This window comes from Limobrevibacterium gyesilva, from assembly GCF_025989185.1.
Taxonomy (GTDB): Bacteria; Pseudomonadota; Alphaproteobacteria; order Acetobacterales; family Acetobacteraceae; genus Limobrevibacterium; species Limobrevibacterium gyesilva.
The window spans coordinates 1-54,234 of record NZ_JAPDNT010000016.1 but is presented as its reverse complement, the minus strand read 5'-3'; the positions used below and the strand labels follow the sequence as shown (position 1 = coordinate 54,234).

The 54,234-nt window shown below is 68.9% G+C and carries 60 protein-coding genes and 1 pseudogene (1 of these 61 only partly in view); 19 read left to right on the top strand and 42 right to left on the bottom strand.

Features of this window, described 5'->3' with window-relative positions; all coding sequences use genetic code 11:
* The 6 genes from OL599_RS16585 to OL599_RS16560 form a co-directional block, all read right to left on the bottom strand.
* Positions 1-1,128 carry the 5' portion of an SAM-dependent methyltransferase gene (locus tag OL599_RS16585; RefSeq protein ID WP_264714954.1) on the bottom strand. 87 nt of this gene lie to the left of the window's left edge, so the window shows 1,128 of its 1,215 coding nt (coding positions 1-1,128); the start codon lies at positions 1,126-1,128; its stop codon lies off the left edge, out of view.
* Positions 1,129-1,366: 238 nt separating this feature from the next.
* Positions 1,367-2,545, bottom strand: coding sequence for a vWA domain-containing protein (locus tag OL599_RS16580; RefSeq protein ID WP_264714953.1), 1,179 nt, complete (start codon positions 2,543-2,545; stop codon positions 1,367-1,369).
* A 23-nt stretch (positions 2,546-2,568) separates the two neighbouring features.
* Positions 2,569-3,414 carry an AAA family ATPase gene (locus OL599_RS16575; protein WP_264714952.1) on the bottom strand — a complete coding sequence of 282 codons (846 nt, stop codon included), beginning with the start codon at positions 3,412-3,414 and terminating at the stop codon, positions 2,569-2,571.
* 122 nt (positions 3,415-3,536) lie between these two features.
* Positions 3,537-4,463, bottom strand: a complete 927-nt coding sequence (locus tag OL599_RS16570; protein WP_264714950.1) for a DMT family transporter — start codon at positions 4,461-4,463, stop codon at positions 3,537-3,539.
* A gap of 106 nt (positions 4,464-4,569) precedes the next feature.
* Positions 4,570-5,331 carry a bestrophin-like domain gene (locus OL599_RS16565; protein ID WP_264714949.1) on the bottom strand — a complete coding sequence of 254 codons (762 nt, stop codon included), beginning with the start codon at positions 5,329-5,331 and terminating at the stop codon, positions 4,570-4,572.
* A 54-nt stretch (positions 5,332-5,385) separates the two neighbouring features.
* On the bottom strand, positions 5,386-5,931 hold the full coding sequence (locus OL599_RS16560; protein ID WP_264714948.1) for a DNA-3-methyladenine glycosylase I: 546 nt from the start codon (positions 5,929-5,931) through the stop codon (positions 5,386-5,388).
* Positions 5,932-5,986: 55 nt separating this feature from the next.
* On the opposite strand from OL599_RS16560, the gene OL599_RS16555 reads away from it, so the two are divergent.
* The 3 genes from OL599_RS16555 (at position 5,987) to OL599_RS16545 (ending at position 7,789) form a co-directional block, all read left to right on the top strand.
* Positions 5,987-6,553 carry a chromate transporter gene (locus tag OL599_RS16555; RefSeq protein WP_264714946.1) on the top strand — a complete coding sequence of 189 codons (567 nt, stop codon included), beginning with the start codon at positions 5,987-5,989 and terminating at the stop codon, positions 6,551-6,553.
* A complete protein-coding gene (locus OL599_RS16550) occupies positions 6,535-7,074 on the top strand; it encodes a chromate transporter (protein ID WP_264714945.1) in 540 nt (179 codons plus the stop codon). Before OL599_RS16555 ends, OL599_RS16550 begins: the two co-directional genes overlap by 19 nt.
* A 103-nt stretch (positions 7,075-7,177) precedes the next feature.
* The gene (locus OL599_RS16545) at positions 7,178-7,789 is read left to right on the top strand and encodes a glutathione S-transferase family protein (RefSeq protein ID WP_264714944.1); all 612 of its coding nucleotides are present in this window, start codon (positions 7,178-7,180) and stop codon (positions 7,787-7,789) included.
* A gap of 23 nt (positions 7,790-7,812) precedes the next feature.
* On the opposite strand, the gene OL599_RS16540 is transcribed toward OL599_RS16545, so the two are convergent.
* Entirely contained in the window at positions 7,813-8,397 is a 585-nt protein-coding gene (locus OL599_RS16540; RefSeq protein WP_264714943.1) for a tetratricopeptide repeat protein, read from the bottom strand.
* Between the two features lie 465 nt (positions 8,398-8,862).
* Here OL599_RS16540 and OL599_RS16535 point away from each other — a divergent pair, with 465 nt between their 5' ends.
* Complete coding sequence (locus tag OL599_RS16535) at positions 8,863-9,102, top strand: hypothetical protein (RefSeq protein WP_264714942.1); 240 nt, start codon at positions 8,863-8,865, stop codon at positions 9,100-9,102.
* Between the two features lie 43 nt (positions 9,103-9,145).
* Here OL599_RS16535 and OL599_RS16530 read toward each other — a convergent pair whose 3' ends face one another.
* Positions 9,146-10,327: an aminotransferase gene (locus OL599_RS16530; protein ID WP_264714941.1), complete on the bottom strand. Its 1,182-nt coding sequence runs from the start codon at positions 10,325-10,327 to the stop codon at positions 9,146-9,148.
* A 200-nt stretch (positions 10,328-10,527) separates the two neighbouring features.
* On the opposite strand from OL599_RS16530, the gene OL599_RS16525 reads away from it, so the two are divergent.
* Positions 10,528-12,042, top strand: a complete 1,515-nt coding sequence (locus OL599_RS16525) for an ABC transporter substrate-binding protein (RefSeq protein ID WP_264714940.1) — start codon at positions 10,528-10,530, stop codon at positions 12,040-12,042.
* A 309-nt stretch (positions 12,043-12,351) separates the two neighbouring features.
* On the opposite strand, the gene OL599_RS16520 is transcribed toward OL599_RS16525, so the two are convergent.
* Positions 12,352-12,498, bottom strand: a complete 147-nt coding sequence (locus OL599_RS16520) for a Flp family type IVb pilin (protein ID WP_408886949.1) — start codon at positions 12,496-12,498, stop codon at positions 12,352-12,354.
* A gap of 241 nt (positions 12,499-12,739) precedes the next feature.
* On the opposite strand from OL599_RS16520, the gene OL599_RS16515 reads away from it, so the two are divergent.
* Positions 12,740-13,189: a VOC family protein gene (locus OL599_RS16515; RefSeq protein ID WP_264714938.1), complete on the top strand. Its 450-nt coding sequence runs from the start codon at positions 12,740-12,742 to the stop codon at positions 13,187-13,189.
* A gap of 159 nt (positions 13,190-13,348) precedes the next feature.
* On the opposite strand, the gene OL599_RS16510 is transcribed toward OL599_RS16515, so the two are convergent.
* On the bottom strand, positions 13,349-13,483 hold the full coding sequence (locus OL599_RS16510; protein WP_264714937.1) for a hypothetical protein: 135 nt from the start codon (positions 13,481-13,483) through the stop codon (positions 13,349-13,351).
* Positions 13,484-13,637: 154 nt separating this feature from the next.
* On the opposite strand from OL599_RS16510, the gene pal reads away from it, so the two are divergent.
* Entirely contained in the window at positions 13,638-14,102 is a 465-nt protein-coding gene (gene pal, locus OL599_RS16505; RefSeq protein ID WP_264714935.1) for a peptidoglycan-associated lipoprotein Pal, read from the top strand.
* 14 nt (positions 14,103-14,116) lie between these two features.
* Here the strand turns inward: pal and OL599_RS16500 are convergent, their stop codons facing one another.
* The gene (locus OL599_RS16500) at positions 14,117-14,425 is read right to left on the bottom strand and encodes a putative quinol monooxygenase (protein WP_264714934.1); all 309 of its coding nucleotides are present in this window, start codon (positions 14,423-14,425) and stop codon (positions 14,117-14,119) included.
* 256 nt (positions 14,426-14,681) lie between these two features.
* Between OL599_RS16500 and OL599_RS16495 the strand changes: the two genes are divergently transcribed.
* Positions 14,682-15,068: a hypothetical protein gene (locus OL599_RS16495; protein ID WP_264714933.1), complete on the top strand. Its 387-nt coding sequence runs from the start codon at positions 14,682-14,684 to the stop codon at positions 15,066-15,068.
* Between the two features lie 4 nt (positions 15,069-15,072).
* Here OL599_RS16495 and OL599_RS16490 read toward each other — a convergent pair whose 3' ends face one another.
* A complete protein-coding gene (locus tag OL599_RS16490; RefSeq protein WP_264714932.1) occupies positions 15,073-16,347 on the bottom strand; it encodes a D-amino acid dehydrogenase in 1,275 nt (424 codons plus the stop codon).
* Between the two features lie 309 nt (positions 16,348-16,656).
* Here OL599_RS16490 and OL599_RS16485 point away from each other — a divergent pair, with 309 nt between their 5' ends.
* A complete protein-coding gene (locus OL599_RS16485) occupies positions 16,657-18,315 on the top strand; it encodes a thiamine pyrophosphate-dependent enzyme (RefSeq protein WP_264714931.1) in 1,659 nt (552 codons plus the stop codon).
* A gap of 78 nt (positions 18,316-18,393) precedes the next feature.
* Here the strand turns inward: OL599_RS16485 and OL599_RS16480 are convergent, their stop codons facing one another.
* From OL599_RS16480 to OL599_RS16470, 3 genes are all read right to left on the bottom strand, one after another.
* Positions 18,394-19,260 (bottom strand): DUF2189 domain-containing protein, encoded by an 867-nt coding sequence (locus OL599_RS16480; protein WP_264714930.1) that lies wholly within the window; start codon positions 19,258-19,260, stop codon positions 18,394-18,396.
* Positions 19,261-19,405: 145 nt separating this feature from the next.
* Positions 19,406-20,488 carry a right-handed parallel beta-helix repeat-containing protein gene (locus OL599_RS16475; RefSeq protein WP_264714929.1) on the bottom strand — a complete coding sequence of 361 codons (1,083 nt, stop codon included), beginning with the start codon at positions 20,486-20,488 and terminating at the stop codon, positions 19,406-19,408.
* Positions 20,463-20,903 (bottom strand): carboxymuconolactone decarboxylase family protein, encoded by a 441-nt coding sequence (locus OL599_RS16470; RefSeq protein WP_264714928.1) that lies wholly within the window; start codon positions 20,901-20,903, stop codon positions 20,463-20,465. The genes OL599_RS16475 and OL599_RS16470 overlap by 26 nt, the downstream gene beginning before the upstream one ends.
* A 99-nt stretch (positions 20,904-21,002) precedes the next feature.
* Here OL599_RS16470 and OL599_RS16465 point away from each other — a divergent pair, with 99 nt between their 5' ends.
* From OL599_RS16465 to OL599_RS16450, 4 genes are read left to right on the top strand one after another with little or no spacing between them, the layout of a single operon-like run.
* Positions 21,003-21,812: an N-acyl homoserine lactonase family protein gene (locus OL599_RS16465; protein WP_264714927.1), complete on the top strand. Its 810-nt coding sequence runs from the start codon at positions 21,003-21,005 to the stop codon at positions 21,810-21,812.
* A gap of 42 nt (positions 21,813-21,854) precedes the next feature.
* Entirely contained in the window at positions 21,855-24,194 is a 2,340-nt protein-coding gene (locus tag OL599_RS16460) for a penicillin acylase family protein (protein ID WP_264714926.1), read from the top strand.
* On the top strand, positions 24,191-24,706 hold the full coding sequence (locus OL599_RS16455) for an RDD family protein (protein WP_264714925.1): 516 nt from the start codon (positions 24,191-24,193) through the stop codon (positions 24,704-24,706). The genes OL599_RS16460 and OL599_RS16455 overlap by 4 nt, the downstream gene beginning before the upstream one ends.
* The gene (locus tag OL599_RS16450) at positions 24,703-25,491 is read left to right on the top strand and encodes an arginyltransferase (protein ID WP_264714924.1); all 789 of its coding nucleotides are present in this window, start codon (positions 24,703-24,705) and stop codon (positions 25,489-25,491) included. The genes OL599_RS16455 and OL599_RS16450 overlap by 4 nt, the downstream gene beginning before the upstream one ends.
* A 22-nt stretch (positions 25,492-25,513) precedes the next feature.
* Here the strand turns inward: OL599_RS16450 and OL599_RS16445 are convergent, their stop codons facing one another.
* The 5 genes from OL599_RS16445 to OL599_RS16425 form a co-directional block, all read right to left on the bottom strand.
* Positions 25,514-25,690, bottom strand: a complete 177-nt coding sequence (locus OL599_RS16445) for a hypothetical protein (protein ID WP_264714922.1) — start codon at positions 25,688-25,690, stop codon at positions 25,514-25,516.
* A 274-nt stretch (positions 25,691-25,964) separates the two neighbouring features.
* On the bottom strand, positions 25,965-26,426 hold the full coding sequence (locus tag OL599_RS16440) for a MaoC family dehydratase (RefSeq protein WP_264714920.1): 462 nt from the start codon (positions 26,424-26,426) through the stop codon (positions 25,965-25,967).
* The gene (locus OL599_RS16435; RefSeq protein ID WP_264714919.1) at positions 26,413-27,714 is read right to left on the bottom strand and encodes an ArgE/DapE family deacylase; all 1,302 of its coding nucleotides are present in this window, start codon (positions 27,712-27,714) and stop codon (positions 26,413-26,415) included. The genes OL599_RS16440 and OL599_RS16435 overlap by 14 nt, the downstream gene beginning before the upstream one ends.
* Positions 27,715-27,742: 28 nt before the next feature.
* Entirely contained in the window at positions 27,743-28,246 is a 504-nt protein-coding gene (locus OL599_RS16430; RefSeq protein ID WP_264714918.1) for a GNAT family N-acetyltransferase, read from the bottom strand.
* A 265-nt stretch (positions 28,247-28,511) separates the two neighbouring features.
* Positions 28,512-28,901: a rhodanese-like domain-containing protein gene (locus OL599_RS16425; RefSeq protein WP_264714916.1), complete on the bottom strand. Its 390-nt coding sequence runs from the start codon at positions 28,899-28,901 to the stop codon at positions 28,512-28,514.
* Positions 28,902-28,981: 80 nt separating this feature from the next.
* On the opposite strand from OL599_RS16425, the gene OL599_RS16420 reads away from it, so the two are divergent.
* Entirely contained in the window at positions 28,982-29,149 is a 168-nt protein-coding gene (locus OL599_RS16420) for a hypothetical protein (RefSeq protein WP_264714915.1), read from the top strand.
* On the opposite strand, the gene OL599_RS16415 is transcribed toward OL599_RS16420, so the two are convergent.
* A complete protein-coding gene (locus OL599_RS16415) occupies positions 29,136-29,849 on the bottom strand; it encodes an ArsR/SmtB family transcription factor (RefSeq protein WP_264714914.1) in 714 nt (237 codons plus the stop codon). The genes OL599_RS16420 and OL599_RS16415 overlap by 14 nt on opposite strands.
* A gap of 142 nt (positions 29,850-29,991) precedes the next feature.
* On the opposite strand from OL599_RS16415, the gene OL599_RS16410 reads away from it, so the two are divergent.
* Entirely contained in the window at positions 29,992-30,771 is a 780-nt protein-coding gene (locus OL599_RS16410) for an SDR family oxidoreductase (protein WP_264714913.1), read from the top strand.
* A gap of 6 nt (positions 30,772-30,777) precedes the next feature.
* Here OL599_RS16410 and OL599_RS16405 read toward each other — a convergent pair whose 3' ends face one another.
* From OL599_RS16405 to folK, 12 genes are all read right to left on the bottom strand, one after another.
* The gene (locus OL599_RS16405) at positions 30,778-31,875 is read right to left on the bottom strand and encodes an asparaginase (protein WP_264714912.1); all 1,098 of its coding nucleotides are present in this window, start codon (positions 31,873-31,875) and stop codon (positions 30,778-30,780) included.
* Between the two features lie 130 nt (positions 31,876-32,005).
* Positions 32,006-34,222, bottom strand: a complete 2,217-nt coding sequence (parC, locus tag OL599_RS16400; RefSeq protein WP_264714911.1) for a DNA topoisomerase IV subunit A — start codon at positions 34,220-34,222, stop codon at positions 32,006-32,008.
* Complete coding sequence (recO, locus tag OL599_RS16395) at positions 34,215-34,955, bottom strand: DNA repair protein RecO (protein WP_264714910.1); 741 nt, start codon at positions 34,953-34,955, stop codon at positions 34,215-34,217. The genes parC and recO overlap by 8 nt, the downstream gene beginning before the upstream one ends.
* A 15-nt stretch (positions 34,956-34,970) precedes the next feature.
* Positions 34,971-35,597 (bottom strand): NUDIX hydrolase, encoded by a 627-nt coding sequence (locus tag OL599_RS16390; RefSeq protein WP_264714909.1) that lies wholly within the window; start codon positions 35,595-35,597, stop codon positions 34,971-34,973.
* 11 nt (positions 35,598-35,608) lie between these two features.
* The gene (locus OL599_RS16385) at positions 35,609-36,001 is read right to left on the bottom strand and encodes an acyl-CoA thioesterase (RefSeq protein ID WP_264714908.1); all 393 of its coding nucleotides are present in this window, start codon (positions 35,999-36,001) and stop codon (positions 35,609-35,611) included.
* Positions 35,998-36,891 (bottom strand): GTPase Era, encoded by an 894-nt coding sequence (era, locus tag OL599_RS16380; RefSeq protein ID WP_283949769.1) that lies wholly within the window; start codon positions 36,889-36,891, stop codon positions 35,998-36,000. Before era ends, OL599_RS16385 begins: the two co-directional genes overlap by 4 nt.
* Positions 36,888-37,604 (bottom strand): ribonuclease III, encoded by a 717-nt coding sequence (rnc, locus tag OL599_RS16375; RefSeq protein WP_408886948.1) that lies wholly within the window; start codon positions 37,602-37,604, stop codon positions 36,888-36,890. The genes era and rnc overlap by 4 nt, the downstream gene beginning before the upstream one ends.
* Positions 37,574-38,317, bottom strand: coding sequence for a signal peptidase I (gene lepB, locus OL599_RS16370; RefSeq protein ID WP_264714907.1), 744 nt, complete (start codon positions 38,315-38,317; stop codon positions 37,574-37,576). Before lepB ends, rnc begins: the two co-directional genes overlap by 31 nt.
* Before the next feature lie 59 nt (positions 38,318-38,376).
* Positions 38,377-38,799 carry a holo-ACP synthase gene (gene acpS / locus OL599_RS16365; RefSeq protein WP_264714906.1) on the bottom strand — a complete coding sequence of 141 codons (423 nt, stop codon included), beginning with the start codon at positions 38,797-38,799 and terminating at the stop codon, positions 38,377-38,379.
* Positions 38,800-38,820: 21 nt separating this feature from the next.
* The gene (locus tag OL599_RS16360) at positions 38,821-41,031 is read right to left on the bottom strand and encodes a RelA/SpoT family protein (RefSeq protein ID WP_264714992.1); all 2,211 of its coding nucleotides are present in this window, start codon (positions 41,029-41,031) and stop codon (positions 38,821-38,823) included.
* Positions 41,032-41,121: 90 nt separating this feature from the next.
* Positions 41,122-41,526 (bottom strand): DNA-directed RNA polymerase subunit omega, encoded by a 405-nt coding sequence (gene rpoZ, locus OL599_RS16355; RefSeq protein ID WP_264714905.1) that lies wholly within the window; start codon positions 41,524-41,526, stop codon positions 41,122-41,124.
* A gap of 133 nt (positions 41,527-41,659) precedes the next feature.
* The gene (folK, locus tag OL599_RS16350) at positions 41,660-42,148 is read right to left on the bottom strand and encodes a 2-amino-4-hydroxy-6-hydroxymethyldihydropteridine diphosphokinase (RefSeq protein WP_264714904.1); all 489 of its coding nucleotides are present in this window, start codon (positions 42,146-42,148) and stop codon (positions 41,660-41,662) included.
* 165 nt (positions 42,149-42,313) lie between these two features.
* Here folK and OL599_RS16345 point away from each other — a divergent pair, with 165 nt between their 5' ends.
* A complete protein-coding gene (locus tag OL599_RS16345; protein WP_264714903.1) occupies positions 42,314-42,922 on the top strand; it encodes a LabA-like NYN domain-containing protein in 609 nt (202 codons plus the stop codon).
* A gap of 58 nt (positions 42,923-42,980) precedes the next feature.
* Positions 42,981-43,631: a uracil-DNA glycosylase gene (locus OL599_RS16340; protein WP_264714902.1), complete on the top strand. Its 651-nt coding sequence runs from the start codon at positions 42,981-42,983 to the stop codon at positions 43,629-43,631.
* A gap of 6 nt (positions 43,632-43,637) precedes the next feature.
* Here OL599_RS16340 and OL599_RS16335 read toward each other — a convergent pair whose 3' ends face one another.
* The 7 genes from OL599_RS16335 to OL599_RS16305 form a co-directional block, all read right to left on the bottom strand.
* Positions 43,638-45,878, bottom strand: a complete 2,241-nt coding sequence (locus OL599_RS16335) for a LamG domain-containing protein (protein ID WP_264714901.1) — start codon at positions 45,876-45,878, stop codon at positions 43,638-43,640.
* The gene (locus tag OL599_RS16330; RefSeq protein ID WP_264714900.1) at positions 45,875-46,177 is read right to left on the bottom strand and encodes a hypothetical protein; all 303 of its coding nucleotides are present in this window, start codon (positions 46,175-46,177) and stop codon (positions 45,875-45,877) included. Before OL599_RS16330 ends, OL599_RS16335 begins: the two co-directional genes overlap by 4 nt.
* Before the next feature lie 2 nt (positions 46,178-46,179).
* On the bottom strand, positions 46,180-47,064 hold the full coding sequence (locus OL599_RS16325) for a carbohydrate ABC transporter permease (protein WP_264714899.1): 885 nt from the start codon (positions 47,062-47,064) through the stop codon (positions 46,180-46,182).
* Between the two features lie 10 nt (positions 47,065-47,074).
* Positions 47,075-48,028 (bottom strand): carbohydrate ABC transporter permease, encoded by a 954-nt coding sequence (locus OL599_RS16320; protein WP_264714898.1) that lies wholly within the window; start codon positions 48,026-48,028, stop codon positions 47,075-47,077.
* Between the two features lie 12 nt (positions 48,029-48,040).
* Complete coding sequence (locus OL599_RS16315; protein WP_264714897.1) at positions 48,041-49,396, bottom strand: ABC transporter substrate-binding protein; 1,356 nt, start codon at positions 49,394-49,396, stop codon at positions 48,041-48,043.
* A 158-nt stretch (positions 49,397-49,554) separates the two neighbouring features.
* Positions 49,555-50,094, bottom strand: coding sequence for a glutathione peroxidase (locus tag OL599_RS16310; RefSeq protein ID WP_264714895.1), 540 nt, complete (start codon positions 50,092-50,094; stop codon positions 49,555-49,557).
* Positions 50,087-50,734, bottom strand: a complete 648-nt coding sequence (locus OL599_RS16305; RefSeq protein ID WP_264714894.1) for a sulfite oxidase-like oxidoreductase — start codon at positions 50,732-50,734, stop codon at positions 50,087-50,089. Before OL599_RS16305 ends, OL599_RS16310 begins: the two co-directional genes overlap by 8 nt.
* 340 nt (positions 50,735-51,074) lie before the next feature.
* On the opposite strand from OL599_RS16305, the gene OL599_RS16300 reads away from it, so the two are divergent.
* Positions 51,075-51,881: a PEP-CTERM sorting domain-containing protein gene (locus OL599_RS16300; RefSeq protein ID WP_264714893.1), complete on the top strand. Its 807-nt coding sequence runs from the start codon at positions 51,075-51,077 to the stop codon at positions 51,879-51,881.
* 50 nt (positions 51,882-51,931) lie between these two features.
* Here OL599_RS16300 and smpB read toward each other — a convergent pair whose 3' ends face one another.
* Together smpB and dapA are read right to left on the bottom strand one after the other, a co-directional pair.
* Positions 51,932-52,423: an SsrA-binding protein SmpB gene (gene smpB, locus OL599_RS16295; RefSeq protein ID WP_264714891.1), complete on the bottom strand. Its 492-nt coding sequence runs from the start codon at positions 52,421-52,423 to the stop codon at positions 51,932-51,934.
* A gap of 7 nt (positions 52,424-52,430) precedes the next feature.
* Positions 52,431-53,309, bottom strand: a complete 879-nt coding sequence (dapA, locus tag OL599_RS16290; protein WP_264714889.1) for a 4-hydroxy-tetrahydrodipicolinate synthase — start codon at positions 53,307-53,309, stop codon at positions 52,431-52,433.
* A 150-nt stretch (positions 53,310-53,459) separates the two neighbouring features.
* Here dapA and OL599_RS16285 point away from each other — a divergent pair.
* Positions 53,460-54,234 (top strand): annotated as a pseudogene (locus OL599_RS16285) (lytic transglycosylase domain-containing protein); the annotation flags it as partial.

The window sequence follows — 54,234 nt, the reverse complement described above, 5'->3', positions numbered from 1 at the left end:
GTTCGAGCCGTTGAGAAAGCCGACTTCGACCGCCGCGAGATAGTATTCCCACATGCGGCAGAAACGCTCGTCGTACAACGCGGCCGCGCGGTCGCGATGGGCGGCGAAACGGGCGCGCCAGTGGCGTAGCGTATGATAGTAGTGCAGACGCAGCACTTCCATGTCGGCAACCCACAACGCGGTGCGCTCGGTCGAGGCGAAGACCTCTGACAGCGAGGGCACGTAGGCGCCGGGGAAGATGTATTTGCGGATGAACGGGCCGGTGGTGCCCGGCGGCAGCATGCGCCCGATGCAGTGGACGAAGGCGTAGCCGTCGTCGGTGAGCAGATCGCGGATCTTGCTGAAATAGGCGTCGAAATTGCCGATGCCGACATGCTCCATCATGCCCACCGAGACGACCCGGTCGAAGCGGCCTTCGAGCGCGCGGTAGTCGAGTTCGCGGAATTCGACGCGGTCGGCGACGCCGGCCTCGGCCGCACGTTCCCGGGCGATGCCGATCTGTTCCGGCGAGACGTTGATGGCGACGACGTGCACCCCGGTGCTGGCGGCGATGTGGATGGCGAGCGAGCCCCAGCCGGAGCCGATCTCGGCGACCGTCATGCCCGGCTGCAGGCGCAACTTCGCCGTGATGCGGGCCAGCTTGTTGCGCTGGGCGTCTTCGAGCGTGTCGTGCTCGGGGTCGCTGAAGAAGGCGCAGGAATAGTTCAGCCCGTCGTCGAGGAACAGGCGGTAGAGATCGGTCGAGATGTCGTAATGGTGCCGGGCGTTGGCGGCGGCAACGCCGATGGGGTTGGCCTGGTGCCAGCGCTTCAACCCGCGCCAGACGCTGCGCAGAAGCTTCTGCGAGGCGTGGCCGCCCAGGCCGGCGCGGTTCAGCGAGAAAAGATACATGAAGTCGCCGACATTCGAGCCGTCTTCGAAGGTGAGCGTGCCGTTCATGTAGGCCTCGCCGGCATGCAGTTCGGGATTGAGGAACAGCTTCCGGTGCAAGGCGGGATCGTGCAGGCGGATGGTGACAACGGGGCCCGGGCGCTTGCCGCCGAAGAGATGGGACTCGCCGTCCGCCGCGACCAGGCGCAGGGTCCCGTTCTGCACGAATTTGGTGAGCAGGTTCGATAGCAGACGCATCGGGCATCACTCCTGGCGGCAGACGGGCCGCACGGCAGGGCCTTGCCGGACCCGCCTCGAAAGGCTCAAACCCCGTGGACGGCACCCGGCGGCATCGCAGGGAATGCGGGTGGGGCGCCCTTGACGCGAAGGCAAAGCCTTCGCTGCTCCGTTCTTCCGGGCCCGCATGCGATCGTGTCACATTCGTGGCGGTGGAACCTAGCCGCTTCGGCGCCGGTGTCACCGGTGCGTCGGAATGTTATCGGCTGAGGTCCCTGGTCATGTCGTCGAGCCCGCCAAGGGTGAGCGGGAACATGCGGCCCCCCATGAGGTCGCGCAGCATGGCGATGGACATGACGTGATGCCAGGCGCGTTCGGGGCACGGGTTGAGCCAGGCACTGCGGCGGTAATGCGTGGTGAGGCGCTGCATCCAGACGCTGCCGGCTTCCTCGTTCCAGTGTTCCACGCTGCCGCCGCCGTGGCTGATTTCATAGGGGCTCATGCTGGCGTCGCCGACGAAGATCAGCTTGTAGTCGGGGCCATAGGTGCGCAGGACCTCGTGCGTCGCAATCTGGTGTTCCTGGCGGCGGCGGTTGGTCTTCCAGACCCGCTCGTACGGGCAGTTGTGGAAGTAGAAATATTCGAGATGCTTGAACTCGCTGCGGGCGGCCGAGAACAGTTCCTCAGAGACGCGCACGTGCTCGTCCATCGAGCCGCCGACATCGAGGAACAGCAGTACCTTCACGGTGTTGTGGCGCTCCGCCACCAGCTTCAGGTCGAGATGGCCGGCGTTGTTGGCGGTCGAGCGGATGGTGTCGGGCAGGTCGAGCTCGGTGGCCGCACCCTGGCGGGCGAAGCGGCGCAGGCGGCGCAAGGCGAGCTTCATGTTGCGGGTGCCGAGCTCGACGTCGTCGTCGAGGTCCTTGAACTCGCGCCTGTCCCACACTTTCACCGCGCGGCGGTGGCGGCTCTCGTCCTGGCCGATGCGCACGCCTTCGGGGTTGTAGCCGTAGGCGCCGAAGGGCGAGGTGCCGGCGGTGCCGATCCATTTCGCGCCGCCCTGGTGGCGGCCTTGCTGTTCGGCCAGGCGCTGGCGCAGGGTTTCCATCAGCTGCTCGAAGCCGCCGAGAGCCTCGATCTGCGCCATCTCCTCGGGGGTGAGGAGTTTCTCGGCGAGCTTGCGTAGCCATTCCTCCGGCAGCTCCCGGGTCATGTCGCCTTCGGGCGGCTCCAGGCCCTTGAAGCATTCGCCGAAGATGCGGTCGAAGCGGTCGAGGTGGCGCTCGTCCTTCACCAGGGCGGCACGGGAGAGGTAGTAAAAATCGTCGATACTGTAGGCGGCGACGCCGGCCTTCATGGCGCCGAGCAGGGCCAGGTATTCGGTGATGGAGGCGGGAACGCCGCCCTGCCGCAACGCCAGGATGAAATGCGCGAACACGGCTCCCCTCCCCCTGTGCGCCTCTATCCGCCGCGGCGGGAGAGGAAGGCGATGCGCTCGAACAGATGCACGTCCTGCTCGTTCTTCAGCAGAGCGCCGTGCAGCGGCGGGATGACGACGTGCGGATCGCGCGAGCGCAGGGCTTCCGGCGGCAGGTCCTCGACCATCAACAGCTTCAGCCAGTCCAGCAGCTCCGATGTGGCGGGCTTCTTCTTCAGGCCGGGAACGTCGCGGACCTTGAAGAACACGTTGAGCGCCTCGCGCGCCAGGTCGTGGCGGATGTCCGGGTAGTGGGCGGCGACGATGCGCTGCATCGTCTCGTGGTCGGGGAAGCGGATGTAGTGGAAGAAGCAGCGGCGCAGGAAGGCGTCCGGCAGCTCCTTCTCGTTGTTCGAGGTGATGATGACGATGGGGCGGTTCCGCGCCGCCACGGTCTGGCGGGTTTCGTAGACGAAGAACTGCATGCGGTCGAGTTCGAGCAGCAGGTCGTTGGGGAACTCGATGTCGGCCTTGTCGATCTCGTCGATCAGGACGACGACGGGCTCGGGCGCCTCGAACGCGTCCCAGAGCTTGCCGCGGACGATGTAGTTGGCGATGTCGTGCACGCGCGGGTCGCCGAGCTGGCCGTCGCGCAGGCGGGAGACGGCGTCGTATTCGTAGAGGCCCTGCTGCGCCTTGGTGGTGGACTTGATGTGCCACTCGATGAGCGGCAGGCCGAGGGCGGCGGCGACCTCGTGGGCCAGGACGGTCTTGCCGGTGCCGGGCTCGCCCTTCACCAGCAGCGGGCGTTGCAGGGTGACGGCGGCGTTCACCGCGACTTCAAGGTCGCGTGAGGCGATGTAGCGTTCGGTACTCTTGAAGCTGGCCACTCTGCGGACTCCCGGGGCGTTCGGCGGCGAGTTTCGGGGGTTTGGGGGGACGGGCGCAAGGGATCGGCGCGGAAAACGGCGGGCCTTGCGGTGGCGGCGGCCGGGGTTTCGCCCGCCTCGCTTCAGGTTCGCCGCCGCTTCTCTTCGCGGAACAGAATGACGAGGCCGGCGCCGACGATGATGGCGGCGCCGATGACGATGTTGATGCCGGGGATGTCGCCGAACACGACATAGCCCAGCGCCACCGCCCAGATGATGCTGGAATACTGGAACGGGGCCACTACCGAGGCCGGGGTGAGCTGCAGTCCGCGGTTGACGCAGAGATAGGCCAGCATGGCGACGGCCCCGACCAGGGCCAGCAGCACCGCGTCGCCGGGCGTGGGCAGAACCCAGCCGAAGGCGGCCGAGGCAGCGGACAACAACAGCAGTGCGGCAAATTGCGAGGCCACCAGCACGGGATTCGGGGTGCCGCGCAGGCGGCGGGTGGCGACCAGGGAGATGGCGTAGAGCAGGCTGCCGAGGACGGCGACCACGGCTTGCGGCGACAGCGCGTTGCCGGTGGGCCGCAGTGCCACCAGCACGCCGGCGAAGCCCGCGAGCACGGCGGTCCAGCGGCGCCAGCCCACCTGTTCGCCCAGGAACAGCGCCGACATCGCGGTGACGTAGATCGGGCCGGCCAGGTAGATGGTCGAGACGTCGGCCAGCGGGATGTAGACGAGGGCCCAGTAGAAGCAGCCGACCTCGATCGCCGAGCAGAAGACGCGCAGCAGGTGCAGCCCAGGGCGCCAGCGGAACTGCCGGTCAGGCCGCAGGGTGGCGAGATCGGCGCGGGTGATGAACGGGGCGACCAGCAACAGGGCCGTGAGGCTGCGCACGAACAGCGTCTCGCCGACCGGATAGCTCGCGACCAGCCATTTCGCGAGCGCGTTGCAGCCGGAGAACAGGAACACGCCGAGTACGGTCAGACCGATGCCGGCAAGCGTCGCGCTGGCGTCCCGGCCAGGAGCGAGAGCCGGGCCTGCTGCTTCCCGGGGGAGGTCGAGGGACAAGGGCGCCTGCTCCGCGGCGGGGTCTTTGCAGTTAGGGAACGGCTATTCTCGCAGCCGCGGCGCATTGCCGCAAGCCGGGATACCGGAGCGTTATCGGCCGGCCTGCTCAAGGGCTCATGTACGTGAGCGCGTTCTCCACCGGCCGGCTGGAAATCTGCAGCAGGCCGGTGAACGGGTTGTCCATTTCCAGGATCAGGAAGATCGCGCCGCCGATGGCCAGCGCGCAGACCAGGAAGGCGGTCACAACGGTGGCGTTGCGCGGCGCGTTCAGGCCGAAACTGGCGAAGATCAGGGTGATCCAGGCGACCAGGATGATCACGATCACAGGTCGCACGCTCGGCCCCTGCTGCTCGATCAGCAGCCAGCGCTGGCGCATCAGGGAGATGGTGATCTGCAACGCCTGGTCCTGCAGCCAGGTCTGGCCGGCATCGACGGGCTTCAGGCCACGGATCGCCTCGCGCACATGCTCCAGCATCGCGCCGGAGCGCCGGTCTTCCAGCATCTGGCGCTCCCCATCCGCGCCAAGCCAGTTGTGCTCCAGCAGCCGGCCGGTGTAGGCGCGCAACAGGCGGCGCGGCTCGGACGCATCCCGGCCGTAGTCGCGCAGCGTCTCGTTCAGCAGGATGAGTTCGGCGGCGTAGCTGCGGATGTCGTGGTCGCTGCGATCGTAGGTGCCCTTGGCGGTTGCGATCAGCAGGCCCAGCACGAGCGAGGCGATCACCGACAGCATGCCGGTCCCGAGCCTGACAACGTCCTGCGTCTCGCGCGTGCGATGCGAATCCGGCAGCAGGTGGTGCATGAACAGCGCGCCTGCGCCTCCGGCAAAGACGCACGCGGCGACGGTCAGGCTGATCGCAATCGAGCCCATGCGGATGGCATGCGCGTTTCCGCGGCCGATTGGAAGCGCGGCGACGCCGGGGGTTCAGCCGCCAGCGGCGGCGAGCCAGGGCGGGCGCAGGGCGAGGATGCGCGCGTGAACGGGGCAATCCTCGGCATGGGCGCCGGGCAAATAGCCGAGGCTCATGAGGAACTCGCCCACGATCTCGCCGCCCGTGAACTTGAAGCTGGCGCGGAACAGCTTGATCCAGGCCGGCTTCTCGCGCGGGTGATGGGTGTCCAGCCAGCTCGCGAAGCCGCCATGGCTGGTGCGCAGGGCCTGGATGCGGCGCGCATTCTCGATGATGGCGGCGACCTTCAGGCGGTTGCGGATGATGGCGGGGTCGGCGAGCAGGCGCGCCTCATCGGCAGGGCCCATGGCGGCGACGCGGTCGACGTCCCAGCCCAGGAAGGCCCGGCGCATGCCGTCGCGGCGCTTCAGCACCAGTTCCCACGACAGGCCGGCCTGCATGATCTCCAGGCACAGGCGCTCGAACAGCACAGTCTCGTCGCGCTGGGGGAAGCCGTATTCGGTGGCGTGATAGGACTCGTGCACGGGGTGGCCTGGTGCGACGAGGCAATAGCCGCTCATCTGATCTCCCTGCGAACCGATTGCCGATGCGCGGCAACCGTCCTATCCATGCCACATGTCCGACGCCGTGATCACCCCGCCCGTGGCCCATGCCAAGCCGACCACCGCCGCGCTGTTCATGGGGTTCCTGAGCGTAGGGATCATCGGCTTCGGCGGCGTGCTGCCGCTGGCCCGGCAGATGGTGGTGGAGCAGCGGCGCTGGCTGTCGGGCAGCGAGTTCACCGACCTGCTGGCGCTGTGCCAGTTCCTGCCCGGCGGCAACGCGATCAACCTGGCGGCGGCCGTGGGGCTGCGCTTCCGTGGGCCGCTGGGCGCCTGCGCGGCTTTGGCCGGCCTGATGGCGGCGCCGGTGGTGATCGTGATCCTGCTCGGCATGGTCTATGCGCGGTTCCAGCACGAGCCGCTGGTGCGGCGGCTGTTCGCGGGGCTGGCGGCGGGGGCGGCCGGGCTGCTGGTGGCGCTGGCGTGCAAGATCGCCGCGCCGCTGTGGCGCCGGCCGGTGGGCGCCGGCGTGGCCGTCCTGTGCTTCGTCGCGATCGCGGCGCTGCATTGGCCGCTGTTGCCGACCATGCTGGTGATGGCGCCGCTGAGCGTGCTGGTGGCGTGGCAGCTTCGGGCGTGACCGATACGTTGCTGTCGCTGGCAGGGATCTTCCTGCGCCTGTCGCTGCTGGCCTTCGGCGGCGGCAACACGGTGCTGCCGGAGATGCAGCGCGAGGTGGTGGAGGTGCATCGCTGGATGACGGCGACGGATTTCGCATCGCTGTTCGCGCTGGCCCAGGCGGCCCCCGGGCCGAACCTGATGGTGGCGACCCTGATCGGCTTCCGGGTGGCCGGGCTGCCGGGGGCGCTGGTGGCGACCGTGGGGATCATCGGGCCGTCTTCCGTGCTGACCATGGCGACGGTGAGCGTCTGGCACCGCTTCCGCGACAAGCCGTGGCGCCGCGTGGTGCAGGCCGGGATCACGCCGGTGACGGTGGGGTTCGTGGCGGCCACGGCGGCGGTGATCGTGAAGGCCGCGGACGTGAACCTGGCGCTGACCGCGGTGACCGCCGTGGTGGCGGGGTTGTCGCTGGCAACGCGGCTGCATCCGCTGTGGCTGCTGGGCGGCGGCGGGCTGCTGGGTGTTCTCGGCGCCGGCTAGTGTCCTGCCCCCGAAGTTCGCCGCATCTTGCGGCGGACGCAGGGGCCAGCAGGCCACTGAAAACAAAGGGCTGGCTTTCTTCGCAACGGACAAGGAGGAATCGATGCTGTTCTACAATTCCGTGGGGCCCAACCCCCGGGTGGTGCGCATGTTCATGGCCGAGCGCGGGATCGACGTCCCGAAGACCGAGATCGACCTGCGCGGCGGCGAGAACCGGCGCGCGCCCTATCTGGCGAAGAACCCGATGGGGCAGATGCCGGCGCTGGAACTGGACGACGGCAGCGTGCTGACCGAGATCACCGCGATCTGCGAATATCTCGACGAGGTCGCGCCGGGTGCGTCGCTGCTCGGATCGACGGCGCGGGAGCGGGCGGAGACGCGGATGTGGACGCGGCGGATCGACCTCAACATCGTCGAGCCGCTGGGCAACGGATTCCGCTTCGCCGAGGGGCTGAAGCTGTTCCGCGACCGCATCCGGGTGATTCCGCAGGCGGCCGACGACCTGAAGCTGGTGGCGCAGGAGAAGCTGGCCTGGCTCGACAAGCAGATGCAGGGGAAGGCGTTCGTGTGCGGCGCGCGGTTCACGCTGGCCGACGTGCTGCTGTTCGCATTCCTGGACTTCGGCGCGACGGTGGGGCAGCCGCTCAATCCGGAGCTGACGAATATCGGCGCCTGGTTCGCGCGGGTGAAGGCGCGGCCGAGCGCGGCGGCCTGACGGCGGTCCGGGCCCGGGTTCGCTCAGGCCAGCGTTTTTGCGGCTTCCACAAGGGCGTCGGCCTCCGCCGCCTTGCCGATCTGGCGCAGAGCGGCGGCGCCCTGGAGATAGCCGGCCTTGTGTTTGGGATGGCGCCGGCGCACCACGGCCCAGCGGCGGGCGGCCTCCTTCCACGCCTGGCGCCCATGGGCGGCGGCAGCGAAGGCGATGTCGATTTCCGCCGTGGGGCGCACGTGGCGCCGGGCCCGGGCGAGGACCGCCTCCGCTTCGTCAGGGCGGCCAAGCTCGCGCAGCACGCGGGCGCCGACGATGTAGCCGCGCGGATCCTTCGGGAAACGGCGGCGCACCACCGACCAGCGCTGGTGCGCCTCGTCCCAGTTGGAGGCGGCGGTGGCGAACTCGGCGTGGCGGACGGCGGCGACTCCGCTGCGCGGGAACTGACGCACGACGTCGGCGATCTGGCTCTCGGAATTGAGGAACAGATGGGCCCGCTGGTCGCCCTGTATCCGCTCGTTCCTGCGGTTCGCGGATGTGATGTAGTACCACACGAGGGCGCTGAGGGTTGCCCAGATCAGGACGGCAGCCGTGCCGAAAATCCAACTCAGCAAATCGCGAAGCTCCTTGCGCCGGAGGGCGCCGGGCGGACCTTGCCGGGTGGGAGCGCGGCTTGTCCAGACCGCCTGCGGCCGCGGTCCGGGTAAGGCGGCGGGGCCGTGGCAGAGGAGCGACCAATCCGGCCGCGGGCAGCCTGATTGGGCGGGTACAGGGCAGATGGCAAGAAAATCGGGGAGCAGATGGAAGGACCGGCAAATATCGGGCACGCGCAGACGGTATGGCCATCATGCAGGCGGATCGTAACACCGGACCCAGAACGCGGTTTCACTTTCATGTCAATATCTGTAAAGGCTGGGATACGCGGGCCTGTCCCGCGCGCGACGCCGGTACTCTCACCTGAACCGCAGGAAGGCCCCGAAAGCCATCCTTCGGTGATACTGTTTTGTACATGAAAGCGAGAATAACGCATGGCGAATTCCGAGACGGCCCGGGCGCGAGCCCCCCGCGGAACGAAGAACGTGACCGAAGCCTTCTTCGCGGCCCTGAACGAGATCCCCGAGGCGCGGCAGGCCGAGGTCGCCAAGGCCGCCCAGTCCGCCATCCGTGACGCGCTGAAAGTCGCGCGCGACAAGGCCAAGGCGGCGCAGGCCGCCGAGCGCAAGGCCGGCAAGGCGAACGGGGCGAAGACGAACGCGACGAAGCGCAAGGCCGCGGCCGCCCGCCCGGCGAAGGCCCGCAAGGTGCGCGCCGCCGCCTGACGGAGCGCGGCTCCCCGGCACGCCGGTGGAGCCGCCCCCTCGCCTATCCGCGATGCAGGCCCACCAGCCGCGCCGGCACCGCCGCGATGGCGGGGAGGTCGACGTTGGCGAACGCCAGGCGCAGATGCCGCTGCTGGCCGGGGCCGAAGAACGGGCCCGGCAAGGTGGCGAGCCCCTGCTCCGCCGCCAGGCGCTCCGCCGTCGCAGCCGCGTCCGGCCCGCCTTCAGGCAGGCGCAGATAGGCGAAATAGGCGCCCAGTGCATCCAGCCGCCAGCCTTGCAGCTGCGAGACCGCCGTGCGGAATGCGGCCGCGCGGCCGGCCATGAGCGTGCGGTTGGCATCGCGCCAATCGCGCAGGGCCTCGATCGCCCAGGCCAGCGCCGACTGCGCGGCGCGCGGCGGGCAGATCTGCATGGTGTCCAGCACCTTCATCATCTCGGCGCGGAAGGCGCCGCCGGCGACGATGGCGCCGACGCGATGGCCGGGCACGCAGTAGGATTTCGAGAACGAATAGAGATGCACGACGCTGTCGCGCCATGCGGGGTCGGCGAAGACGGTGTGCGGCGGCGTGGCCTCGGCCGGCAGGAAATCGCGATAGGTCTCGTCCAGCACCAGCCACAGGCCGCGGGCGCGGCACAGGGCAGCGAAGCGAGCGATGGTGTCCGCCGGGTAGATGGCGCCGGTGGGGTTGTTGGGCGTGACCAGGACGATGGCGCGGGTGCGGGCATCGATCAGGGCCGCCGCGCGGTCAGGATCGGGGATGAAGCCGTCCTCGGGGCGGCAGGGCAGCGGCACCGTTTCGATGCCGTGCATGGTCAGTGCCATGTGATGGTTGAAATACCACGGCGCAGGCAGCAGCACGGAGTCGCCAGGGGCGGCGGCGACGGTCATGGCCATGCCGAAGGCGAGGTTGCAGCCGGCGGTGATGGCGACGTCGTCCGGGTGCAACGGCGCGCCGTAGAACGATGCGAGGTCGGCAGCCAGCGCCTCACGCAAGGCGGCGTCGCCGTCGATCGGGCCATAGCCGGCGGCGTCCGTGGTCCCGGCGGCCCGCGCGAGACGCTGCAGCAGGTCCGCGTGCGGGGGGTAGCCGGGGACGGCCTGGGTGAGGTCGATCTCCGGGCCGGCGCGGCCGTCGTAGCGGGCGGCCCAGACGCGGGCGGCGGGGATGGGCGGGGCGCCGGTGGCGCGGACCAAAGGGGAGACGACAGGAGCGAATGGCATGGGGGCACGATCCCATCCCCGGCGGGATCCGTCCATGGGGGTGTGCGCCCCCCTCACCCTCCCGCTTCGCGGGCCCCTCCCTCTCCCACGAGGGGAGAGGGGGTTTGTTGTCTTGGGATATGTCGGCGGCGTTATTGCTTTCGGCAGGATTTCGGGCAATGCATCGCGGCACGCTGACGACCAACAGGGGGGAGTTTCCGATGCGTCGAATTCTGCTGGGGGCCGCCGCGGCACTGTCGCTTGCGGCCGCCCTGCCCTTCGCGGCCGACGCGCAGACGCTGCGCATCGGGCTGCGCGAAGATCCGGACCTGCTCGATCCCACGCTGGGCTCGTCCTATGTCGGCCGCATCGTCTATGCCGGCATGTGCGACAAGCTGTTCGACCTCGACACCAAGCTGAACATCGTGCCGATGCTGGCCACCGGGTATCGTTACGAGGACCCCACGCATCTGCTGATCACGCTGCGCCAGGGCGTGACCTTCCATGACGGCGAGCCGTTCAACGCCGAGGCGGTGAAATACAAGCTGACCCGCGACCTGACCGCCAAAGGCAGCATGCGCGCGGGCGAGATCAACGCGATCCAGAGCATCGAGGTGGTCGATCCCTATACCGTGCGGCTGGTGCTGAAGGCGCCGGCCTCGCCGTTGCTGGCGCAGCTGACCGATCGCGCCGGGATCATGATCTCGCCGAAAGCGACCGAGGCGGCGGGGGCGAATTTCGGGCTGCGTCCGGTCTGTGCCGGGCCGTTCGCCTTCGAGCAGCGGGTGCCGCAGGACCGTATCGTTCTGAAGCGCTATCCCGGCTACTGGAACCCCACCGCCTATCATTTCGACCAGGTGGTGTATCTGCCGATCCCGAATTCCTCAGTGCGGCTGGCGAATCTGCAGGCGGGCAGCCTCGATCTGGTGGAATACGTGGTGCCGACCGACATGCAGGCGGTGGAGCGCGACCCGAAGCTGAAGCTCGCGATCGGGGATTCGCTGGCCTATACGGGCATCACCATCAACACCGGCAACGGGCCGGCGGCGAACACGGCGATCGGACAGAACGCGCTGGTACGCCAGGCCTTCGAGCTGGCGATCGACAAGCCGGCGCTGATCCAGGTGGTCTACAACGGCTTGTTCAACCCGACCGCGCAGGCCAATCCGCCAAGTTCGCCCATGTATATCCCGCAGGTGCAGTCGCCGGCGCGCGACGTGGCGCGGGCGCAGGCGCTGCTGAAGCAGGCGGGCGTGACCCTGCCGGTGAAAGTCGTGGTGACCGCGACCAACGGGCCGGAAATCCAGCAGGCGGCCGAAGTCGTCCAGGCGATGACCAAGGAGGCCGGGTTCGACGTCACCATCAAGACCATGGAGTTCGCCTCGTCGCTGCAGGCGGCTTATGGCGGCGACTTCCAGGCCTACCTGATCGGCTGGTCCGGCCGGTCCGACGCCGACGGCAACATGTGGCCGATGATGCACACGGGCGGCACGTTCAACTATGGGCATTACGCCAACCCGACGGTCGACGCGCTGCTGGACGAGGCGCGGGTGTACACGGACCCGGCCAAGCGCCGGGACGTCTATACGAAGCTGTGGGAGATCGTGCGCCAGGACGTGCCGCTGGTCTATCTGTGGAACCCCAAGAACATCGTGGGGATGAAGCGGAACCTGACAGGGTTCCAGCAGGTGCCGGACGGGCTGATCCGGCTGCAGGGGTTGGCGTTCACGAACTGAGGCCCTGCGGCGCGGGCGCGGTCGGCCGCGACGAGGTGGGACAGCCGCCGGTGGACGGCGGGTGCCCTGCCGTCCGTGGACTAGAGCAATATCGCTAGAGGTGGAATCACCGGGCGATAGAATTGCTCGTCAAAACAATGGCCTAGAGCATGATCGGTGCTTCTATCTGCACCGATCATGCTCTAGTGTCCTGCCCCCGAAGTTCGCCGCATCTTGCGGCGGACGCAGGGGTCAGCAGGCCACTGAAAACAAAGGGCTAGTGTCCTGAATCTGAAGTTCGCCACCTATGCGAACTTCAGATTCAGGACACTAGGTGGGAAACAGACGGCTGACCCCGGCGAATGACACGGCGAGCGCGTTGCCGAGCACCTGCGCGCCGGCGAGCACGGCAGCACCGAGCACCATCGCGATCAGGGCGTATTCAATTGCCGTGACACCGCGGTGCTCCTGCTTCACACCGAGCAACCTGCACCAAAGTCGCGCCACGCCTGCTCTCCTCGATGCCATGCGCCCGCTTGCGCGAATTCTGCCCCGTTTCTTCCCGCCGGCGCCTCATGGCGCAGCGAACCGGTCAGGAATAGAATTAGTTTGGTTAAGAACGCGTCAGGATCGCACGCCGTGGCGTGGGCGGCGTAAAGAGCGATCGGCGCGTGTTGTTTCGACAGGATGCGGCTCCCTGGTACGGAGGGAAAGCGGGATGGTGCGCGTTGTCGGGATCGACCATCTGGTGATCAGGGTCGGCGACTATGAGACATCGAAGGCGTTCTACGGCCGGCTGTTCACGTTCCTCGGCTTCGAGGTGCTGGAGGAGTATCCGGACGCCATTGGCTGGACCAACCGCAGGACGCGGTTCTGGATCGGGCCCGCCGACGCCGAGGGGCGCAAGCACAAGCACCGCATCGGCAATATCGGATTCCACCACTATGCGTTCGAACTGCGCAGCCGCAAGGACGTGGACGCGCTGCAGGCGTTCCTCAAGGAGCTTGGCGCCACCATCGTCGATCCGGCGGGAGAGTACTACGACGATTACTACGCCGTGTTCTTCCTCGATCCCGACGGCCTGAAGCTCGAAGGCATGAAATACGGCGAGCGCCAGGCGCGCGCGGCGCGGGCGAAGGCGCGCAGGAACGCACGCGCGGGACAGTGACGAGGCCCCGCGCGGGTGGCGCGCCAAGGCCGGACGGCGGCCGGCGATGCCCTCACTTGGCGGCGGCCCGGCTGCACAGGACCGGTGCGGCGTCGCCGACTACGCGGCCGCCCACCAGGCGGATGTGGCGATCGGCGGTGGCGGCCCGCAGGACGAGACTCATGTGGCGCTGCGGATGATGGACAGCGGGTCGGTGCGGGCGGCCTTGCGCGCCGGCAGCCAGACCGCGCCAAGCGAAGAAGCCAAGGCGATCAGGGTAGCGATCTCGTAGATGAACGCGGATTGGCGGATCACGAAGTCTCGATGACCCAGCCTACGAAGGTCTGATGCCGGAGTTGACTTGTATCAAGATGGGCGGGGCCGCGGCCCGACTATCATTTTTCATTATTGCCGCCGGCTTCGCCCGGATGCGGCGGTATGGTGACGCGATCGGAAAAGGTTGGTTGCGATGAGACACGTGATCCGCGCCGGCATTGCTGCCGCGGTCCTGCTCGCGGCCTGCTCGGCGGCCCAGCAGCCGGCCTCGCCCGCGGCGGCCGCGGCGGAGCGGATCGTTCCCGGCAGCCAGGCCGATCTGGTCGCCAACGTGGGCAACCGCGTGCTGTTCGACTTCGATCGCGCCGACCTGAAGCCCGAGGCAAAGGCCACGCTGGACCGCCAGGCGGCGTGGCTGAAGAAGTGGGCACGGAACAACGTGCTGATCGCCGGCAACTGCGACGAGCGCGGCACCACGGAGTACAACATCGTCATGGGCCAGCGCCGCGCCGACGCCGCCGGCGACTACCTCATCAGCAGCGGCGTGGAGCCGGCGCGCATCCGCACGATCAGCTACGGCAAGGAACGGCCGGTGGCGCTGGGTTCCACCGAGCTCGACTGGGCGCAGAACCGCAACGCGACAACGACTGTCGAATAGGTCCAGGTGGTGGCCTACGCCGGCGAAAGAACGTGGATGACGCGGCTCGCAATCATGTCCCTGGTCTTCGCCGCATAGGCGGCCATGTGCGGCGCGGCGCCGTGGGCCTTCAACGCGGCCATGCTGGCCCATTTCTCGATGACCACGAAGCTGTCGGGGCCGTATTTCGTCTGGATGGAGCCCGCGCCGTCGGCATCGATGGCCGGACCGTATTCGATGCAGCCCTCCTCGGCGTGGACGGCCGGCATGTTGGCGCGGAATTCGGTGAGGATCGCGTCGCGCATGCCGGGCTTGGCGGTGATGACGGCGAGGACGTGGATCATTTCGGGCGGCTCCGGCTATGCGCGCAGGTTGGTGCGCTGGTGTCGGCGGCGGATCGTGCGGCCGTGCGCCAGCCTAGCCGTGGGAGCGGGCTCTCCCAAGCCCCCTTCCTGGTGGCGGAAACCGGCGTCGCCGGAACCGGTTGCCTTCGGAAATTTGTAACGTAATGTACTGCAATGGCCCGCTTCTGGCGACTCGCGATGGCCTGGAACGCTGGGCCCGCCGGCCGGTCCCATCGCGGCATGAAGGAGACGAAGCATGACATGGCGCATTGCGGCCGCTCTGCTTGCGGCGCTTCTGGCAATCCCGTCCGGCCAGCTACGGGCCGAGTTCGTGTTGTTCGGCAACGGCCAGTCCAGCTGCGGCGAATACGTGGCGGCCGCGGACGGCGAGCGCTATGCGCGGGGGGCGGATACCGACCCGAACCTCATCTACACCAGCGCCTACCTCAAATTCGTCGCCTGGGCGGACGGTTATCTGTCAGGCGCGAACAAGTGGGACGCAGCCGCCACGCGCGCCGGCGCGAAATCCGACCACGCCGGGCGGCAGGCATGGCTTTCGATCTATTGCCGCAACAACCCGCTGCAGCCCTATGCCATCGCCCTCGCCGCGCTGCGTGCGGAGTTGCAGACGCTCCAGCCGTAGCCGGTCAGGCCGGCGCCTCCAGCACGCCGCGATAGCGCTCGATGCCCAGATCCGACGGGTCGATGGCCGGTGCATGGCTCGAGACCAGATCGGCCAGCAGCTGCCCGGACCCGCAGGCCATGGTCCAGCCCAGCGTGCCGTGGCCGGTGTTCAGATACAGGTTGCTGAAGCGCGACAGGCCGATCACCGGCGTCCCGTCCGGCGTCATCGGCCGCAGCCCGGTCCAGAACGAGGCGCGCCCGAGATCGCCGCCGCGCGGGAACAGGTCGCTCACCGACCGCACCAGGGTCGCCCGCCGGGGCTTGCGCAGCTTCAGGCTGTAGCCGGCCAGTTCCGCCGTGCCGCCCACGCGGATACGGTCGTCCAGGCGGGTGATCGCCACCTTGTAGGTCTCGTCCATCACGGTAGAGACCGGCGCCATGGCGGGGTCGGTAATCGGCAACGTGATCGAATAGCCTTTCACCGGATAGACCGGCAGATGAATGCCGATCCCGCGCAGCATCAGCGGCGAATAGCTGCCCATCGCCATCACGTAGCGGTCGGCCGTGAGCACTTCCTGCCCGATCATCACGCCGGCGATGCGGTCGCCCTCGGTGCGCAGCCCGGTGACCGTGGTGCCGTAGCGGAACGTCACCCCCAACCCCGCCGTGATCGCCGCCAGCCGCTGGGTGAAGATATGCGCGTCTCCGGTCTCGTCCCCCGGCAACCGCAGCCCGCCGACGATCCGCTCGCGCACGCCGGCCAGTGCCGGTTCCGCCGCGATGCAGCCCGCGACATCCAGCACCGAGTACGGCACGCCGTACTCGTCCAGCACGGTCGTATCGTCGCCGACATGATCGAGCTGCTTCTGGGTACGGAACAGCTGCAGCGTGCCCTGCTCGCGATGTTCGTATTCGATGCCGGTCTCCCGGCGCAGATCGCGCAGGCAGTCGCGGCTGTATTCAGCCACCCGCACCATGCGCCCCTTGTTGCGGCGATAGGCCTCCTCGGTGCAGTTGGCGAGCATCCGTACCAGCCAGTTCCACAGCTGCCCGTCCGGCTTCGGCCACAACACCAGCGGCCGGTGCTTCATCATCAGCCACTTGACCGCCTTCACGGGAATGCCCGGCGCCGCCCAGGGTGCGGAATAGCCCGGTGAGACCTGGCCGGCGTTGGCGAAGCTCGTCTCCAGCCCCGCCGCCGGCTGGCGGTCGACAACCACCACCTCGTGGCCGGCACGGGCCAGGTAATAAGCGGATGTGACGCCAACGACACCGCTTCCGAGCACGACAACCTTCACGGCGTATTCCTCTCCAGCACAGCCCTGCCCCGTGGCAGGAAGCGGCCGGAACATAGGTCAGGCGTCGCGACCGATCCAAGCCCGAAAACTGGCGGGCATATCAGGCATATTCGCAACGCCTCGGCGTGCAGATGGCCGGATTGCGCTTCGGCTCACGGCCGGCCACATGGCCCCGACGCTGGCCATTCCGCCCGATCCGGCCCCCCGCTTTGACAGCCCCCGAGGCGGCTGGATAGCGTTGCCCCGAAGCCGTCTTGTGGGCGCGAACAACGCAGCACCCCCTGAACGTGCCATACAGGGGAGAACACCATGCGCCGCGCCAAGCCTGCCGGTTCCGAGCGGATGACCACCGCCGAAGCCGCGATCGCCACCATGGTCGGCAACGGCATCGACACGCTCTTCTGCCTCCCCGGCGTGCAGAACGACAATTTCTTCGATGCCCTGCACAAGGCGCAGGACAAGGTCCGCCCGATCCACACCCGCCACGAACAGGCCACCGCCTACATGGCGCTGGGCTCGGCCATGGCGACCGGACAGCCCGCCGTGTACAGCGTCGTGCCGGGTCCGGGCTTCCTGAACACCACCGCCGCGCTGTCCACGGCCTATGCCTGCAACGCGCCCGTGCTTGCCCTGGTCGGCCAGATCCAGTCCGCGACGATCGGCCACAATCTTGGCCAGTTGCACGAGATCCCGGACCAGCTCGGCATCATGCGCCTGCTGACCAAATCGGCCGACCGCATCCGCAGCCCGGTCGAGGCGCCGGCGAAGATGACCGAGGCGTTCCGCCAGATGCGCTCCGGCCGTCCCCGCCCGGTGGCGCTGGAATGCCCGATCGACGTGTGGGGCCGCACCGCCAATGTCACTCTGCCGTCCGCCCCCGCCGCCGCCGACCCGATGGCGATCGACACCGACGCTGTCGCCACCGCGGCCAGGCTGCTCGGGGGCTCGAAGCGCCCGCTGATCGTGGTCGGCTCCGGCGCGCAGGCCGCGAGCGCCGAAGTCACCGAGCTCGCCAACGCCTTGCAGGCGCCCGTCGTCGCCAACCGCATGGGCCGCGGCGTGCTCGATGGCCGCAACCCGCTCAGCGTCAACACGCTGGAGGGCCACGCGCTGTGGGCGGAGGCGGATGTCGTGCTCGCGGTCGGCACGCGGCTGCTGGCGCCGTTGCAGTCCTGGGGCACCGACGAGGACATGAAGATCATCCGCGTCGATGCCGACCCCGACGAGCTCGACCGCATCGGGCGCCCGGCCGTCGGCATCGTCGGCGACGCCGCCCCGGTGCTGCGCGCCATCATCGCCGCCATGGGCCGGCACGCCTCCAGGCGGCCCTCGCGCACCGAGGAGATGCAGGCGCTGCACGCCAGGACCAGCGCGAAGCTCGCCTACCTGCAGCCGCAGCTCGGCCTGCTGGAAGCGATCCGCGCGGAACTGCCCGAGAACGGCATCTTCGTCGATGAGCTCACCCAGCTCGGCTATGTCAGCCGCCTGACCTTCCCGACCTATGCGCCCCGCAGCTTCATTTCCCCGGGCTATCAGGGGACGCTCGGCTGGGGCCTTGCAACCGCGCTCGGCGTGAAGGTCGGCCGTCCCGACGCCCCGGTCGTCTCCGTCACCGGCGATGGCGGCTTCATGTTCAACGTCCAGGAACTCGCCACCGCCGTGCAGCACCGCATTCCCATCGTGGTGGTGCTGGTGAACGACGGCGCCTACGGCAATGTCCGCCGCATCCAGGTGCAGTCCTACGGCAACCGCGTCATCGCCAGCGACCTGCAGAACCCGGACTTCATGAAGCTGGTGGAAAGCTTCGGCGCCCAGGCCCTGCGCGCGAAGACCCCGGACCAGTTGCGCAAGGCGCTGCGCAAGGGCTTCGCCGCCGACCTGCCGACGGTGATCGAGGTGCCGGCGGGCCCGATGCCCGATCCCTGGCAGATGACTCGCCCGGGCCGCGTGCGCCCGCGCACGTCCTGACCCCGCTGCCCTGACGCATGACCGGCGCTGATGGCAGCGCCGGTCGGCCGTCAGATTCTGCTCTGGCGGAAAGTCCCGTCAGCGCGGGATCGCCTTGCGGTACAGGTGCCAGGTCGCGTGCCCAAGCACCGGCAGCACGACCACGAGTCCCAGGAAGAACGGAATCGAGCCGACCACCAGGCTGACGGCGACAATCAGGCCCCAGACCGCCATCACGCCCGGATTCACCATCACCGCGCGGATCGATGTCCGCACCGCCGTCTCGATGCCCACGTTGCGGTCGAGCAGCAGCGGGAAGGACACCACGCTGATCGCCAGCACCAGAACCGCGAACAGGAAACCGATGCCCATGCCCACCACGATCAGCGCCCAGCCCGCCGAGGTTGCGAACACATCATGGAGGAAGGCACCGATGGAGGCCGGCATGTCCGGCCCAAGCGTGAACTTGTAGATCACATCGGCGACTTCCAGCCAGATCAGGAAGATGCCCATCAGCAGCATGCCGAGCAGGATGATCGACCCGATCGAGGGCGAGCGCAGCACCCCGAAGGCATCGATCCAGCGGACGGAGGCGCCCTGCTCCCGCCGCCGGCTCATCTCGTTGAGGCCGACCGCGGCGAACGGGCCGACCAGCGCGAAGCCGGATGCGAGCGGGAACAGCAGCGGCAGCAGGTCATAGCCGGATGCCGCCCGCCCCAGCACGAGGCCGAGGACAGGATACATGACGCAAAGGAAGATCACGTCGGTCCGGTTCGCCGAGAAATCCTCGTACCCGCGCGCCAACGCGTCGCGGACATCGTCGACGCTGATCCGGCGAACCGTCGGGTGCGTCGAATCCGGCCCGGCCTGTGGCCAGTATTCCTCAGGCGTGGCGGACCCGAAGGAAAGTGCCGCGCGGTTCAACCGGTCCCACAGCCACCCTGGGGGGCTTTGAATAAGGGCCATCGCAGTTCCTCCCGAACGCTGGGTTCGAGGGGTCGCGCGCAGTCACGACGAAGCCGCGACCCACAACACGCCTGTGTATACGCCGATGGGCGGCCGCAGTCTGCTCATATCTGTGCGGCCGGAAATTTCCGCGGCGGAGCCTGCGTCAGATCGGCAACACCTTGTGCGCCACGCGCTTGCCGAGATCGATCACCTTGCCCACGGTCCGCTTGACCTGCGACAGCACCGCCCAGCCGCGATTGGCGAGCCATCCGCCGGAGCTCACGTCGCTGTCGCCCGCGGCGATCACGTTGGCGTCCATGACCGGCGCATAATTGGTCCAGTTGCGGATGAACGGCATCGGCGTGCCGGTATCGTTGATGAAGCGGTTGCGCCGGAACACGAGCTTGCCCGTCACCTCGCCGTCGAGCATCACCGCGGCGCGCGTGTTGGCGGCATTGGGTCCCTTCTGCACGACGCAATCCTCCATCACCAGGCTGCCGCCGGACGGCACCAGCACCTGGAAGCTGGCGCTGCCCTTCTCGCCATCCTCGATGCGGTCGCCCTGCAACTCGGTCAGCCGCGCCGAGGTCACGATCTGGTGTGCGCCGCGCGTGCCGGTGATCACCGATTTCTCGATGCGCACCCGCGCCACCGCGCCGAACACCAGCGCATGCGCGCAGCGCGGCCCGTTGCACACGCCGTTGTCGGTAAACGTGCTGTCGGTGATGCGGATGACGCTGTCGGGGCTGTCGGTGGTGATGATGCCGCTCTGGTTGTTGATGAAGCGCACGTGATCGACCGTCAGGTTGCGGCCCTCGGCGCGGATGCCCGCCCCGTTGCCGTCCGGCACGCGCACGCGCTGCAGGGTCAGGTTGCGCAGCACCAGGTCGTCCGCCGCGGCCACGATCAGCGCCTTGCCGTCGCAGGCGGTGTCGGTCAGCACCACGCCGGGACCGCTGCCGACGATGGTCAGCCGGTTCACCCGCACGCGCAGGCAGTCGAAATAGTCGCCGGGGTCGATGGCGATGGTGTCGCCGTCGTCGGCTTTCAGCAGCGCCGCACTGGGCTGCTGGAACGCGCGCTGCGGCCCCACTTCCAGCGTCGCCGCGCGCGCCGCCCCCGCCGCCAGCAGCAGCACCGGCAGCAGGACGGCGCGCGCGACCACGATCAGCCCTTCCCGTCTTCGCCGCAGGAGGCGGAAAAGCGGCTCGACCGACGCATCACTCTGCAGCCTGCGCGGTGGCATCGACCTCCTTGAACACCTCGACCGCGACCTTGAACGCGTCCAGGCCCGCCGGGATGCCGCAATAGATGCAGGTCTGCAGCAGGATCTCCTTGATCTCCTCGCGGGTGACGCCGTTGTTCAGCGCGCCGCGCAGATGCAGCCGCAACTCGTTCGGCCGGTTCAGCGCCGTCAGCATCGCGAGATTCAGCATGCTCCGCTGCTTGCGCGGCAGGCCCGGGCGCGTCCACACGTCGCCCCAGCAGTATTCGGTGACCAGCTTCTGGAAATCCACCATGAAGTGGTCGGCCCGCGCCAGCGACCCGTCCACGTAATCCGCCCCCAGCACGGCACGCCGCACCGCGAGCCCCTTGGCGAAAGCGGGCGTGTCGAATTCCTTGCGCAGCTTGAAACCCGTCTTCGGGGCGGTCCTGGCCATGGCGGCTGTCTCCTCGGTTGAAGGCGGGACGGTAAGGATTGTCAGGTGCCGCGACAAGCTGGCATGGACTGCGCAACAAGAACCGGAAGGAACGTCCCCGTGGCCACAAGAGCGACCGTTGCGCCCGTCTACGAAGTGTTCGCCCTGCGCTACGCCCATTTCGCCGACCGCACGCAGGGGAGCAACCTGCTGTTCCCCGACGACCACGCCGCCCCCATGCCGCTCGACTTCTTCCTCTGGGCGATCCGCGGCAACGGCCGCACCATCGTGTTCGACACCGGCTTCGACGAAGCCTCCGCCCGGCGCCGCAACCGCACTTGGCTGCGCTCGCCTATCGCCGCCCTGCGCGGCATCGGCATCGACCCCGCCGAGGTCGCCGACGTCGTGCTCAGCCACATGCATTGGGACCACGCCGGCAACTGGGCCGATTTCCCGAAGGCCCGCTTCCATCTTCAGGACAGCGAAATGGCCTACTGCACCGGACGGTGCATGTGCCACGAGCCGCTGCGCCGGCCCTTCGATGCCGAGCACGTCGCCACCGCCGTCCGCCACGTCTTCGCCGAGCGCGTGAAGTTCCATGCCGGCAGCGCCGAGATCGCGCCCGGCATCACCCTGCACCTGGTCGGCGGCCATTCCGGCGGCCTGCAGATCATGCGCGTGCCCACCACCCGCGGCTGGGTCGTGCTGGCCAGCGACGCCAGTCATTTCTGGGTCAATATCCGCCGCCGCATCCCCTTCGTCCTGCTGCACAACCTCGAGCGCATGATCGAAGGCTGGGTCACCTGCGAGGAGCTGGCCGACGGCCCCGACCACATCATCCCCGGCCACGACCCCGAGGTCCTGCGCCGCTTTCCGAAACATCCGGGCGACGCGGACACGGTCCGCCTCGACCTGCCGCCGATCGCCTGATCGGCCCTTTCATCCGGCGCGCCCGCCCATTACCTCAGGAGCATGCGACAGCCCTTTCGCCAGCTCAGGCGCGTTCTGGCCTTCCTCGTGCTGCTGGCGGCCGCGTTGGTCGCCGGCGTGGGCGGCCTTCTCTGGGGCACGTTTCCGGGTGGCGACCGCATCGCCGCCATCCCCGGCCTTGCCGCGCCGGTGGACATCACCATCGACCCGGACGGCATCCCGCGCGTGCGCGCCGCCAACGCCGCCGACGCCGCGGCGGCGATCGGCTTCCTGCATGCGCGCGAGCGGTTGTTCCAGATGGAGCTGATGCGCCGCGCCGCCGCCGGCGAGCTCTCCGAGATCATCGGCTCGCTGACCCTGCCGAACGATCGGCTGATGCGCACCCTCGGCCTGCGCGCCCGCGCCGAGGCGGATCTCGTGGGCCTGCCGCCGGAGACGCGCGCCGTGCTCGACGCCTATGCGCGCGGCGTCAACGCCTGGATCGCCGCGCGCGGCCGCTTCGCCGCCCCGGAGTTCCTCGTCCTCGGCCCGCCGCGCCCCTGGACCCCCACGGACAGCCTGCTCTGGGGCAAGACCATGGGCCTGTATCTGTCGGGTAACTGGCGCACCGAGTTGGCCCGCGCCGCCCTGCTGCGCCGCCTGCCGCCGCAGGTGGTGCTCGGCCTGTGGCCGGTCGCCGGTGGCGCCGGCCACCCGGAGGCCAACCTCGCTCCGGCGCTCACCGCCACCGCGGCCAGGCTCGCCGCCGTGCTGCCCAGCTTCCCCGCGCCCTTCACCCTGCCCGCCAGCGCCAGCAACGCCTGGGCGGTGGACGGCGCCCGCAGCGCCACCGGCGCGCCTTTGCTCGCCGGCGACCCGCATCTGGGCTTCGGCATGCCCGGCGTCTGGTACCTCGCCCGCATCGACACCCCCGGCCGCGTCCTCGCCGGCGCCACCGCGCCCGGCGTGCCGTTCCTGGTGCTGGGCCATAACGGCCGCATCGCCTGGAGCTTCACCACCACCGGGGCCGACGTGCAGGACCTGTTCGTGGAAACCCCGGCCGGCGACGGCGCCTACCTGACCCCCGACGGCCCGCACGCCTTCGCCGTCCGGCAGGAGCGCATCCTGGTCCGCGGCGCACCGGACGACATCCTGACCGTGCGCGAAACCCGCCACGGCCCGGTGGTCAGCGACCTTGTCGCGCCCGGCGGGCCCATCCTCGCGGTGTCCATGGCCAACCTCGCTGCGGGCGACACCGCCGCCGCCGGCCTGCAGGCGCTGAACGACGCGGACGACATCGACGCCGCCGGGCAAGCGGCACCGCGCATCACCTCGCCGGTGCAGAACCTGCTGGTCGCGGACCGTCGGCGCATCGCCCTGTTCGTCACCGGCCGCGTGCCGATCCGCCGAGCCGGTGACGGCGCCCTGCCCGCCCCCGGCGCCGATGGCGGCCACGACTGGATCGGCTGGGCCGCCGGCGCCGAGCTGCCGCACATCGTCGCGCCCGCCAGCGGCCGCCTGGTCAACGCCAACGAGCGGGTGGCGCCCGCGGATTTCCCGGTCTTCCTGGGCCGCGACTGGTTCGCCGACTGGCGCGCGCGGCGCATCCGCGACCTGCTTGGCGCGAGCGACCGCCACACTCAGGCCAGTTTCGCCTCGATGCAGACCGACGCCGTCAGCACCTTCGCCCGCGACGCCCTGCCGCGCCTGCGCCGCGTCGTGCCGGCCGACGCACCGTCGCGGACGGCGCTGTCGCTGCTCGACGTCTGGGACGGCACCATGGCCGCCGACAGGCCGCAGCCGTTGATCTTCAACGCCTGGATGCGCCGCTTCCGCCAGGCGATCCTGTCCCGGCTGGGCGTGGCGGAAGGTGCGGCCGCCGGCCTCGAACTGGCGGCGGACGCGCTGTCGAACCATGCGCCGGGCGACGAAGCCGGGGCCGCCCATTGCGGCGGCGATTGCGGCCCGATGCTGCAGCAAAGCCTGTCCGCCGCCATGGCCGACCTCATCGCCGCGGGCGGCGACGACCCCACCGCCTGGCGCTGGGGCGAGCAGCACCAGGCCGCCTTCGCCCACCCGCTGCTGCGCACCGTCCCTGTCCTGCGCCGGCTGGCGGGCCGCCGGATTCCCACCCCGGGCGACGACACCACCCTGTTCCGCGGCGGCATGGCGGCGGGCGCGTTCACGTCGGTGCACGGGGCGGAGTATCGCGGCGTCTACGACCTCTCCGACCTCGACCGCAGCCTGTTCGTGGTCACACCCGGCCAGTCCGGCAATTTCATGAGCCCGCTGGCGTGGAATTTCATGCAACGCTGGCGCGATGGCGGCACAATATCCCTCGGCCCGACGCCCGCGACGGTCGTCGCCCATATCCACCTGGTCCCGGAAGGTGCCACGCCATGATCTACGAGCCTACCCAGGCCGATTCCGCCCTGCTGCAGGACGATCTGCTCACCCGCGGCGTGATGTTCCGGCGGATCATCGCCTGGGTGCTCGACGCCGTCCTGATCGCGCTGCTCTGCGCCGGCGCGTGGACGTTCCTGGTGTTCTTCGGCGTGCTCACGCTGGGCCTGGGCTTCCCGCTGCTGGGCCTGCTGCCGGTCATTCCCGTCCTGTACCACTGGCTGACCATCGCCAGCGCCATGTCCGCCACCCCCGGCCAGGCGATGATGGGCCTCGTGGTGCGCCGCAACGACGACCTGGGGTCGCCCACCCCGCTGCAGGCCCTGGTCTTTACCGTGCTGTTCTATGTCACCGTGGCCCTGGGCGTGATCTGGATGGGCGTCGCCCTGCTCACCGTGCGGCACCGCACGTTCCATGACATGCTGTCCGGACTGGTCGTGGTACGCGCTCGGGCGTTGACCCCGCCCACGGTGTTCTGGAACATGCCTCCCGGAGGTGCCTCCCCCGTATGAGCTTCAAGTCGCCGCGCCGGCCTCAGTTCTTCTACACCACCGCGCCGCTGCCCTGCCCCTATGTCGCCGGGCGGACCGAGCGCAAGGTGGTGACCGAGATCACCGGGCCCGACGCGGACTCGCTGCACGACCGCCTGTCGCGCGCGGGCTTCCGGCGCAGCCACAACATCGCCTATGCGCCGGTCTGCCCCGGCTGCAATTCCTGCATCCCCATTCGCATCCCCGTCGCCACCTTCCAGCCCGACCGCACCCTGCGGCGCATCGCCAAGGCCAATGCCGGCCTGGAGGGCTTCGACGTCCCGGCCCGCGCCACCGCCGAGCAGTTCCAGCTGTTCCAGCGCTACCAGCAGGCCCGCCACGGCGACGGCGACATGGCCACCATGAGCTTCTACGACTACCGCGCCATGGTGGAGGACACGCCGATCGAGACCTTCATCATCGAGTTCCGCGACCCCGGCGACCACCTGGTCGGCGCCTGCCTCACGGACCGGCTCGGCGACGGGCTGTCGGCGGTCTACTCCTATTTCCTGCCGGGCCTGGAGAAGCGCAGCCTCGGCACCTTCACCATCCTGTGGCTGATCGAGCGCGCCCGCCAGCTGGGCCTGCCCTATGTCTATCTGGGCTACTGGGTGCCGGAGAGCCGCAAGATGGCCTACAAGGCGCGCTTCCGCCCCAGCGAGGTGTTGCAGGGCGGCAACTGGCGCACCCTCACCGACGCCGACCTGTGCAGCGAGTCCCGCCCGGTTCCCGGCGAATCCACGATGGTGTCCGAACCCGCCGACTGAAACGGGCGGCGGGCCTGCGGCTTCAATCGACCACCAGCGACCACACGACGGCGGCGCACGCCAGGCCGGCGGCGATCATGAAGGCCGGGCCGCACCGGCGCAGCACGGCGCGCATGCGCCCGCGCGAACGCGCCAGCCGCCTGATCTGGTCGTGCTGGAGTTCCGCGTATTCGGCCATCGTCGGCTTGCGATCGGTCATGTCCATGCGTTCCATGAACGTGCGGCCCGCTCCGCGGTCGTGCGGACGTTGCGGCGAATGGCGGGCGGCACCGCTTCCGGCCGGCACGAGGCCAGCACCGCCGACGCGCCGCAAACAGGCGCGGTGACCTCGCCGAAGCAATGATATCATGTAAATGATATCATGTAATAGTACGACACAAATCGGCCACCGTTGCCCGAAACGGCGCGTGCTCACCGCCAATTTAACGTGTCCGCGGACCGAGCCTTCGAGGCCTCGCTGTGCGACCCTATCGCTAAGCCGGGCCGGTGATGCCGGTTCCTTCCGCCAGCAGCAGGATGCGCGCTGTCGCCTCCAGCATGTGCCGGCCGGTGGCCGCATCCTGCATCTTCCCCACCAGATGCAGCACGTCGCCGCCCAGCCGCGCGCTGGGCTCGATCCGCGCCACTTCCCACGACATGCGCATGGTGCTGCCGGCCGGCACCGCGCGGCGGAAGATGAATTCGAACCCCAGCCCCACGCTGGGCCGCCGGCTGGTGAAATGCGTGGCCACCAGCCCCATCATCAGCGCGGTGTAATGCGTGCCGCTGGCGATGATGCCGCCGAACCGGCTGCGCGCCGCATAGGCGGGATCGTGGTGCAACGGGTTCGCGTCCCCCGCCCGCCGGGCGAAGTCGGCGATATCCGCGGCATCGAACGTGACCTCGCGGGTCACCACCTCGCCGACGGGGTGCGCGTCCGCCTCAGCTCCGCTCAAGGCCGCACCAGCCGGCGATGGTCAATGCCAGGACCCGGGTCACGTCGTGCAGCGAGGCCAGCCCGACGCTCTCGTCGACGCCGTGGATGTTGTCGGAATCAGGCCCGTAGCAGGTCGCCTGGGTGCCCTGGTACAGCGTGTAGAACCGCGCGTCCGTCAGTCCCGCCGCGGCATAGTGGCGCAATTCCTGGCTGGTGACGTCCCGGTGGCACGCCGCCACCGCGCGCGAGATCGGCTGGTCCGCGGGGAAGGTGCAGCCATCGGCCATGAAGCCCTTGAACTCGGTCTTCACCGTGGCACCCCGCAGCCGCGCATCCGCCGCCGCCTCGCCCACCAGCCGCTCGATATCGCGCGCCACCTGCCGGCAGGAATAGCCGGGCATGACGCCCACGCGCATGCCGATCCGCGCCCGGGTCGGCACCGAGCTGTTCCACTCGCCGCCCTCGATGGTGCCGAAATTCACGTTGATCGGATGGTTGTCGGCGGCGAAGGCGGGATGGCGGCGCTCGCCCCGGTTCATCTCCGCCTCGTAGTCCTTGAAGCGCGCGGCGATGGCGTTGGCGGCCTCGATCGCGTTCACGCCGGACTGCATGTCGCGCACATGCACGGGGCGCCCGGTCACCGTCACCCAGGCCCAGACCACGCCCACCTCGGCCGTGTACAGCGCGGAATAACCGGGCCCCGGCTCCGGGATCAGGCAGGCATCGGGCTTCGGCAGCGCCTGCATCACCGCCAGCGCGCCGTTGCCCGTGCACTCCTCCTCGATCACCGCGGCCATCTGCACCTCGGCCGCCGGTTGCAGCCCCGCCGCCCGCAACGCCTTGAACGCCATCACATAGGCGGCGATCCCCGCCTTCATGTCGGCGGCCCCGCGGCCGTACATGCGCCCGTCGCGGATCGCGGGTTCGTAGGGCGGCGTGGTCCACAGCTCGGCCGCCCCCTCCGGCACCACGTCCACATGCCCCTGCAGCAGCAGGCTGCGCCCACCGGCGCCGCGCGGGCGATGCAGCGCCACCACCGGGTCGCGCCCGGCATAGGCGATCAGCGGCGGCGAGAAGCCGGGATGGTCCGCCAACGCCGCCGTATCGACCGGCACCCGCCGCGGCTCCAGCCCGATGTCGCGGTACACCGCCTCCATCTCGGCGAGGCAGGATTGCTCCTGGCCGAGCAGGCTGCGATGGCGCACCAGCCGCGCCAGCAGCGCCACGGTCTCCTCCTGCTGCGACGCGACCGCGTCGAGGATGGCGCGGCGCGCCCCGGGATCGATGGGCAACAGGTGTTCGGTCATGGCAGGTCCGTCCTGGTGAGGGCCAAGCCTAACCCGACAACCGCGCCATTGCGTAGGCGTCCACCAGAGCGCCGTCGCGCAGCGCAAAGCCGCGATGGGTGCCCTCCACCGCGAAGCCGAATTTCCGGTACAGCGCGATCGCCGGCGCGTTGTCGGTGAACACGGTCAGTTCCAGCCGCCGCAGCCCCAGCCAGCGCTCGCCGAAATCGACGATCTCCGCCATCAGCGCGGTGCCGATCCCCTGGCCACGCCAGGCATCGTGCACGCCCATGCCGAGGATGCCGACATGCGCCCGCCGCCCGACCAGGTGGCGCAGCCCGACCATGCCGACCAGCGCGTCCCCGGCGAACGCCAGCAACTCACGCCCGTCGCCCGGCGCCTCCAGCCAGTGGCGCACCTCCTCGGGGCTGGGATAGGGCAGCCGCAGCGTGCCGTAACGGAATCCCGGCAGGCTCTGCAGCGCCGCGATCGTCTCGGCATCCTGCGGCCGGGCGGCGCGGATCTTCAATTCGGGCGGGGGTGGCGTGTCCATCTCGACTTCCTTTGCTGGAAAGCCGCGACGGCAGGGACTGTGTGAAAAGGCCCCGACCGTCCTGCGGCGGGGCCTGTCGTGCGGTGGTGCTGCCGTTCAGCAGACGCAACGCCACGATCCGCCCCACCGGATGGTGAGATGGCGGGTCATGGTGGTCGTGTCCTTGCGGGTCAGCAATATGCGCACGGCGGCACTCCACCGCGGATCGCGGTCGCTGTAAAGCCCGGTTTGTCACCCGCGCGTGGCGCGGCAGGCCCCGCGCGTGTCAGACGGCCGCAACCGGGCCGCCCGCTGCCTTCCACGCCGTGAACCCGCCGGCGATGTGCCGGACGTTTTCGATGCCCATGTCCTTCAGGGTCTTGGCCGACAGCGCCGAGCGCCCGCCCGATGCGCAGTAGAGCACCAGCGTCTTGCCGCTCGAAAGCTGCGGCTTGTGCGCCGTGCTTTCCGGATCGGCGATGAATTCCAGCAGGCCGCGCGGCGCATGCACGGCCCCTGGTATCGTGCCGCTGGCCGCCAGCTCCGCCTGCTCGCGCACATCCACGAACTGCACCGACGGGTCGTGCACGCCTTCGAGCGCCTGCTGCACCGTGATGGTGTCGACCACGGCGTTTGCTTCCGCCAGCAACTGCTTGAAACCTTTTTTCAACGGCATTCCGCCCTCCCGGCCTGGCCTTGGGTGCACGCCGATTATATGCGGCGCCACGCAGCCGCAGGACACGGCCCCGCGCCCCGATGCTGCGCGCCGGGCGCGCCGCTGTCGATGCCCAAGATGGCCGGCATCGCGGCTCTCCTCAGTCGGCCCGGACCACATACACGGGACCGGTGATCGAGAGCCTCGGCACCGGCGCCTTCCACGCCGCCAACGACGGCTCCGGCCACACCCTGGTCACCCTGGGCTGAACGCGCCGATCCCGAACACCGACCGGAACGCCAGCCGCCCGGCCGGCGTTACCGCCACCGCGCGCGTGCCGTCCAGCCGCCGGATCCAGCCGTTCTCGAAGCAGCGCGCGCACAAGGCCGCGCCGACGGCACCGGCGACATGCGGCCGCCGCTCGCTCCAGTCGAGGCAGGGCCGGCAGAACACCCGCCCACCCCGCCGCGGCCGCGCCGCGCCGTCGAACGTGACTCCGAGCCCGCGCAGGAACGCGGCCCCCGCATCGGTCAGCACGCCGCCATCGGCCGACAACTCCACATGGCCACGTTCGGTCAGCGCGTCCGCCAGCGCCACGCCCAGTCCGCCCGCCAGATGGTCGTAGCAGGTGCGGGCCGCCCGCAGCGCCGCATCGCGCGGTCCCGTGACCACCGGCCGCACGGCCCTGGGCGCGGCCTCCGCCACCGCCATGATCGCCTCCAGCATCCGCGCCACCCCGGGCGATGCCAGCCGGTAGTAGCGGTGCCGCCCCTGGCTGGCGACGGCCAGCAGCCCGGCCTGCGCCAGCCGCGCCAGGTGCCCGCTCGCGGTCTGCGGCGCGACCCCGGCCACGCCAGCCAGCTCGCTGGCGGTCAGCGCGCGGCCGTCCATCAGCGCGCCGAGCATGTTCGCCCGCGCGGGATCGCCCACCAGCGCGGCGGTCTCGGCGAGTGCGGCAGTGGTGGCCATGCGGCGCCTCCTTGCCCGTTCCTGACCAGCCTACGCCATCGTCAGCCACGATGCTTCGGCCGTGGCCGTAGCATCGCGCCGCCCTAGACAGGGCATGCCACCCAGGGCGAACATCTCACGACTGCAACAAGGGAATACGGCAATGGCGCAGCGCCTGGCAGGCAAGGTCGCGATCGTCACCGGCGCGGGTCGCGGCATCGGCCGCGCGATCGCCCAGGTGTTCGCCCGGGAAGGCGCCCACGTGATCATCGCCACCCGCACGCCGGGCCACGGCAACGAAACCCTGCGGCTGATCGCCGATGCCGGCGGCCGGGCCAGCTTCGTGCCGGTGGACATCGGCGACCACCACGCCTCCCAGGCCCTTGTCGACGAGGCCGCCGCCCGCCACGGCCGGCTCGACATCGTCGTGCACAACGCCGCCGCCTTCGCGCATGGCCTGATCGAGAACGCCGATCACGCCGATCTGGATCGGCTGCTCAACGTCAACCTGAAGGCCTGCTTCACCCTTACCCGGGCGGCGATCCCGCATATGCGCCGGCAGGGCGGCGGGCGGATCCTCATCACCTCCTCGGTCACCGGCCCGCGCGTGACCATGCCCGGCCTCGCCGCCTACGCCGCCAGCAAGGGCGCGGTGAACGGCTTCATCCGCACCGCCGCCCTCGAACTCGCGGCCGACGGCATCACCGTGAACGGCATCGAGCCCGGCTATATCGACACGCCCGCACTCGACCGCCTGAAGGCGCGCTACGGCGCCGACAACATCGCCCGCTACATTCCGGCAAAACGCCTGGGCCGGCCGGAGGAAGCGGCCCATGCCATGCTGTTCCTGGCCAGCGAAGAGGCCAGCTACATCACCGGCGAAACCATCGTGGTCGATGGCGGCGCGATCCTGCCGGAAAGCCCCGTCTTCATCGACGGCTGACAGCGCCTACCAGGTGGCAGCGAATGCGTCCTGGGCCTGCTTCGGATCGGTCACGCCATTGGCGATGAGCAACTGAGACAACACCCGCGCCTTCTGCGGGTTGAGGTCCAGCGCCGCCACGAAGCCGAGCTTGTCGTCGTCCACCTCGACGTTGCGATTGACGAAGCCCGAACCCACGCGCGAGGCACGGACGACCAGCACGCCCTGCTTCGCCGCCGTCGCCAGGGCATCGATCGCCGCCTGCGACCCGTTGCCGTCGCCCACACCCGCCAGCACGATCCCCTTGGCGCCGCCTTTGACGGCATCGTCGATCTGGGCCGCGTCCATGTTGGCATGGGCATAGACGATATCGACGCGCGGCAGCGGCGGCGCCGTCGGCAATGCATAGACATGGCGGGTCGCCGTTCCCGGCTGGGTCACGAAACGGACGCTGGCGGGATCGACATATCCGGCTGGGCCGCCATTGGGCGAAAGGAAGGTCTGCACGCTCGTCGTGTTGGTCTTCTGCACCCCCCGCGCGCCATGGATCGTGTCGTTCAGCACCACCAGCACCCCGCGCCCGCGCGCCTGCGGCGACGCTGCCACCTCCACCGCTTCATACAAATTCGCCGGCCCGTCGGCGCTGACCGCCGTCGAGGGGCGCATCGAGCCGACCAGCACCACCGGCTTGTCGCCGGGCAGCACGTTGTCGAGGAAGAAGGCGGTCTCCTCCATCGTGTCGGTCCCGTGCGTGATCACGACACCATCGGCCTCGTTCTTGGCGAGGATGTCACCGATCCGGTGCGCGAGGTCGAACCAGATCTTGTCGTTCATGTCCTGCGAACCGACCGAGGAGATCTGCTCGGCGCTGATGGTGGCGAGCCGGTCCATCCCCGGCACCGCCGCCACCAGCGCGGCGCCGGTGACCTTGCCGGACGCATACCCGATCGCGCTGGTCGAGGTCGCCTGTCCGGCAATGGTGCCGCCAGTGGCGAGCACGATCACCCGTGGCAGCGGCCTTTGCTGGGCGAAGGCCTGGCCGGGCTGAAGCGCAGGCGCGGCCAACAACGCGAAGCCAAGGATCGAGGCGCGCAGAAGCGCCACAACAAGCGCGGATCGCGACATCGGATTTCCTCCCATGGCATCGCAAGGGAGGATACGCCTTGGGCCGCGCCGAGAGCGTCACGGGGCCGGCCGGATCAAGCGGGTTTGATGGACAGACGGCAGCCGCACTCCCTGCTGCCCCATCGACGCCTCAGCCGAACTTGCCGGATTTCGGGAACCCGTTCGGCGGCAGCCGCCCGGCCTGGGCGCGCTCGCCCAGCCAGTCGCGCAGCGCCGTCTCGGTGCGGGTCTTCTCGCCCAGCCGCCAGGTCAGCCCGTCGGCCAGCCGGAACACCTTCGCGTCCCTCAGCCCGCCATCCTTGTATTTCTGCAGCATCACGCCGGCGCCGCGCGCCATCTCCGGCACCTGGTCGAGCGGGAACACCAGCAGCTTCTTGTTCTCGCCGATCACCGCCACGTGGTCGCCATCGGCCGGCGTGCAGATCAGCGCCTCCTCGCCGGGCTTGAGGTTCAGCACCGTCTTGCCCGTGCGCTTCTCCGCCAGCATGTCCTCGCTCTTCACCACGAAGCCGCGGCCGCCGTTGCCGGCCACGAGGTAGCGCACGCCCTCGCGCCAGATGAACAGCCCCGCCACGTCGTCCTCGTTGGTGAGGTCGGCCAGCAGCCGCACCGGCTGGCCGTCGCCGCGGCCGCGCGGCAGGTCGGCGGCCTTCAGCGTGTAGGCGCGGCCATTGGTCGCGAACAGACACAGCCGGTCGGTGGTCTCGCAGGGCACCAGCAGCCGGAGGCGGTCGCCTTCCTTGAATTTCTGCCCCTCGCCATCGGCCAGATGGCCTTTCACCGCGCGGATCCAGCCCTTCTCCGACAGGATCACGGTGATCGGCTCGCGCTCCACGAACGCCTCGGTGTTGACCTCAACCTCGGCCGGCGCACTGCCCAGCTCGGTGCGCCGCGTCCCCAGCGCGCCGCCGCCGAACTTCGCCCGCGTCTCCTCCAGTTCGGCGATGATCCGGTCCCAGCGCATCCCCTCGTCCTTCAGCAGCGCCTGCAAATCCTTGCGCTCCTTCGACAGGTTCCTGTGCTCCTTGCGGATCTCCATCTCTTCCAGCTTGCGCAACGACCGCAGCCGCATGTTCAGGATCGCCTCGGCCTGCATGTCCGACAGCGAGAACGCCGCCATCAGCGCCGGCTTCGGCTCGTCCTCGGTGCGGATGATCCGGATCACCTCGTCGAGGTTGAGGAAGACCGCGAGGAAGCCTTCCAGGATCTCCAGCCGCTTCTCGATCGCCGCCAGCCGGTGCCGGCTGCGGCGCACCAGCACGTCCTGGCGATGGTCCAGCCATTGCCGCAGCACCTCGCGCAGGCCCAGCACGCGCGGCGTGCGGTCGGCGGTCAGCACGTTCATGTTCAGCGAGAACCGGCTCTCCAGGGCGGTGGCGCGGAACAGCGTCGCCATCAGCACTTCGGGCTCGACGCTGCGGTTCTTCGGCTCCAGCACCAGCCGCACCGTCTCGGTGCTCTCGTCGCGGATGTCGCCCAGCAGCGGCAGCTTCTTGTCTTCCAGAAGCTGCGCGATCTGCTCGATCAGCCGCGCCTTCTGCACCTGATAGGGAATTTCCGTCACCACCACGGCCCAGGTGCCGTGCTTGCCCTTTTCCACTTCCCATCTGGCGCGGATGCGGAAGCCGCCGCGCCCGGTCTCGTAGGCCTGCTCCAGCGCCGCGTGATCCTCCATCAGGATTCCGCCGGTCGGGAAATCGGGGCCGGGCATATGCGCCAGCAGTGCGGCCGTACTCGCTTCAGGATGGCGCACCAGATGGATCGCCGCCGCGCACACTTCGCCCGCATTGTGCGGGGGAATGCTGGTGGCCATGCCCACGGCGATGCCGGCCGCGCCATTGGCCAGCAGGTTCGGAAACCCGCCGGGCAGCACGACGGGCTCGCTCTCCTCGCCGTCATAGGTCGGGCGGAAATCCACGGCATCGTCGTCGATGCCCGCCAGCAGCGCCTTGGCGACCTCGGTCAGCCGCGCCTCGGTGTAGCGCATGGCCGCGGCGTTATCGCCGTCGATGTTGCCGAAATTGCCCTGCCCGTCCACCAGCGGGTAGCGCGCGGCAAAATCCTGCGCCAGCCGCACCATGGCGTCATAGATCGAGGCGTCGCCATGCGGATGGTACTTGCCCATCACGTCGCCGACGATGCGGGCGCATTTCTTGAATCCGGCCGCCGGGTCCAGCCGCAGCTGGTGCATGGCGTAGATCAGCCGCCGGTGCACCGGCTTCAGCCCGTCGCGCACGTCCGGCAGGCTGCGCGACATGATGGTGGACAGCGCATAGGCCAGATAGCGCTCGCTGAGCGCGTCGACGAGGTGCGTGTCCTCGATCTTTCCGGTCAGGTCATCAGGCATCCGAGTCGGTCTCCGCGAGGTTCGCGATGCGGTCGTAGAGCGCCTGCCGCGCCTGGGGCAATGGCTTGTGCTGCAGGCCGAATACGTCGCGGGCGAGGAAATGCCCGGTCAGGCGCAGCCCGTCCCGCCAATCCGCGGGCGTGCCGTCATCGTCGCCCAGCAGCAGCGCGGGCAGGCGGAACAGCCGCGCCTTCCACAGCCCGGCTCCCTCTTCCGACACCGCGCAGCCGGTTTTCGGCGACACCCAGGCCAGCCCCGTGGTTGCGCCGGTCACCGCGCAGCGCGACAGATCAAGCCCGTAGCCGAGATCCGCCAGCAAATCCGCCTCCCAGCGGATCTGTGCGGCCATCAGCGCCGCCCCCTGCGGCAGCCGGGCCAGCAGGTGCAGCAGCCCGTCGAAGATGCGCGGATGCGCCTCGCGCTCGGGCAGCGCGCCTTCGGCCACCGCGCAGGCGGCGGTCAGCATGGCCAGCGCCAGCGGCTCGTCCAGCACCAGGGCGGCGGCGGGGTGCACGAGTTCCGCCGAGAACGCGCCCAGCTGGTCCGCCAGCCGCCCGACCCAGCGCACCTGCACGAGGTTCCCCGGCTGCCACAGCGCCGCCTGCGCCCGCGACTGCCCGCCGCGCGCCAAGCCGCGATGAGCCCCATGCTCCTCGGTCATCACGGTGGCGATGACATCGCCCTCGCCGAAAGGCCGTGCGTCCAGCACGATGGCCGGCGCGTCCCAGTCCATCACCCCCTCACCGGGTCACTCGAAATCGGCCGGCAGCTCCGGCCGGCGCGCGTGCTCGAACATCCTGCTGATCTGGTGCAGCAGGATGCGGTCATGCGAGAGATCGTCGGGCAGCGCGTCCTCGGCGAAGAACGCCACTTCCGTGGTCTCGGCTGAGGTCGCGGCCGCCCCGCCAACGATGTCGCAGATGAAGAACAGCTTGTAGGCGCTGAACGGCTGCGGCGTGTGGCCCTGGCGGGTGCGGTCCCAGGCGGCGGCGAGCTTGCGCACGCGCACCTCGAAGCCGGACTCCTCGCGCACTTCCTTCACCACGTTCTCGGCCGGCGTCAGGTTCACGTCCGCCCAGCCGCCCGGCAGCGTCCAGCGGCCGCCATCCGCGGCCTCGCGCACCAACAGGATGGCGCCGTCGCGGAACACCGCCCCACGCACATCGGTTTTGGGCGTGGCGTAGCCGGTCTGCCCCGCGAACAGCGCCTCCACCTGCGCCGGGCCGGCGCCGCCGCGCGCGGCCATCATCCGCGCCGCCAGCGCCTGCAGCGACAGATAGCGCTCATGGTCGAAACCGGCCGTGTTGAACGTCAGCCCGATCTGCGCGATGGCCTGGATCTCGCGCGCCCAGACCAGCCAGTCGGGCTCATCCATGCCGGGCGGCGTCATCCCAGCGGGTCCACCGGCCGCTTGCGCCCGTCGGGGCCGATCGCCACGAACACGAAGGTCGCCTCGGTCACCTTGCTCATCCCTCCTGCCGAAGGGCGTCGCCACGCCTCCACGAACACGCGGATGGAGCTGTGGCCGACGCCGACGATGCCTGCATACAGGCTCACCTCGTCGCCCACCTTCACCGGCCGGTGGAAGGTCATCGAATCCACCGCGACCGTCGCCACCCGGCCGCCGGCGCGGCGCGCGGCGGCACTGCCGCCGGCCAGGTCCATCTGCGCCATCAGCCAGCCGCCGAAGATGTCGCCGCTCGGGTTGGTGTCGGCGGGCATGGCGATGGTGCGGATCACCGGCTCGCCGGATGGCGAAAGGGATTCGCCTGCGGTCATTTCGGGTCTTCCAGCCCGATCGCCCGCAGCCGCGCCCCCTCCTCGTCCCAGCCGGCCCGCTCCTTTACGTTCAGGAACAGATGCACGGGACGGTCCAGCAGGCTGGTCAGCTGCGCGCGGGCCTTGGCGCCGATCTCCTTGATGCGGCTGCCGCCCTGGCCGATCAGGATCGCCTTGTGGCCGGCCCGCCCGACATACACCGTCGCCTCGATGCGCACGGAACCGTCCTTGCGCTCCTGGAAGCTCTCGGTCTCCACCGTGGCGGCGTAGGGCACTTCCTCATGCGTCTGCAGGAAGATCTGCTCGCGCACGATCTCCGCCGCCAGCAGCCGGTCCGGCAGGTCGGTCAGGTCGTCCTCGGGATAGAGATGCGGACCTTCCGGCATCGCTGCGGCCAGATGGTCCAGCAACTGGTTGAGCCCGTCGCCGGTCGCGGCGCTGACCATGAAGGTCTCCTGGAACGACGCGATCGCGTTCAGCTCCGCCGTCAGCGGCAGCAGCTTCGCCGGCGGCACCAGGTCGGACTTGTTGAGCGCCAGCCAGGCCCGCCCGCCCCGCTCCGCCAGCCGCGTCGCGATCTCGCGCACCGCGTCGGTCAACCCGGCCTTGGCGTCCACCAGCAGCAGCACCAGGTCGGCGTCCTCGGCCCCGGTCCAGGCCGCCGCCACCATGGCGCGGTCCAGCCGGCGCTTCGGCTTGAAGATGCCGGGCGTATCCACCAGCAGCATCTGCGCCGCGCCGCGCATCAGGATGCCGAGCACGCGGAACCGTGTGGTCTGCGCCTTGGGCGAGACGATCGACAGCTTCGCCCCGGTCAGCCGGTTCAGTAACGTCGACTTGCCCGCGTTCGGCGCACCGACGATCGCGACGAAGCCGCAGCGTGTGGTCATGCCCCCAATTTCCCCAGAAGATCGCTTGCCGCGTCCTGTTCCGCCGCACGCTTCGTGCCCGCGGTGCCGGTGCCGGTGCGCCCGTCCACGGTCACGGAAATGACGAACACCGGCGCATGCGGCGGCCCCTCACGCGACACCACCTTGTAGGCCGGCAGGTCATGGCCGCGCCCTTGCGCCCATTCCTGCAACGCGGTCTTGGCATCCTTGGGCGGCGCCGCCTGCGCCGTCATGGCCGTGTCCCAGGCGCGCCGAACGAAGCGCCGCGCCGGCTCGATGCCGCCATCAAGATACAGCGCCCCGATCGCTGCCTCCATCGCGTCGGCGAGTACCGTCGCCCGCCGGCGTACCCCCGCGCGCGACTCGCCGGGCGCCACCGACAGCACCGCCGGCAGCCCGCTCGCCTCGGCGATCGTCGCCAGCACCGGCTGCGACACCAGATGCGCGAGTCGTCGCCCCAGCTCGCCTTCCTGTTCGCGCGGGAACCGTTCGGCCAGCCATTCCGCGATCAGCAGGCCCAGCACGCGGTCGCCCACGAACTCCAGCCGCTCGTTCGACCCGGCCCCTTTCTGCCGGCCGGCGCGCTGGCCATGCGCCGCGGACCGGTGGGTCAGCGCCTCCCGCAGCACATCCGGACGTGCGAAGGAGTGGCCGAGAATCGCCTCGGCCGACGCCACGGCGGTCAGGTGATCCCCGAGAACAGGCGCGACCAGCGGATTTCGAACGGCCACTCCCACACCTCCCACCACGGCGACGTCGCGTCGACCGAGAAGAAGATGAACTCGGCGCGCCCCACCAGATTCTCGAGCGGGATGAAGCCGACCATGTTCAGGTACCGGCTATCCTGGCTGTTGTCGCGATTGTCACCCATGGCGAACACGAAGCCCTCGGGAACCTTGTATTCCTGCGTGTTGTTCAAGCCCTGTGTGTCGTCGTATTTCTGGATGTAGTGCCGCCGCCCCGGCTCGCCCTCCGAAGACGGCAGCGTTTCAATATAGAGCTTCGCCATCACCAGCGGGCTCTCCATGTTGGTCCCGGCGTCCTCGCGGCTTACCTGCTCGCCGTTGATGAACAACTGGCCGCCGCGCATCTGGATACGGTCGCCCGGCAGACCCACGATCCGCTTGATATAGTCGGTGCTGTTGTCTTTCGGCAGCTTGAACACCGCCACGTCGCCCCGCGCCGGCAGCCGGCCGAAGATGCGCCCGGAAAACAGCGGCAGCGAGAACGGCAGCGAATACCGCGAATAGCCGTAGCTGTATTTCGACACGAACAGATAGTCGCCCACCAGCAAGGTGGGGATCATCGAGCCCGAGGGGATGTTGAACGGCTCGAAGGCCACCGTGCGGATGCCGACGGCGATCAGGCCGGCATAGAGGATGGTCTTGATATTCTCGACGAGGCCGCCTGAACTTCGTTTGGCCATGAATTAAGTGAGGTCCGACCGTATTGTGGCGCGGATGAAGCCCACGCCACCCCCCGCTGTCAAGCAACCCTCCCTGCCGCCAGCGGCAGGGCTGAGATGATGACCTGGGCGTAGGCATAGGGATACTCGTCGGTCATGCTCAGGTCGATACGCGCCTGCATCCCTGCCGGCGTCAATTGCGCCAGCCGCAGCGCGGCCCCGCCGGCGAGAAGCAGGGTCGGCTGACCGCCCGGCATGTTCACCACCCCCAGCTCCGACATGAACACGCCACGGGCGAAGCCGGTGCCCAGCGCCTTGGCACAGGCCTCCTTCGCGGCGAATCGCTTGGCGTAGGTGCCGGCGCGGTTCTGGCCGTTGCGCCGCTCCGCCCGCTTGCGTTCGGCCTCGGTGAACACCCGCTCGATGAACCGCTCGCCGAAGCGCTCCAGCGTCCGCTCGATCCGGCGGATATCACAGATATCCGAACCAAGCCCCAGAATCACAACGATATCTTCCTCACGGCATCATCCGCGGGCACGCTCCACCTGATGCACGCCGGGGGCGGCGCGCAGGCTGGCGATCACGTTGATCAGTTGGCGCAGGTCGCGCACCTCCACATCCACCATGATCTCGAAGAAATCGGCCTGGCGGTTGACGATGCGCAGGTTGACGATGTCGCCCTCCTGCTTGGAGATGGCATTGGTCACGTTGGCGATGGAGCGCGGCTCGTTGTCGGCGATCACGCTGACGCGGCCGGTATAGCCCTCGCCTTTGCCGGCCTTCCAGCCCCCGGACGGCGGCTCGGTGGCCGACGGATCCCAGTCCACGTCGATGAACCGCTCGGGCGTCGCCGAAAAGCTCTCCAGCGTCGGGCATTCGCGGGTGTGGATGGTCACCCCCTTGCCCGTGGCCACGATGCCCACGATCCGGTCTCCGGGCACCGGGTGGCAGCAGCCGGCGTAGTGGATGGCCATGCCCGGCACCAGCCCGGTGACCGGCAGATTCACCCCGCCGCTGCCGGGCCGGGCGGTGCCGCGGCTGGGCAGCGCCGGCATCATCCGGGGCGCGCGCGGCGCCTGCCTCAGCTCAGGATATGCTGCGAAAACAACATCCTTGGGGCTGATATTGCCGTTGCCTACGCCGACATACAGGTCTTCCAGAGCCGCGAGCTTCAGCACCTTCAGCGCCGGCTCCAGCATCTTCTCCGACCCGTCCAGCCCTTCCTGGCGGAACGCCTTGGCCAGGGCCGCCCGGCCGGCGTCGCGGTTCTGCTGGCGCTGCTGCGCCTGCACGTAGCGGCGGATGCGCGCCCGCGCCTTGCCGGTGACGACGAAGCGCTCCCATTGCGGACTCGGCGTGCCGCCGCGGGAGGTCATGATCTCGACCTGGTCGCCGTTCTGCAGCTCGTGGCGCAGCGGCATCAGCCGGCCGTTGACCTTGGCGCCCACGCAGGTGTCGCCGATCTGGCTGTGCACGGCGTAGGCGAAATCCACCGGCGTCGCGCCGCGCGGCAACTGGATCAGCTGCCCCTTCGGCGTGAAGCAGAACACCTGGTCCTGGTACAGCGCCAGCTTGGTGTTCTCGAGGAACTCGTCGAGCGTCGAATTCTCGAGGATTTCCTTGAGGTCCTGCACCCACGGGAAGCGCTGCGCCGCCTTGGCCGCCGCACCGCCCTGCTTGTACAGCCAGTGCGCGGCGACACCGTTCTCGGCAACCGCCTGCATCTCGGCGGTGCGGATCTGCACCTCGATCTTCTGGTTGCGCGGCTCGCGCAGCGTGACCCCGGTATGCAGGCTCTGATAGCCGTTCGCCTTCGGGGTGGAGATGTAGTCCTTGAACCGCCCGGCGATCACGGGATAGGCGGCATGCACCGCGCCGAGCGCCGTGTAACAGGCCTCGCGTGCCGGAACTACGATGCGGAATGCCATGATATCAGAGAGTTGCTCGAACTGGACGTTGCGCCGCTGCATCTTCTCCCAGATCGAGTAGGGCGACTTCTCCCGCCCCGTCACTTCCAGCACGGTCACGCCCTGGTCGTTGCAGACTCGCCCGAGTTCCTCGCGCACTTCCTCGATCACATCCGCGCCCTGGCCACGCAGGAAGTTCAGGCGGGCCTGGATGGACTCGTAGGCTTCGGGGTCCAATTGTGCAAAAGCAAGGGTCTGGAGCTCGGTCTTCACCGATTCCATGCCAATCCGCTCGGCCAGCGGCGCATAGATCTCCATGGTCTCGCGGGCGATGCGCTGCCGCCGCGGCGCCTGCGGCACATAGTGCAGCGTGCGCATGTTGTGCAGCCGGTCCGCGAGCTTCACCAGCAGCACGCGGATGTCCTTGCTCATCGCCAGGACGAGCTTGCCGAAATTCTCGGCCTGCTTGGTGCGGTCGGACTGCAGCTCCAACCGGGTCAGCTTGGTGACCCCGTCGACGAGGTTCGCGACCTCGGCGCCGAACTTCTTCTCCAGCGCCGCCCGGCTGACGCCGGTGTCCTCGATCACGTCGTGCAGCAGCGCCGTCGCAAGGCTGGCCTCGTCCAGCCGATACCCGGCCAGAATGTCGGCCACTGCCAGCGGATGCGTGATGTAGGGGTCGCCGTTGTCGCGCTTCTGCTCGCGATGCGCCTCGGCCGCGAGCTCGTAGGCGGCCCGGATCAAGGCGACGTCGGCGTCAGGATTGTAGCCGCGGACCTTCTCGATCAGCGGCTCCACGCTGTCGGGTCCCGGCGCCACCACCGGCATGTGGACGGCCTGCGCCGTCGTGCCTCCGTCGGGCCCGCGCAGCGGCGCGGCGCGCCAGATGTCCGGTGCGCCGCGCGTCATGGTCTGGTCCTAGCGGCGGCGTCCGCCAAGTTCCGCCTCGATGGCGGCCTCAAGGTCTTCCGGCGAGAACTCCTCGTTCTCCACCGGCAGCGTCGCCGACTCTTCCTCGGCCGAGACATCCTGCAGGCCGAAGATGTTCTGGTCGGTGGGAATGAGGTCCAGGACCTCCTCGTCCGCCGGCTCGGGCTCGGGCGCCCGCGACAGCGACTTCAGCAGGTCGGCTTCCAGCTTCTGCAGCGGGATGGTCTCATCCGCGATCTCGCGCAGGGCGACCACGGGGTTCTTGTCGTTGTCGCGGTCGAGGGTCAGTTCCTCGCCGCGCGACAGGTTGCGCGCCCGCTGGGCCGCCAGCAGCACCAACTCGAAGCGGTTGGGGACCTTCTCAACGCAGTCTTCAACGGTGACGCGCGCCATGCGCTCAACCTCCGGGTATCCGTGTCGGGTGAATGGTCCAGATAAGCTGAGGCAGCGCTGAAAGCAAGGGTTATGCTGCGCCACAGCAATGCAAATCCCCGCGGCGGCGGTTCGGCGCATGCCAGCGCAACATCTAGAGCCGCGCAACCTCCTGCGGCGGCAGCGCCGCCAGCAGTTCCTCCGCCGTCCGGCCCAGCCGCGGATGCACCCAATCCGGCGCCACATCGCGCAACGGCGCCAATACGAACGCCCGTTCATGCGCCCGCGGATGCGGCAGCACCGGGTCCGGGGCGTCCCGAACCAGCGCGTCCATGGCGATGATGTCGAGATCCAGCGTCCGCGCCGCGTTCGCCGCCCCGCGCCGGCGCCCGCCCCGCGCCTCGATCGCCTGCAGCCGCGCCAGCAGCGCCGCCGGCTCGGCCACCCCCTCCAGCCGCGCCACGCCGTTCACATAAGGCGGCTGCCCGGAGGGCGGCATCGGCGCCGTTTCGTACCACGGCGACAACGCCTGCAGCCGCAGGCCCGGCAGCGTTCGCAGCGCCTCGGCGGCGGCCCGACAGGTGACCAGCGGCCCCCTGCCGTCCACGCCCGGCAGATTCGCCCCGATGGCGACCAGGATCATTCTACAGTGCCCTTCCTGAAATGTTACGATTTTTATCAGCGTCGAGCCGCGATCGTGACGGTTTCATCTTCCGGTCATCAACAGAACCCTCTAATCTGACCGGGCTCCGGGCGTGGCTGTAGGCCCGGCATGCACCCATCACCGATCCTGAAAGGCTGTTTTCCCATGCATTTCCTGCCCAACGAGCGCGTCGCGCTGTTCATCGATGGTGCCAACCTATACTCGGCGTCACGCAATCTCGGCTTCGACGTCGATTACCGCAACCTGTTGGAATTCTTCCGCAAGAAGGCGCACATCATCCGCGCCTACTATTACTCCGCCGTGCTGGAAACCGAGGAGTACTCGCCGCTCAAGCCGCTCACGGACTGGCTGGCCTATAACGGCTACACCCTGGTGACCAAGCCCGCCAAGGAGTTCACCGACGCCACCGGCCGCCGCCGCGTGAAGGGCAACATGGACATCGAGCTGGCGATCGACATGCTCGAGCTGGCCGACAAGATCGACCATGCCGTGCTGTTCAGCGGCGACTCCGATTTCCGCCGCCTGGTCGAGGCGGTTCAGCGCCGCGGCGTGCGGGTTTCCGTGGTGTCTTCCATCCGCACCACCCCGCCGATGGTCGCCGACGAACTGCGTCGCCAGGCCGACCAGTTCCTGGAGCTGGCGGAGATCTCGCCCGAGTTCACCCGCCGCCAGATGGAGCCGCGGCCCACCCGCACCCCGCTGCGCCAGACCCCGGCCGAGCCCTACGCCATCGACCCGCACGACGCCGCCTGACGCCGGCAGCCGCACCGATTAAGCCATCCTGAACCACCGGCCCGGCATCCTGCCCGTCATGGATATGCAAACCATCGCCGCACCGCCGCGCGACTGCGCCCTGTGCCCCCGCCTCGTCGCCTACCGCAAGGCCAACAATTCGGCCAACCCGGACTGGTTCAACGCCCCCGTGCCCAGCTTCGGCCCCACCGACGCCCGCCTGCTGGTCGTCGGCATGGCCCCGGGGGTGAAGGGCGCCAACCGCACCGGCCGCCCCTTCACCGGCGACTACGCGGGAATGCTGCTGTACCACACGCTGCTCCGCTTCGGCCTGGCCAGCGGCGAATACCACGCCGACCCGAATGACGGCCTGACGCTGCAGGACACGCGCATCACCAACGCCGTGCGCTGCGTGCCGCCCGCCAACCTGCCGCAGCCGAAGGAAGTCACCACCTGCAACCGGTTCCTCACCAGCGAGCTGCAGGGGCTGCCCAATCTGCGCGCAGTGCTGGCCCTGGGCGTGCTGGCCCATGCGGCGGTGCTGAAGGCCTGCGGCATTCCGCCCACCCGCATCCGCTTCAGCCACGGCGCCATGCACGAACTGCCGGACGGCCTCATCGTCGCCGACAGCTACCATGTGTCCCGCTACAACACCTCCACCCGGCGCCTGACGCCGGAGATGTTCGAAGCCGTGGTGCTGGGACTCCTGAAGCGGCTCGAAGCCGCCTGACGCAGCCTACGGCATCGGGAACGGCGTGGGATCCTTGAACCGGTTGAGCACATTGGTGGTCAGCCGGAACAGGTTGTTGTCGAAGCCGTTCCACGCCAGCGACCCCGCATAGGCGATCGAGCCGGTCGAGAACACCGCCCCGCCCTGCGGCGTCTCGAAGAAGGTGATGTCGGCGTGGATGTCCGGGTTGATCACGGCATCGGTCGCGCCATGCGGAATCAGCACTTCCTCGGCCACCAGCTCGTAGGTGTTCGAGTGGTTCTCGCTGCACGCCACCACCAGCGCATGCGGCGGCGTGCCCAGGCGCGGATCGACCGCGTCGATCTCCAGCCCCGCCGCCCCGCCCTGCAGGATGCCGAAATCGCCGATCAGCGTGTCCGGCACGCCCGCGAACATCCACGCCGCGCGCGGGTCGTCCGCCTGCTGCGTGCGGCAGAAATAGCTGCATTTGTCGAAGCCCTGGCTGATGAACCCCACGCCCACCAGGCGCTGCGGCGCGCGCGCATTGCGCCGCCACAGCCCACCATACTCGCCGCTGAAGCTGTGATAGGCCTCGCCCGGTTCGGCGTCCCAGGCGCGCACGCCGCCTTCGGCCCGGCGTACCTCGATCACCCCTTCGCGTGACGGATGGTGCGCAATGCGCCAATAGAAACCGTTGCCGCCCATATACATCAGCCGGCCGCCGCGGCGCAGATACGCCTCGAATGCATCCAGCATCTGCACCGAATCATATTCCGGGTGCGAGCCGGTGATCACCACCTGATAGGGCGCCAGCAGGTCCAGCCCCTCGCGGTGCAGGTCCTCCTCGGTGATCACATCGTAGTCGCCGCCCAGCCGCTCCAGCCAATCGACGATGAACAGATCCAGGTTGAAGTTCCAGTGCCGCCCGGTCGGCCGGAAATTCTGCAGCGGACGGTGCCGGCTGGAATAGGCCACGCCGCTGCCGTCGGAATGCCGGTCATAGGTGGACAGCCCCATTTCCGGGAACTCGATCAACAGCGAGTCGATCGCGTCCATCACCATCACCCGGCCCTGGTAGCGCTCGGTCGCCAGTGACATGAACCGGCCGCGATTGTTCAGGTACACCGTGTAGGTTGCCGTGGATGCCAGGAACGCGACTTTCGAATGCGCCGTGCCGCGCGGCGGCCGCACGAAGAACGGCACCCAGAAGTCGAACCCGTCCGCGGTCAGCCGGGCCGCATACACGCCAGACCGCAGATCCTCCGGCACGGTGAACGCGAAGTCCGGATGCCAGCACGCATCCACCAGGTCGTCGTCGTGGAAATGGATCGCGCCGTACTGCTCCGGCGCCCGCGTCCAATCCGTCTCCGTCGCGTTCCAGTTGTGGCCGCGCATCGCCCGCGTGGGCTGGTTCACGATCACCCCATCCAGGCGCCACGGGCCGAGATCGCGGATCGCATCGCCGGACATGTCGCGGCTGAAATCCCACGCCCCCATCAGGCACGCCGCCAACGAGGCCGCCAAGGGCGACGCCGCCAGCACCCCGATCGCGGCCCGGTCCAGCGCCCCCGACGCCAGCCGCGGCGCATCGATCCGCCCGTTCATATGGCCGGCAAAACCAAGCCCGCCCCAGCAGGACGGTCCGTCCGCCGGCCCCGTGCTCCAGGCCGCGAAGGTCAGCGCCCCGCCCGCCGCCGGCCGCACCGCCGCCGGCGCGCTGGCCACCACCGGCTGCTCGGGATGGAAGTCGTGGTCGCTCAGCGGCTCCTGCCACAGGGTCAGCATGCCCCGCTCGGCATCGAAGGCGGCCGCCGCGAAATACCAGCGCCGCGCGCTCAGCTTCGCGCCGGCGGATATACGGGCCACCCGCCCCGGCCCCGCGCCGACCCGGAACGCCAGCGCCCCGTCTTCACCGATCTCCAGCCCGAACCCGGTCTGGCTCGCCTCGCACCAGGTCCCCATCACCGCCTGCCGGCCCTTCGCCGGCGTGGTCGGAAACACATGCGCGCACAAGGTGAAGCTTCCCGCCGGCCGCAACGCCGCATGCGCCGGAACCGCCGCCAGCGAGCCGATGGGGATCGCCTGGTGGCGCCCCGCATGGGTGCCGTTGCACGCCGCCGCCACCGGTTCGGGCCGGAACGGCGTCGCCAGCGGCCCCGCATCCGGCTGCAGCAGCCGCACGATCTGCGCGTCGTAGTGGTCGCCACCGAGGCAGCTCACCATGAAGCGGACGGTTTCACCCGGTGCCGCCGTCCAGCGATCGCAATAGCCCATCACCCGGTTCATTCTACTACCGGCTCCTCACCCGCGAGCCGTGCCCAACGCAGCTTGAAGACATGCCACTCCGCTTCCTTCAGATCGGTGAACACCACATTGGTCGGCCGGGGCGGCGATGATCTGCCGGGCTCCATCGTCGCCAGCACCCAGCGCTCGCCGGGGCGGTCGAGCAGCAGCACATGGAACGGCTCCGGCCCCGGCGTGCGCAGCAGGTTCAGCAGGTATTGCAGATCGGGGCTGTGCTCCCCGAACGGATTGGCCCGGAACTCCCGCGCCAGATCCAGCCGCGTCTTGTCGAAACCGTACATGTTCAGCCCTTCACGCCACCCACCGCCAATCCCTGCACCACGAACTTGCGCAGCAGCAGCACCAGAACCACCGACGGCGTCAGCGCGATCAGGCAGATCGCCATCAGCAGGTTGAAGAAGACGTGCACGTCGCCCACCAGACTCGCGATCACCACCGGCAGCGTCATGAACTCCGCGCGGTTGTTCAGGATCAGCGGAATCAGCAGGTCGTTCCACGAAATGATGAAGACGATGGCGCCATACGACGCCAGCGCCGGCGTCGACAGCGGCAGCGTCACCCGCAGGAACGCGGAGAAGCGCGAGCAGCCGTCGATACGCGCGGCATCATCCAGCTCGCGCGGAATGGTGGCGAAATACGGCGCCAGGATCAGGATGCCGTACGGCAGCAGGAATCCGGTGAGTGCGATGATCACGCCCCAGATCGAGTTCAGAAGTCCCATCTGCCGGAACGTCACGTAGAGCGGAATCATCAGCACGATGATCGGCACGAAGCGCGCGAACACGTTCACGCTCATCAGCCAGATCACCCAGCGCAGGTTCAGCCGCACCACCGTATAGGCGGACAGTGCGGCGAACGCCGTCGTCAGCACGGTGACGGCAATCGTGATCATCGCGCTGTTGGCCAGCGCGTAATAGATCTTCTTCACATTGTCCGGCAGATAGGTCGCCTGCTCGAAGATCGCCCCTTTCTGCGTTCCCCCCGACAGGATCACGCGGAAATTGTCGAGCGTCCATTCCGGCGGCAGCAGCGAGCGGGTTTCCGCCTGCAGGCTGCGCTCGGACTGCAGTGCGCCGATCAGGGCGGCAATCAGCGGCAGCAGGAAGAACAGGATCACCAGCACGTTCGCCAGATGCAGCATCGTCCGGGTCAGGCGTGACTGGCGCATCCTCTCCCCCCTACTGGATGCGCCGGTAGATCAGCTTCACGTAGGCGATCGCGAGCACACCGACGATCAGCGCCAGCACATAGGCCGAGGCCGATCCCACACCGATGTCGAAGGGCGGCGCAAAGCCTTTGCGATAGCTGTACCACGCCGCCACCCAGGTCGCGTCGCCCGGTCCGCCTTGCGTGATCGCCAGGATCTCGTCGAACACCGCGAATGCGAACGACGTGCGCAGCACCAGCGTCACCACGATGATCGGCCGCAGCAACGGCAGCGTGATGTGCCAGAACCGCTGCAACGCCCCCGCCCCGTCCACCGAAGCCGCCTCGTACAGCTCCGGATTGATCCCCTGCAGCGCCGCGTGCACCAGCAGGATGGCGAAAGGCAGCGTGCGCCATATATAGGGAATGGCCACCGCGATCAGCGCCGTGTCGGGATTTCCGGCCCAGTTGATGGGATCATGGATCATGCCCAGCGTGAACAGGATCCGGTTCAGGAAGCCGAAGTCGAAGTTGTACATGAACGACCAGATCAGGCCGTTCGCGATCGGCGGCACCGCATAGGGCAGCAGGATCAGGAACTTGGTGATCCGCCCGGTCCAGACCTGCCGCTGGTCGATCAGCAGTGCGATGGCGATCGCCAGCACCACCTCCGCGGTCACCGAGATCGCCGTGAAGATCAGCGTGTTCTTCAACGCCAGCAGGAACAGCGGGTCGGCCAGGATGCGCTCGTAATTGCCCAGCCCCACGAACGGGAAGACGCCCCGCCGCAGATCCGCCAGCGACACCCGGTGAAACGACAGATAGGCCGCGTAGAAGATCGGATAGGCCAGCACCAGCGCCAGCGTCACCAGCGTGGGGATGTTCATCACGAACCCCAGTACGCGCGCCGACAATTCCCGCCCGAAGCGGAACGGCGGCTGGAGCGGTGCCGCCACCGCCCCGCCGCGCACGGAAACGCCGGTCATCGCCGGCCGGCCTCAGCCCCTCTGCACCTCCTTGATGGCGGCGATCAGGTTGTCGCAGCATTTGTCGGCGGTGATCTGCCCGGTCAGCGCCTTCTGCACCTCGATGTTGAGCCGGTCCGTCCAGGGGAAATGCCAGGGCTTGTAGATCGAGTTGCAGATCTCGCCGACATAGGTGGCCTTGTCCCAGATCTCCAGGATCTTCTGCGGATCGCCCCAGGGCTTCCACCCTTCGGTGATCACGTTGCTGGTCATGACCGATTTGTAGCCCGAGCCCAGCATCGCATCGCGCGCCAGGTTGATCGCCTGGCTGTACTGCCCGTCCTTGGTGCGCCCGCCCAGATACTGCAGCAGCTTCCACGCCCACGCCTTGTCGCGGTTCGCCGTGCACAGGAAATACACGTGCGAATCACCGATGGTGCGGCCGTCGCCCGGCGAGCCCAGCACCTTCACCTTCCCCGCGATCGGCGACTGCGCGGGATCGTTGGCGATGTTGAGCCCGTAATGATGGTTCGGCCCGCGATACAGGTTCTTGCCGGCGCCGAACGCCTTGGCCGATGTGGTGAACTGCGCCTTCAGCGATTCCGGATCGGCAAGCTGCTCGGTGAAGGTCTGGACCCACCATTTCAATGTTTCGCGCGCGATCGAGCCGGGGCCGAGCTGGTGGTTGCCGGCCTTGTCGAAGAACACGCCGCCGCGATTCCAGGTCATCTGGTACCAGGTGCCGGGCAGCTGCTCCAGCCCGACGCCGGCCACCCAGGCCACCGGGTATTCGGCGATCTTGTCCTTCTTGACCTTGCGGCACTGCTCCATGAACTCGTCGTAGGTCTTGAACGGCTCGAGCTTCGCCTTCTCCATCATGTCGCTGTAGTAGTTCCACACCCACACGGTGGAGAAATACGGCAGCCCCACCAGCTTGCCGTCGTATACCGCCACCTGCCTTGCGGATTCCGTCAGGTCAGCGAGGTACTCCTTGGCGCCCGGCAGGTCATCGAGCGGTTCCACCAGCCCCTGGCTGATGAAATTCGGCAGTGAGAACGGCGAGGACTGCGACACGTCGATCGTCTCGTTGCCCGCGTACATCGTCATCAGCTTGGTCGGATGGTCGTTGAACGACGAGATCGTGGAATCCACCGGGATTCCCCAGTCGTCGTTGAACTTCCTGGAAATCTTCGAGTAGATGTCGCCGTAGGTCCAGACCACGAAGTTGAGCCTGTCCACCTTGCTCGCCGGCCGGTCGGCCCAGGGCGTGCCGGCCGCCCAGGCGGGGCCGGGCAGGCCGCCCAGGGCGCCGAGCCCCAAACCGGCAGTCGTGGCCTTCAGAAGATCGCGCCGACGCAGGCCATGTGAAACTCCAGGCTGTTCGCGCATCCCGATGTCCCCCTCGTTCTTCTTCTTCCGGCCGATTGCGCGCACGCATCGCCGTTTACGAGCAGGACGGTCCTACGCCGCCAACCCCGATGTCAACAACCCTCGGCGATCATTTCATCTTTTGCCGACGCGCCTGTGGCGCACGGGGAATGTGCGCGTTACGCCAGCGCCGCATCCACGGCGTTGCGCAGCCTCGCGCCCGCCGGCTCGTCGGCGGAGCCGAACAGGCCGCGGATACGCCCGTCGCGGCCGATCAGCACCTTGTGGAAGTTCCACTGCGGCTCCCAGTCCTTCGCCGCCTTGACCCAACGATAGAACGGATGCGCCTGTGCGCCGCGCACATGCGACAGGCCGGCCATGGGGAACTCCACTCCGAAAGTGGCCTCGCAGAACTGCTTCACCTCGGCATTGCTGGCGGATTCCTGGTTGAAGTCCTGGCTCGGCACGCCAACCACCGTCAGGCCGCCGGGCTGCAGCGACGCATGCAGCTTCTCCAACTGCTCGTACTGATACGTGTAGCCGCAGAAGCTCGCGGTGTTCGTCACCAGCAACACCCGCCCACGGAAATCGGCGAGCTTCAGCGTGCCGTCCTCGATCGAGGTGAAGCTGAAATCCCACGCGGTCGTTTCGGGCGACAAGGCCATGGTCGTCATAGCGGCGCCTCCGGTCAGCAGCACACGGCGCGAGATCTCACCCATAGCGCTCCTCCAGCCACGGATCGGCGTTGTTGTGATAGCCACGGCACTCCCAGAAGCCCGGCTTGTCTGCGGCCGAGATCTCGATCCGCCGGATCCATTTCGCCGACTTCCACAGATACAGCCGCGGGATCAGCACCCGCACCGGCCCGCCATGCCGCCGCTCGATCGGCTTGCCGTCCCAGCCATGGACCAGGAACACGTCGGGCTGATCGAACTGGTCCAGCCGCACATTGGTGGTGTAGCCGTCATGGGCGTGGAAGATCACGTGCCGCGCGGCATCGTGCGGCTCCACCAGTGCCAGCAGCGCGCGGGCGGACACGCCGCGCCAGTGGTTGTCGTAGCGCGACCATTGCGTCACGCAATGCATGTCCGACACGCTCTCCTGCTGCGGCAGCGCCATGAATTCGTCGAGCGTCATGCTGATCGGCCGGCGCACCGCGCCGTCGATGTCCAGCCGGAACCGCGCCGGCGTCACCTCGGGCTGCGCGCCCAGGTCCAGCACCGGCCAGTCGCGCACCAGCCGCTGGCCGGGCGGCAGCCGGTCCCGCGCGGGGTCGGCGGTCGCGCCCGTCAGCAGGCGCCCGTCGCGGGCCCATTCCTGCTTGCGGGCAATCAGCTTGTCGTTGAACGCGTCAGCCATGCTTCGCACTCCGCAACCGCCCTGCAGATAGCACCATGAACCCGCGAGGCAAGCGGATGCAGCCTTGTGCCTGCCGCATCACATCGCCGTGACCGAAGCCGCTCGTAGCGAAAATCAGACGGACGGCGCCCAGGGCTGGAGGGCGGCACGACGCTGCCATCACGGGGTGCTGAGTCGCCTGGGGCGGAACTCTGTCGTATCGTGGCGTCGTTGGGTATCGCCAGGTCCAGCCGGGTGGACAGGATGGCCCTCAGTCCACCAGCACAACGTGACCTCGCCCGATACCGGAGGGCCAAAGCCCTTGCCGCGTCATGCCGTAGGGGCGGGCGGGAGGCACGTCATGAAAATTCAACCCTGGCTTCTCACTGCCTTCGCAGGCCTCGCGATGGCGGCATTGTCGTGTCCGGCGGGTGCGGTCACGATCCTTTTCAATGAGGCAGCAAACTCGGTGAATGGCCAGGAGGTCCTGCCCGTCATCACGACGACCGTAACGGGACTCGGGACATGTGCATCAGGAACGGCGCCGCCATGCGTCCTGCGCGTCCTGAACGCAGACGAAAGCACCGCCGCAAACACCGCCGTGGCCACCCTGCGGGTTCCGACCGGCACCTTCAAGGACCCGGACGCGACCCGGCCCCCGGGCCTGCCGGCACTGATGCCCGAGGACCAGCACGTCGCCAGGGCCTATCTCCTCGAATCCCTGGGGGTCTTTGCCGACATCAGCGACGTTGCGACGCTGCAGTTCTTCCCCGGCGGCCAGCTCGGCACCGGCACCGGCGTGTTCGACGACGTTGAAGTCAGGTTCGTTTCCGATTCCGATTCGCCCGGAAGCAATCTCGGCCGCATCCCGGCAGGCTTCGTCTTCAGGACAGCGGAGGACGGAAGTGCGATCGGCCTCAACGGGTCTTTTTTCACCGGACCGGTCGATAACGCCGCGCAACAGCGTGCGTACTGCCAGAGCCCACCATGCGGCGCCCTGCCCGACCTGCCCACGGGCTACACTGTCACGGCGCGATCCGACGCCCCCGAGTCTATGCCCGAACCCGCCACCCTGTTCCTGCTCGGGGCCGGCTTCGCAGGGCTGGGCATAGCGCGCCGGGTGCATATTCGGGGCCGCCGCGCGCAAGCCGTGCAATCAGCCGATTAGATGGGACATTGGGCCAGCCGCGCCGCCGGCCGGCCCCGGACATGCCCCGCCTACCCCTTCTCCCGCATCAGCCGGGCCTTGTCGCGCTGCCAGTCGCGCGCCGCGATGGCATGGCGCTTGTCCGCCTTGTTGCGCCCCTCGCCCAGGCCGAGCTGCACCTTGGCCATCCCGCGGTCGTTGAAATGGATGTCCAGCGGCACCAGCGTCACGCCGTCGCGGCTCACCGCCCCCAGCAGCTGGCGCATCTGCTTGCGCTTGACCAGCAGCTTGCGCGGCGCCCGCGGCTCGAAGCGCGACAGCACGCCGCCCTGGTATTCCGGGATATAGGCGTTGAACAGGTACAGCTCGCCGTCGCGCTCGCCCGCCCAGGCTTCGGTCAGCGTCGCGCGGCCGTGCCGCAGGCTCTTCACCTCCGGCCCCTTCAGCACCAGCCCGGCCTCGAGCGTCTCCTTGATCGTGTAGTTGAACCGCGCCTTGCGGTTCTGCGCGGCCACGCCGTGGCTGATCAGCCCGGACTTCTTCTTCGTCTTGGTTTCGGCCATACCCGACTCAGTTCAGCAGTCCCGCGCCGGTCATCGCCGCGCGCACGCGGGCCTTGGTGGCCTCGCCCACCGGCGCCAGCGGCAGCCGGCAGATGTCGGCCGTGTGGCCCAGCAGCGACGCCGCGTATTTCACCGGTCCCGGGCTGGTTTCCGCGAACAGCGCATCGTGCAGCGGCACCAGCCGGTTCTGGATCGCCATCGCGTCCTGCACCCGCCCGTCCTGCCAGGCCGTCTGCATCTCGCTGCACAGCCGCGGCGCCACGTTGCCGGTGACGCTGATGCAGCCCTGCCCGCCGGCGGCCAGGAAGCTGATCGCCGTATGGTCCTCGCCGGAGAGCTGGCAGAAATCCTCGCCGCAGGCGATGCGCGTGTGCAGCGGCCGCGCCAGGTTCGCGGTCGCGTCCTTCACGCCCACGATGTTCGGGTGCTTCGCCAGCCGCGCCATCGTCTCCACGCTCATGTCGATCACGCTGCGCGGCGGGATGTTGTAGATGATGATGGGGATGTCCACCGCGTCGGCGATCGCGGTGAAATGCAGGAACATCCCTTCCTGCGTGGGCTTGTTGTAGTACGGCGTCACCACCAGCACCGCGTCCGCCCCCGCCCGCTTCGCATGCTGCGTCAGCTCGATCGCCTCGGCGGTGCTGTTCGACCCCGCACCCGCGATCACCGGCACGCGGCCCTTGGCCACGCCGATGGTCACTTCCACCACGCGCTTGTGCTCGTCATGGCTCAGGGTGGGGGATTCGCCGGTGGTGCCCACGGGCACCACGCCTTGCGTGCCCTGGCGGATCTGCCAGTCGACGAAGGATTCCAGCGCTTTCTCGTCCACGGCCCCGTCGGTGCGCATGGGCGTGATCAGGGCGACATAGGACCCTTTGAACATCGGCGCTTCCTCCGGTATGGCCCAACAGGGACGATCCCAACGGGCACGATCCACCACGGGCCGCGGACCTCCCGTGGCCGTTAAGTGATGACGCCGGAAGCTAGGCGCGCGGGGGATGCACCGCAAGGCCGTGCCGGGCTAGAAGAAACCATGACCATGCCGTGTGTCCGCTTCCTGCCGATTCTCCTGCTGGCCCTCGCGGCCGGCCCGGCCGCCGCGCAGCCGCCGGCACCGGGGCAATCGCCCCCCGACGTGATCGCGCTGGTGCGCGCCGACCGCTGGGCCGAGGCGCAGGCCGCCGCCGCCGGATACCCGGACCCCGTGGCCGGCAAGCTCGTCACCTATTACCGCCTGCTCGCCCCCAACGCCGCCGGCACCGCCGAGATCGCCGCCTTCATGGCCAGCAGCCCGGACTGGCCGCAGCAGGCCACGCTGGCCCGCCGCCGCGACGAGGCCCTGGCCGGCGAGCCCGACGACAGCGTGGCCCTGGCCGAGTGCGACCGCACCCCCGCGAAGGCCGCCGCCGCCCTGCTGCGCTGCGCGGAAACCTACGACCGCGCCGGCCGTCCCGGCGACTCCGCCGCCATGGCCCGCCGCGCCTGGATCTCCGACGTCACCGACCCTGCCTGGGAGGCCCGCTTCCTGATGGGCTTCGGCACCGTCATCGGCCGCGACGACCAGTGGCGCCGTTTCGACCGTCTCGCCTGGACCGACACCGCGTCCGCCGCCCGCCAGGCCTCCCGGCTCGACCCGGCCGACCGCGCCCGCGCCGAGGCCCGGCTGGCGTTCCGCCGCGACGATCCCAACGCCCCCGCCCTGCTCGCCGCCGTGCCGGAATCCCAGCGCGCCGACCCCGGCCTGTTCCTCGACCAGGCGCGCTGGCTGCGCCGCGCCGGCCAGGACGACGCGGCCCTGGCGCTGTGGA

Bases quoted from the DNA above. Each gene is read 5' to 3' on its own strand.
- OL599_RS16565 (WP_264714949.1), bottom strand. From the start codon at position 5,331: ATGGGCTCGATTGCGATCAGCCTGACCGTCGCCGCGTGCGTCTTTGCC.
- OL599_RS16560 (WP_264714948.1), bottom strand. From the start codon at position 5,931: ATGAGCGGCTATTGCCTCGTCGCACCAGGCCACCCCGTGCACGAGTCC.
- OL599_RS16555 (WP_264714946.1), top strand. From the start codon at position 5,987: ATGTCCGACGCCGTGATCACCCCGCCCGTGGCCCATGCCAAGCCGACC.
- OL599_RS16545 (WP_264714944.1), top strand. From the start codon at position 7,178: ATGCTGTTCTACAATTCCGTGGGGCCCAACCCCCGGGTGGTGCGCATG.
- OL599_RS16530 (WP_264714941.1), bottom strand. From the start codon at position 10,327: ATGCCATTCGCTCCTGTCGTCTCCCCTTTGGTCCGCGCCACCGGCGCC.
- OL599_RS16525 (WP_264714940.1), top strand. From the start codon at position 10,528: ATGCGTCGAATTCTGCTGGGGGCCGCCGCGGCACTGTCGCTTGCGGCC.
- OL599_RS16515 (WP_264714938.1), top strand. From the start codon at position 12,740: ATGGTGCGCGTTGTCGGGATCGACCATCTGGTGATCAGGGTCGGCGAC.
- pal (WP_264714935.1), top strand. From the start codon at position 13,638: ATGAGACACGTGATCCGCGCCGGCATTGCTGCCGCGGTCCTGCTCGCG.
- OL599_RS16500 (WP_264714934.1), bottom strand. From the start codon at position 14,425: ATGATCCACGTCCTCGCCGTCATCACCGCCAAGCCCGGCATGCGCGAC.
- OL599_RS16495 (WP_264714933.1), top strand. From the start codon at position 14,682: ATGACATGGCGCATTGCGGCCGCTCTGCTTGCGGCGCTTCTGGCAATC.
- OL599_RS16485 (WP_264714931.1), top strand. From the start codon at position 16,657: ATGCGCCGCGCCAAGCCTGCCGGTTCCGAGCGGATGACCACCGCCGAA.
- OL599_RS16480 (WP_264714930.1), bottom strand. From the start codon at position 19,260: ATGGCCCTTATTCAAAGCCCCCCAGGGTGGCTGTGGGACCGGTTGAAC.
- OL599_RS16475 (WP_264714929.1), bottom strand. From the start codon at position 20,488: ATGCCACCGCGCAGGCTGCAGAGTGATGCGTCGGTCGAGCCGCTTTTC.
- OL599_RS16470 (WP_264714928.1), bottom strand. From the start codon at position 20,903: ATGGCCAGGACCGCCCCGAAGACGGGTTTCAAGCTGCGCAAGGAATTC.
- OL599_RS16460 (WP_264714926.1), top strand. From the start codon at position 21,855: ATGCGACAGCCCTTTCGCCAGCTCAGGCGCGTTCTGGCCTTCCTCGTG.
- OL599_RS16455 (WP_264714925.1), top strand. From the start codon at position 24,191: ATGATCTACGAGCCTACCCAGGCCGATTCCGCCCTGCTGCAGGACGAT.
- OL599_RS16450 (WP_264714924.1), top strand. From the start codon at position 24,703: ATGAGCTTCAAGTCGCCGCGCCGGCCTCAGTTCTTCTACACCACCGCG.
- OL599_RS16445 (WP_264714922.1), bottom strand. From the start codon at position 25,690: ATGACCGATCGCAAGCCGACGATGGCCGAATACGCGGAACTCCAGCAC.
- OL599_RS16435 (WP_264714919.1), bottom strand. From the start codon at position 27,714: ATGACCGAACACCTGTTGCCCATCGATCCCGGGGCGCGCCGCGCCATC.
- OL599_RS16430 (WP_264714918.1), bottom strand. From the start codon at position 28,246: ATGGACACGCCACCCCCGCCCGAATTGAAGATCCGCGCCGCCCGGCCG.
- OL599_RS16425 (WP_264714916.1), bottom strand. From the start codon at position 28,901: ATGCCGTTGAAAAAAGGTTTCAAGCAGTTGCTGGCGGAAGCAAACGCC.
- OL599_RS16420 (WP_264714915.1), top strand. From the start codon at position 28,982: ATGCTGCGCGCCGGGCGCGCCGCTGTCGATGCCCAAGATGGCCGGCAT.
- OL599_RS16415 (WP_264714914.1), bottom strand. From the start codon at position 29,849: ATGGCCACCACTGCCGCACTCGCCGAGACCGCCGCGCTGGTGGGCGAT.
- OL599_RS16410 (WP_264714913.1), top strand. From the start codon at position 29,992: ATGGCGCAGCGCCTGGCAGGCAAGGTCGCGATCGTCACCGGCGCGGGT.
- OL599_RS16405 (WP_264714912.1), bottom strand. From the start codon at position 31,875: ATGTCGCGATCCGCGCTTGTTGTGGCGCTTCTGCGCGCCTCGATCCTT.
- parC (WP_264714911.1), bottom strand. From the start codon at position 34,222: ATGCCTGATGACCTGACCGGAAAGATCGAGGACACGCACCTCGTCGAC.
- recO (WP_264714910.1), bottom strand. From the start codon at position 34,955: ATGGACTGGGACGCGCCGGCCATCGTGCTGGACGCACGGCCTTTCGGC.
- OL599_RS16390 (WP_264714909.1), bottom strand. From the start codon at position 35,597: ATGGATGAGCCCGACTGGCTGGTCTGGGCGCGCGAGATCCAGGCCATC.
- OL599_RS16385 (WP_264714908.1), bottom strand. From the start codon at position 36,001: ATGACCGCAGGCGAATCCCTTTCGCCATCCGGCGAGCCGGTGATCCGC.
- era (WP_283949769.1), bottom strand. From the start codon at position 36,891: ATGACCACACGCTGCGGCTTCGTCGCGATCGTCGGTGCGCCGAACGCG.
- lepB (WP_264714907.1), bottom strand. From the start codon at position 38,317: ATGGCCAAACGAAGTTCAGGCGGCCTCGTCGAGAATATCAAGACCATC.
- OL599_RS16360 (WP_264714992.1), bottom strand. From the start codon at position 41,031: ATGCCGGTGGTGGCGCCGGGACCCGACAGCGTGGAGCCGCTGATCGAG.
- rpoZ (WP_264714905.1), bottom strand. From the start codon at position 41,526: ATGGCGCGCGTCACCGTTGAAGACTGCGTTGAGAAGGTCCCCAACCGC.
- folK (WP_264714904.1), bottom strand. From the start codon at position 42,148: ATGATCCTGGTCGCCATCGGGGCGAATCTGCCGGGCGTGGACGGCAGG.
- OL599_RS16345 (WP_264714903.1), top strand. From the start codon at position 42,314: ATGCATTTCCTGCCCAACGAGCGCGTCGCGCTGTTCATCGATGGTGCC.
- OL599_RS16340 (WP_264714902.1), top strand. From the start codon at position 42,981: ATGGATATGCAAACCATCGCCGCACCGCCGCGCGACTGCGCCCTGTGC.
- OL599_RS16335 (WP_264714901.1), bottom strand. From the start codon at position 45,878: ATGAACCGGGTGATGGGCTATTGCGATCGCTGGACGGCGGCACCGGGT.
- OL599_RS16330 (WP_264714900.1), bottom strand. From the start codon at position 46,177: ATGTACGGTTTCGACAAGACGCGGCTGGATCTGGCGCGGGAGTTCCGG.
- OL599_RS16325 (WP_264714899.1), bottom strand. From the start codon at position 47,064: ATGCGCCAGTCACGCCTGACCCGGACGATGCTGCATCTGGCGAACGTG.
- OL599_RS16320 (WP_264714898.1), bottom strand. From the start codon at position 48,028: ATGACCGGCGTTTCCGTGCGCGGCGGGGCGGTGGCGGCACCGCTCCAG.
- OL599_RS16315 (WP_264714897.1), bottom strand. From the start codon at position 49,396: ATGCGCGAACAGCCTGGAGTTTCACATGGCCTGCGTCGGCGCGATCTT.
- OL599_RS16310 (WP_264714895.1), bottom strand. From the start codon at position 50,094: ATGGGTGAGATCTCGCGCCGTGTGCTGCTGACCGGAGGCGCCGCTATG.
- OL599_RS16305 (WP_264714894.1), bottom strand. From the start codon at position 50,734: ATGGCTGACGCGTTCAACGACAAGCTGATTGCCCGCAAGCAGGAATGG.
- OL599_RS16300 (WP_264714893.1), top strand. From the start codon at position 51,075: ATGAAAATTCAACCCTGGCTTCTCACTGCCTTCGCAGGCCTCGCGATG.
- smpB (WP_264714891.1), bottom strand. From the start codon at position 52,423: ATGGCCGAAACCAAGACGAAGAAGAAGTCCGGGCTGATCAGCCACGGC.
- dapA (WP_264714889.1), bottom strand. From the start codon at position 53,309: ATGTTCAAAGGGTCCTATGTCGCCCTGATCACGCCCATGCGCACCGAC.